Below are 57,671 nucleotides of genomic sequence, written 5' to 3'. Positions count from 1 at the left end.
TAGGCATAATGAATAATCAGAAAAATGGAACCAAAGCTGATGAAAAGCAGCGCTCCACCAGTAATGAGAGCATCATAAACAGCATTGTACACGCCAACAAGAGCGGTCTCTTGGTCAACAAAAACCATCAAAGTCCAGTACATGCCTGAGCCCAGGTTAACACGCTCAAAGTACCCATCAAACTGAATTCCTAGATACGGAAATGTTAAGTGACCAGACTGCTGGTTAGAGAACATTCTCTCCATCGATTTAAAGGTTGGGCTAATTTGAGAAGGTGTTCTACCGATGTCTGTTGGGTCATCGCTAGCGAAAAATACCGCGTTCTTGTCACTTAAGGTAGCAGCGCCACCAGCGAAACGCATATTATTGACCGCAGTAATTACCTCTCCAAGTGGAATATCACCGAGTAAAACACCAATAAACTGACCATTTTTTACCACTGGCATGGTCACACTCATAACTTGTTTATTGGTTAATTGATCAACATATATGTCTGTTAATTTAACGCCTCTTGATACCTTCGCATCTTGATACCAGTTGCGCGAACGAAAATCACCTTTTTTACCATCTAAAGACATAAAAGACCGACCATCTTCATAGGTCATTATAACGTTAGATAGTGCAGAGCTATCCGATAACAACTCTACTAGATGCTGGTTTTCTGAATCACTCAACTCATTGTTAAAGCTTTGTGCTCCAAATTTAATCACATCCGTTTTGAACTGCATCATTTGTTCAAGCTCAGCGACATGGAAACTAAGCTTGTCTGATGTTTTCGATGTTAAACCTTCAATCATTTTACTTTTCATAGATAAAATGTTGAGGGTTCCTAGTATGATAAGTGAAAGGGCAACAAGCACCCCTACGCCTATATATATCCTTGTTTTAAAGCCTAAGTTCATCATAAACCTCTCGAGGTTAGCGAGCTAATTCGGGATTATGAATGACATTCGGTTAACTTTATTATGTTTGTGTCTGGTACCCACTTTTGAGAGTACGCTAACCTTTATCACCCAGCCAACGACCACGATATACATATATTATCCACTGAAACCGAGGTCATATTAACAATTAGACGTTAAATATATATTTGGCAATTTTTATTTGGATAAATTGTTCATAAAATGTTTATAAGCTGTTTACTTTGATATTTATATAAATAAAAAACTAATTTTAATTGAAATAAATCACACAAACAAAAGTCGTAACATTAAGTAAAACTATGTTTCCTATAGTGAGATATACACAGGTTTTCCTGTACTGGCTAGGTAGCAGTGAAACGCTTGCTGCATGTTCCTAAAAAAATCATTAAAATTTGGAGCAAAATTATGAGTAAAAATACAAGAGTCCACTTCGGACCAAAAAAAGTACCGTGGATGGAACAGGTTCCAGAGTTTGCGGTCAACAATGTTTCTCCTCCCTCATGCGACCCCAAAGATATTTATACCAAAAGAAATTTTGACTTCGATCAAACACAACAAGCTATTAATGGCTTTGATATTGAATTACCTCCGATCGGACAAACTGAGTGTGAAAGGCAAAACATGTACGATCAATTTACCGCATACACTAACCGACAAAAACGTAACTTTCTCGGTTATCAGACGGAAGAAGATATTCACTATCAAACTGTCATGGCACCTTTCTTGGACATGAGTTTAAATAATGTAGGAGACCCGTTTATAAACGGAAACTACACCATGAACTCGAAAAGTATCGAGCGCTCGGTATTAGATTACTACGCCTCTCTATGGAACGCTAAATGGCCCTCTCAGGGGTCATTTATTGATGAAAATAATCAGTTTCAACGAGGCGATCCTGAGAGTTATTGGGGCTACGTCCTTACGATGGGAAGTACTGAAGGGAACTTATATGGGACACTAAATGCTCGAGATTATTTGAGCGGTGTCATGCTTCTTGAAGAGGAGATAAAAGCAGAGACCGAGTGCGGGAAAGTTATTTCACAAAATCAAGTCTATGCTCACCACCCTATCCCCCCAGTAGACAACCCTAATGCTTATACGCCAGTTGCTTTTTTTTCAGAGGACACTCACTACTCTATCATAAAGGCCATGTCAATTGAGAAAGTAGAGACTTTTGGAGAAATAGGTAATCGTATGTTTCCCGGAGAAAATCCCGTCTCCCCCGGTCAACCTTGGCCTCTAGAGGTTGAATCTGAAATGCCAACAGAGATGCTTCCAGCTGGCTCAGGAGCAATCGATGTGGATAAGCTTGAGAAATATGTCCAGTTTTTTGCTGAGCGAGGCTTCCCCATTCTTTTGATTCTGAATTGCGGAACAACATTCAAAGGCGCTTATGACGACGTTAAACAAGTGTGCCATAGACTTGAACCGATACTGAAAAAAAATAACTTATGGGAAAGAAAAGTACCAGTAGATCCAAATGAACCTTGGGGTGAATGTGAAACACGATCTGGATACTGGATTCATATCGATGGTGCTCTTGGAGCAAGTTATGTTCCTTTTATTAAAATGGCAAAAGCATGCCGAGAATATGATGATTTCTTCAAACTAATTGGAGACTATACAGGCCCCGACTTTGATTTCAGAAATCCCATGGTTCATTCTATCGTAACAAGCGGCCATAAATGGCCAGGCGCACCATGGCCAACCGGTGTTTATATGACCAAACAGAAATACATGGTCTCACCTCCCGACAAACCAGAATATATCGGTTCTCCCGATACGACATTTGCAGGATCACGAAATGGTCTGTCTCCAATAATCCTTTGGGAATACTTTGCAAGAAACGATTACCAACGTCAGATTGACATGATTATGCAAGCACAAGAAATCGCTCAGTACGCCTATCAGAAAATACGAAACGTAGCTGAATACTGGAAAGAGAAAGGATACAACCTACCCGAAAATCTTTGGCTACAACGAACACCATTATCACTATCATTAATTTTTTGCCAACCAAATGAGGACATCGTTTTTCGCTATTCACTTGCCAAAGAGAGCTCGACAATCAAGTCGATAGAAGACGGTAAAGAAGTTGAACGGGTACGACACTACGTTCATTTATTTACAATGTGGAATGTTGATAAATCAATGATAGATGCTCTCTGTCTTGAACTAAAATCTGAGAAGGCTTTCGATGAATCCATGCTACTGAGTTACAAAAGGGTTGAGTCTCAAAAGCCCAGAGTAACAAATGCGGTAAGGCAGTTGAAATTACCTTTAAGGGGGAGGTCCTTTCGCTAGTCAAACTAAACATTGCCGCAACAATATTCTCTTAACAAAAGTTTACGCTCTCAAGGAGTGAACCAAAGTCAGTAAGAGCAAAAAACTTCAGCTCTTACTGACCTTTTATTGGTTCAGAACAAAAACTAGACAACGTTTATTAATGCTCGGTCGTGACTTTCCGCAACTTGAAGGTTTATCTTTTGAGATGACTTATCCGTGTCGTCTCCGCATCCAAAAGAACATAAAAAGAAAAAAGCCGAAACGAGTATAGAATCTTTAATTATTTTCACAGACTAGAGCCCAGTATCCCCTAAAAGGAAATTAGGACAAACTCACCCTAACAAAGTTCAAAAGGGTGTGAATCTATTGTATGGATTGAGCAAGAGTGATTCTTTCACGAAGCTTAGCAAAAAAAACGGGGTATTTTGTTTTTATATGACGCTGCTGCTCAACCATTATTTTAAATGTTGGCCCCTTCCGAAGTTGCACAATCACCTCTCCTTGGTCGAAACGTAGGACTGCGCCTTCAATTTCGACTTGGTCTTCATCATTCAAGTTCAAAATACCTTTGATGGAAAGCCCCTTGTACATTGAATTGAAATTATTCACAATCATCCTCATTCCACCCTCAGAGACTTCCGTTACCTGAAACATCTCTTCTCCAAGCCTTACATATGGTCTGGCTCTCTTCGGATACTTGAGCCGATAAAACTGGCGTTTTTGTTCAAAACTACTCATAACTCTGATTAGACCTCGTTCTACTCAAAGCTTTAAACAAGCTCAGATACAGGTGAAAGGGGGCTGATGACAAAAATAATCGAACGTCATTTTACATGTTCTGATGCATCACAGCAATTTTACGAATTAAGCTCTTTAAAACAATATTTTACCATGATGAATCAATAGAATATCACCAGAAATTACAGGTACCCTAGTGTAATAGTTCCATATATTAGCTTCCTCAGAGCGCTTTCATATGTATAAACATAGGGACTAACTTTCAACGCCAATCGAAGCCACTGTTTTTCTGATCAATTGAGAAATCTCATCCCACCTTTGACGCGCGATAAGATCTTGTGGCAATAGCCATGTCCCTCCACATGCAACTACAGACGAAACATCGAGATACTCATTTATATTGTCTCGGTTTATGCCACCAGTTGGCATAAAGTTAACCGGATATAGGTTGTCGAGTAACTTCAACATTTCTACACCACCAGAAAGCTCGGCAGGAAAATACTTCACCATTGTTATCCCTCTTTGCATTGCTTGCTCAATTAGACTCGGGTTGTTCACTCCGGGTATAAAGGTGATATTCCGCTGTAAGCAATAATCAACAATAAATGGATTGAACCCAGGAGCAACAATAAAATCAGCACCCGCGGCCACCGCTTGATCAACCTGTTCAGTTGTCAAAACAGTTCCGGCGCCTATACACATATTTGGGAACTGCTCTCGAATCATTGCTATAGCATCAGCCGCAAAGCTGGTGCGAAAAGTTACTTCTATACAAGGTAATCGATTATCATTTAGTAATGTTGCAACTGGGATTACCGTATCAAGGCTATCAACCGATAAAATTGGTATTACTTTAATTTGTTTAAGCCTTGAGGTTATCTCGGACATAGTATGCTCTTACTCATGAATACTAGAACTAAAAATATGAATCTACCAAACCTTGTCATGAACAGTGTGTTAAGCAGGTCGCATACTTTACTTTTAAAATTATTCGTTTTAACTTCGAGAACTCTTTTCAAACGAATTTAAATGCTATGTTAACTCAACGACAAAGTACGATGGTAGCCGGATTTTCTTTCGTGCTATGGGGACTACTTCCTCTGTATTACCAATTTTTACCCGGTGCAGTACCGGATGAGTTATTAAGTATCCGTTTGATAGCAACCCTCCCTCTTACTTTCATTTTGGTGCTAGTCATCAAAAGGAGAGCTCCGAGTTTCACCAAATTAACTCGCGATATGTCATCACTCTACTTCACTTTTGCCGCAAGCATTACCATGTCTATATCATGGGTTGCATTTACATGGGCATTAACATCTGAAAGAGTGATTGAAGCAAGTTTAGGTTTCTTTATTAGCCCTATTACTATGATGCTACTTGGGGTCTTTTTCTTAAAGGAAAAGCTGACATTCAGTCAAAAGTTAACATTATTCTTTGCTTGCTCCGGCCTTCTTTATCAAGTGATTCATTATCAAGCTATTCCTTTTATTTCAATCACTATGGCGATATTTTTTACGTTATATGGTTGGTGTAAAAAGAAAAGCAAGTATTCATGGAGTGAAGGTCTCTTTGTGGAAGCTGTTGTACTTTTCCCCTTTGCTTTAATCTACCTAATTTATAAGGACCAGAACTACGGGCTTAGTATTACAGATGCTCATTTTTTAGACCTATTTCTTTATATCGGCTCAGCAATAGTGACACTTTTACCTCTCATTTTCTACTCGATCGCAATACGTCAAACACCGATATCAACAATAGGATTAATGCAATATATCGAGCCATCTATTCAGTTTTTTCTCGCTATATATTTATTTAGCGAGGCTTTCGACCAAATAAAAGCAGTAAGTTTTGGATTAATTTGGTTTGGGCTCTCGCTCACCATTATTGGTGAGATGAGAACGATGAAATCGCCATCGCTCAATAGAAACACATGACCGCTTCCGTTAAGCTAATTGCTGGATGTCCATAAACAAAACTGAGTTTTGAGTTAAGACCATTATCAAATTATCGAGTTCTAGTAGAATAGCGTTATTGATTGGCACCTTTTTCTAGCTATTTGAACATAAATAGGCTTTGTAACATGCTCCTAAAGCAACGCTTACCATTACCGTGCCCGATCACCTTATGGCTAACTTAGTAAATAAACAATTAATGATTTGGGTTGGAGTTATAACCCGTAAACTCAGTATGTTGGTATATGTCAGCTAAACTCTTACTCTTTCTATGACTTTTTTTTTCATATTGAGATTGCGTATCATTTTTCAGCGCTCTTTCATGCGCTTTTGCTGACTGTATAAATTCAGGATCTGCCAACGCCTTTTGGCGAAGACGATTGACCCGCTCTATTTTGTCACTTAGCATATCACACCCCCACAAGTACTGTTTTTATATACAGTATAGTGGAGAAATCAAACCTCCTCCAACATTACTGTACAAAAAACCATATAAACAAAAGCACTTATACACTCTGATATTACCTAGATTCTTTATGCCACACAACTGATCCAATTTAAATTCATCAAATATACATAAGCGAGACTTATTAAGATAATTTAGAGGAAATCATTTGTTTATAATACCTTTATAACATTCGCTTTTATTAGATTGTGTCATTCACCTTTTATTCAATGGCATCAAATAAGTTGATAGCTGGTACCTATCAGATTAAATGGAATAATCTTTTTTACTCTTACCTTATTATCGGTAAGAGTAAGGTTATGAGCTGTTGATGAAGGTAGAATAATGAAGGCCATTGTTGTTGAAGGGGGTGCAATGAGAGGGATCTTTGCCGCCGGTGTTTTAGATGCTCATATTGAAGCAGATTTCTACCCGTACGACTTTGCGATAGGTGTTTCGGCTGGAACGTCAAATTTGGCAAACTATTTATCCAAACAACACAAGCGAAGTTACGACGTGATAACTAAGCTAGCAACTCAAAAACAATTTTTTAATCCTATAAGGTTCATTAAAAAAGGACACTTGGTCGATATACAGTGGTTACTTAATGAGTCAGAAAGGGTTTACCCACTAAATAAGAAGCAACTCTTCTCATCAATACCCCTTTTTACCTCAATTACTAACATCGCAACTGGTCACGCTGAATACTACCGCATAGATCACAAGAATATAAATTATTTACTTGAGGCTACTAGTGCGATGCCAATTGCTTATCGCTCTACTCCCTGTACCCCTGAAAGTTGTCACGCAGACGGTGGGATTTCAGACTCTATACCTGTAATAGAGGCTTACAAGCGAGGTGCAACGGATATTACCGTGATCCTATCAAGACCTCTAAACTATAGAATGCAGCAAAAGAAAGTTAATTGGGCAATGAAAACAATGTTGAATCAACAACCCAGAATAATTCAAGCGCTATCGACCAGAGCCATTCATTATAATAAGGCGCTAGATTTCATAAAGTCACCACCAGAAGGAGTTAGCGTGAATGTACTCGCCCCACCTAGTCACTTTCCAATCAATCGATTGACTATGGACAGAAAAAAGCTTGAGACTGGCTACCAAATGGGTTTAGTGTTAGGTTATCAGCAAATACAGAAACACCTTCAACAACTTTTAACTCACGGCAGCCTTGATAGATCAAGTGGAACAGGCGTTCCTATCCAATAGGTATATTTCGTATGATCATTGACATCATCCCCAGTAAGCGCATGGATAAGAATTGAGAGATCACCACGGAAGTTATCCAACCAAGCCAATAGGACTGTGAATCTTTCACTGTCAAAAGTCACCGAGAAGCTCCAAAGAGTATGGGGACCAACATTTTTTTGATGCAACTCTCCGATCTCTAAATCAAACACTTGACTAATACTGCGCCTCAACTGTTTAGCAAAGTTCAATGTTTCTCGGTCAAAGTAAATATGAGCGTGATAATAAGAGTGCTTATTTGAAAGAAGAGACATAGCCACAATTCCTCGAAGTACTAAGAGCTAAAGTACAACAAATGTTTTCAGGACACTCGAAATATTAACAAGAAAGAGCCACACTCATGAAATCATATTTGTAGTTTGTGTACAAAAACACAATATATCAAAAAAAACCTCGACAACGTCAAGGCTTTTTTAGATGGTTAACTTCTTGAGAGAGTTAGGCTGGCTTGTACATCACTTTGTTTCCTGATGCCTGCTCTTTTACAACCAGGTTTTCCTCTAACAGCTTTTTGAGAGCCCCAGTTGCCCACGAAGCTGCTTTAGAGTCCTCCTGGCCGGCCTCAAGACCGATGGATTTTGGGTTAATGCCATTCGGATTAGCCTGTACGATAGCAAATACTTGTTGTTGCTTAGTTGTTAAACTAACGTCTGAGTTTAGCGTCGTTTGCGCTGGCTTTTTAGCTTGTGCCGACTTCTCAGCTACTACTTTTTCAGCTTTAGGCTTCGCTTTTACAGTTTTTGCTGATGCAGTAACTGTCGCTTTGACGTGCTTTTGCAATTTAGCTTGCACTTTACGCTTGTGAGCAAGTCTCATCGAGTTCCTCTCCATTTCACTGCAGACAAGGCAGTGGTGAAAATTTGAAGCGCGTTTTATAACAAAATTTTGTCAACAATTATAGAGCTGTGGGTGTTTTGTGCCACAAAAATGCACAAGAGACAGCACTATGGCTACAAAATAGTCAATAGCATCGGTGATCGACTACCCTGCTCTTAATGCTATAACTAAGTATATAGCGTAGACGATATATTACTGAGCATGCAAACAATACATTTAACAAATCAGTCTTTTATTTTTTCATCAACCTCGGTGAAATGGTTAACCTTATTCTTTGGCGCGTGTGTTATGTCTTTAATCCTAATCGCGCCAAACGTGAAACAGGTTTTGGTCACGGTATGCCTTTCAATCGTTATAATATTATTTGGTTACATGATGATGATTAGAGCTGTGGTTAGGTTCACTTTGACAGCGACTCACTTGCAACAGCACCTCTATAAGGGGGGATGGGTAACTCAATGGTGCAACATTGAGAAAATTGGTCGTTGTGTCTACACAGACAACGATGGATGGCAACACCCGCTTCCATGGGTTGGCATAAAGTTAAAAAATTACTCCCCATACTTAGAAAGCATTTGCCCACGGATTATAACGGAAATCTTATTCAATCAGCGCTCACTTTTATACCTTGGAGCAAAACAGCAAAATCATATTGAACACTTTGAAGATATGGTGTTAGATTCAAAGAGCTTCACCACCTCACAAGGTGAACAGTTTGAGGGCTTGCAAGCTATGCTAGCCAACCGAATGCAGTATCAAAGGGGCTACTATGACTACGACATATTTATCCCCGAAAATGACCTAGACAGACCTGTAGAGGAATTCATTGGATTGGCCAGACGATACCTAGCTGCAGGCAAACACTACTCTTAATCCGCAACAAATGGATTGGTTTTGCGTTCATGACCTATGGTCGATTCGGGCCCGTGTCCGGGAACAAACTTTACATCATTTCCAAGAGGCCAAAGCTTAGTCTTTATTGATTCAATCAGTGTATCAAAATCACCTTTCGGAAAATCTGTCCTACCAACTGAGCCATTAAAAAGTACATCTCCAACAAAGGCCAACTTTGCATCACGGCAAAATAGTACAACATGCCCTGGCGTATGGCCCGGTGTATGTAGCACTTCCATTATTTGATTACCAAATCTTACCGAATCCCCTTCAGAGAGCCATTTACTAGGTTTAAACGCTTTAGTTATGGGAAAGCCAAACATTTGACTTTGCTTTTCCAGCCCCTCTAACCAGAAAAGGTCTTCGTGGTGAGGACCAATAATGGCGATACCACCCAAGGCCTCAGATAGCTTCTCTGTTCCACCGACATGATCTAAATGGCCATGGGTCAGAACTAGGTTTACAACATTGACATTAAGATTATCAATGAGTGCTTCTAATTGTTCGATATCGCCACCGGGATCGATGACGATCGCTTCCATTGTCTCATCGCACCACACAATAGAGCAGTTTTGAGCAAAGGGAGTGACTGGAAGTGTTCTGTATTTCAATGACATGAGGTAACCTAATTGCAAATATCAAGATTGGCAGCACTATGACATTTGTCTTGCTCTTTGACAACTCAATTAGAGTCAACCGTACTTCCAGTACCTTACTGGGCCAGTATCAATATGAATGAAATCACTACCAGGGTAATAACCGAGTCCACCTAATTTTAACTCAAAAGCAGCGTCTCTAACCTGCTTTAGGTCGACCCCATCCAAACGGAAATCAATTGCCTGACCTAATGTATGATAACTACGTTTTGCTACACCCTTGGATAGCTTACGTAATTCTTCGTTCGTGGCAGGAGAACGATACCCAGAAATAAGAAGAACTTCGGCTTGAATGCCCAATAAATTCTGTATTCCATCGATATGGTCGAATAGTCGCTTATCCATTGGCGTAACTTCTTCACGCCTAAAATCACGACATAAATAGTTCAGCTTTCTTATTTCACTCTCAACATAATGCCTGCCGTTGAAATAACATGTTTCTATACACTCACCCGTGTGAAGACTTTTCATTGCTAGGCTTCGTGCTGATTCCCTTTCATTGGCAAATAAAGCTTTTGGGTTGCAACTTGCGACCGCAATACTTCCTCCTGCGAGCTTCATAAAATTTCGTCGAGACAATACCACTCTTACTACCTTGATTCTTACGTTTTTTGGTCAAAACGTGGACACTACAGAACTCAGTGAGTAAGTGCAAATGCAAAAATCGTGCAAAAATAAGAACAAGAACGAGTAGCGCGGTTAGTTATTGAGCGTAATCAGTTTTTTTTCCCCAAGAAAATGTCATTTTTCAGTCAGTATTAGCTTTTGGTGTATCGAAACCTATCCATACGGTAAATATCTTCGCGGTAATGAACATTTCCTCCCTCATACCATGCAGTCTGGTAAATAATATGAACTGGTATTCTACTTTTAAGTGGTATCGATTGGTTAGAGCCAAGAGGTTCGTTATCCTCTTCTTCTATAACCAATCCTTCCGACTCAAGAAGTAAATCGGCAAATAGGTCGGCGTGCTCTATTCGAATACAACCCGAACTGAATGCACGTTGTGTTTCGTCAAAAAGACTTTTTACCGGAGTATCATGAAGATAGATTGCACGTCTGTTCGGTGTATTAAATTTAAACAGCCCTAGCGCGTTCTTATCCCCCGACATTTGAGTCATTTGATAGGGAAATCTGCTAGGTTTAAGTCTATCCCAATCTATGCTTTCAGGGTTGATGAAATCACTCGCTCCCCATTTAGGTACAATCTTGATGTTGTGACGTACCAAATAATTTTTATCCTTTTTGACTTTGGGGATAATATCTTCAACCATGATCCTCCATGGAACGTTCCAAGTTGGGTTCAAAATAAGTGAATGAAGCTTAGTTGTCATCACCGGAGTCGGACGACCTCGCCTCCCTACAACAACTTTTGATTCAAATACGGTTTCGCCTAGACGCCAATACTTCAAATGAAAGCTTGGAACATTTACGACGATTAACTGTTCTCTCTGATCTGGCCAGTAACGTATTCTTTCAGCATTAATTGCTAGAATGGATAACCTTTTGTTCACAGAAAGATTCAGCCACTTAATAGTTACCGGACCAATAACACCATCGACTTCGATACCATGTAAGCTTTGAAACTGTTTTATAGCGTCTTCTAGAGAGGCATCATACCAAGTCACATCTTTGCGTACTCTGTGGATATCAATACCCACCATCTCTAATCTTCTCAGTAAAATAGCGCGATTCTCCAATCTGTCTCCCATTTCTTTTATGCCATTTTGCCTGTAGATTAAGACATTCATCTTTTGGAACCTAACCATATTTAAATAAGTGTCAATGAGATATTTATAGCCAAGTGTTGTGGGCGTGTACGCTGCGATAAGAATGCCCAACTCTTGACGATCTATTGCTCGATGAGTAGCAACAAGGGCACTGTTGGGAGGTAGAGGTAATGGCTCATTCATTTTGCGCTTGAAAAACCATTTGTGCCCCATTTTGTTGGCCACGTTAGCATAGCTCAAATATAGAAGTAAGGTGTCTGTTGCCAAAACGTCATACTCATACCAACGGTTACTTTTTCTATAAAACTGTAGATAGCTAAGTTGACGAGAGAAAAGTGGACTAAAATTTGCGTGATGTATAACCTCAAGCTGAAACTCTAATTTACTGCTCTGGTGCAGGTCAAACCAAATCATCTGACGGTCATTATTACGATAAATATCCTCAACAACAGCAGGGTATTGTAGAAGTTTGGCAAGCTGGCTTGTTGCATCAAGCCAGCCAATGTTATTGAAGTACTGAGAAGCTTGGCTCATATAAGGAACGATGAATAAAACGAGTATTAAACCGCGAATCTTTCTCATCGTTTTACCCTCAGAATTAACTCCATCCCAAAGTATGGCAGAGTTAAAGCACTTCATCAGATTTGTTGATAAATTTATTGCTAAAAGCTATCTCAGATGCATTTTCTAAACTATCACTGACCAGTGGTTGTCCCACTGTACTCTTGATTGAAGAGTTGTCTTGTGTCTTGGCTCAGATTGGCTGACAACCCCGCCAGCGCCAGAGCTTATTTTAAACTGTTCTCCTTGAACCACAACACCAGAAGCATCAGGTAAAGGACTCAATTCAACCAACTCTTGAGTGTGTTTAGACCATATACCATAACAGTTACCTCTAGGTGATGTTGCCAGTATCCAATCTTTAGTTGCCGCAATACTAGCAATATAATGATTGAATCTGGCCCACTGTTCAGGTTCCGCTTTTAAGGAAAGTAGGCCTCGCCCTCGTTGATGCATTGCAACTAAAGCTGGCGCTGTATCAGGAGTTCCTCGGTACTGTTGTCCACATAATACGGTATTATCGCCATCATGTGCTAAATGGCGAATACTTAGCTTGTGGTCAGGTAAACCGACGCTATCAATCAAAAAGCCATTAGCATTCAGGTAACTTAAACTTGGTTTCATGGTTTCAATATTAAGCGGCTTTCTTCCATCGGTATGGACACCTCCCACTCCCACTACCAATGTGTTATCTTTCATTATAATGACCTCATGAGGGCCCAAACCAAAGTCCGTAAACTCCGCGACTTTTTTATATCCAGCCAGAACATCGTAGACACCTATAATACCTCTACTTGTTCCTCGTTCACCTTCAGTTGCGAACAACCACTGATGGTCATTTGAAAAAACTCCGTGACCGTAAAAATGGCGATTTTTCTCTGCTGGGTGAAGTTTAATACTCTCACCGGTTTGGTAGTCAAATACTTGAAAGAAAGTGCCAGGCCTACGCCCGAAGGCAACAGCGTGCCTGTATTTCGCATTTGATGCAACACCATGCCCTCGTGCAGGTAGAGCTAATTGTCTAATTGGCATCCCATGCTCGTCAGCAACAACAACTTTAAACTTGTCTCGACCCGTAATCGCACAACCTAACAATTTCGGACTACCTGGTTTCTCTGGAGATGTCGCGCAGCCAACTAGAGGGTAAGCAGCACCAAGTAATGCGGCCTTTAATAAAGATCTTCGTGTTTGATTAGTCACCATCTGTTGAATTAAACCCTATAATTACGCCGAGTTCGACCGCTACTTCCTCATGAATCAAATATTGCAGATGCTCAAGCTTATTAAACTGAGAATACACATTTTGATAGCCTGATTTTGATTGAACAAGCTCAAACAAGCTCTCTTCTGAAGGCCAAGTATCAATCATGAATTCAAACTGACGAACTATTCTATCAGCTAGATATGCATTCCCTCTATCTCTCAATACTTTGTCAAGTCCATTGCCACCGGCAAGGTATAGCCTCTGCATAGCAAGAATATTTGATTTTAAGTTTTGCAAAGATGCTTGCGAACGCCAAGATTCAGAAAAATATGGACGGGGATGGCCAAATTTAGCCAAGGGCAGTGTCATTTTTTTCAAGCTATAGCTCAATTGATTAGACAGTAATGAAATATATTCAGAGTACCATTGTTGTTCATCAAGATCAGACCAAGGGTTAATTTCCCACGCTTCACCAATTTCCTGAGCATTTATTGCTAAGTTTTCAGTAATCGCGACTGCCGTCTTACAAGTTTTATCTTCACGTGTTAATGGTGACGCCTGATCAAACAGTAACCACTCTATAGCTCCAACCCCCTGAACAGCAACACTTTGATTCGCAATTTCTTCTTGAGACCAACTTTTAGATGAACTAAAAATGGCTCTCATTTTGCGCCCTGTTGTATTTTTTTTATCTGGCCACAGCTGGATATTCCAACTTTGTGCGAGGGCAGCTTCGGGACCTCTTCCTTGCCCTTGTATTGCCATCCACTTTGACATCACTCTAAACCAACTTCCTTGTAACGCACTTCGACTTATCTCGCCGTCACAGTACGATTGCATATCCATGGTGAGCTTTTTAGACTCATCTCTAAATAATCGGGCACTATTAAGCTCCACCTCATAAACACCATGACTTACATGCTGATTCTTTGAAAGTGTAATATTGTCGATGGGCCTTGTCTGACACCCAGACAAAACGCTAAAAATGGCCCCTGCTAAAAATAATTTTCTACAAATCAATTTGTTTACCTATAGAGAATTCAAAAATGCAACGAGAGCTTCTCTCTCTTGCTGATTAAAATCTAGCACCTTCTGTTTAGATGCTTCCGCCTCACCACCGTGCCATAAAACGGCTTCCATTAGGCTACGTGCTCTACCATCATGCAAGAAATAGGTGTGATTATTGACTTCCTTCGTATATCCAATCCCCCACAGAGGCTGCGTCCTCCACTCTCGTCCATTTGCAAGATATTCTGGGCGATTATCCGCCAAACCTGGCCCCATATCGTGTAAGAGCAAGTCTGTATAAGGATGAATAGTTTGTTTCGAGAGTGCTGGTAAACCCGAGCGTTCTTCCGTTGTAATATTGGTCTTATGGCAACTTTGACAATCTGACTTAAGAAACAGTTCTTTACCTTTTTCAACCATAGGATCATTAATATTTCTTCGAATCGGAACGGCAAGGTGTTGAGAATAGAACTCAACAAATTTCAGAATATTATCACTCACTTCCGGTGAACCGCCGTTAGGCAGATCCTGACATATCGTCTGTTTGGTTGTACAGTTTTCATTGGGGAATAGTGTAGAGGTCAATCCAACATCACCGTTGAACGCTGCCGCATTCTGCTGCATAAGATTAGGCTGGCCCGCTTTCCAGCCAAATTTACCTAGGGCAAAAGTTTGAGTTCTCACGTCCCATACACGATTTACTTTTCCTGAAATACCATCATTATCTGCATCGTCTTCATCTGCCCACTCAAGCAAAGTTGTATCTGGAATACTCTCGAGCAAACCAAGACCTATCATGGGCGGTGCTACTCTTGCTGACATCTGAGTATCAGGATGAAGAGGACCATACCCTAAATCTGAAATTGAAATAGTAGGTTTTCGCAACATCACTTTCGTACCATCGGAAAAAGACACCGGAAACTCTGTATAAGTGATACCGATCTGTCCTTCAGGGGCTTTATCGTGCACTGCAAAGTCTTGCAGTTGTCCCCCGTAAGTTGGCTCAGGAATAACCCCGTCGATGATAAACGCTTTTTTTTGTTCTGGCGTTATTGCAGGGATACTAAGGCGAATCAACATAGATACTGCATGAACATCCCCCTCTTCAGGAGGGTGGCCCCTGCCATCTTTAATGTGACAATTTTGGCATCCATTAGTATTGAAAAGAGGTCCTAAGCCATCTCTCGCATCCGTCGAAGCAGGGGAGGACACCCAAGGATTTCGAAAAAAGCTGTTTCCAACACTAAAGTCAAGGCGCTTTGTAAGAGGCAAGTTTCCTGCAGGCAATGAGAATGCATTTGCACCCTCTTTACGTACTGAAGTGTCACCGCCCGACTTTTTGTCAAACGCAAACGATGACGAAACTGAACATATTATGGAAATGCCTAAAAAGCACACTTTGTAACACGACTTCATTTCAATAGCTCTGGGAGAGCTCTCGCTCACCTGTTAAATAATTATTATTCTCAAAAAGAGTGTCTATAAACGGCAAAAGGGCTCGCATGAGCCCTTTATATCAAACAAGCCGATTCTAAAACTCGTGATCTGCAGTATCAGGATTCAAGCTATTAACACCGACAATCTTCGCTGCACGCTCAATTTGTTCTGTTTGTGCTACAAGAGACATGATGGTTTCATTAACCAACTTATTCCCTTTAGCATTACCTGCTGCGATCAGCTGATCAAAATGCTGATTATTTTTCTCAGCAGAAGTCACTAACTTGCCGACTTGAGAACGCGTTTGATCAAACTGTTTCTGGATTTCTTGCGCTGCTACTTTATCTTTCTGGTTTACAAGATCATGTAAGCTCGGCCCAGAGAGTAAACTACCATCTTGACGCTTGTAAATGCCTGTGTAGATATTATAAATACCCTGCTCATTGTAATAATGTGAGTTATGGGTATTGTCAGAGAAACAGTCGTGCTCATCTTCTGTTGAGTTTGCTTCTAAAGCAACCTTCATCCGCTCACCAGCAAGCTCACCAAGTGAAAGCGAGCCCATGCCAAACAGCATTTTTCTCAAACCATTATCTGCCGAGCCATTGACAAGCTCTTGGCGATAGTTGCCTTTTGCTTCTTTAGACCATTGTTTCTCCATCCACTCAAGATCTTGAACCAAAAGCTGCCCTGCTGCTCGTAAGAACGCTCCACGTCTATCACAATTTCCATGTGTACATGCCTCACCCAACACAAAGTCTGTATATGGGCGATTCCCTGCGCCACTTTCAGTACCGTTTAAGTCTTGCCCCCAAAGTAAGAACTCTATTGCGTGGTACCCAGATGCAACATTTGCCTCAGAACCGCCGACTTCATTCAGATCAGCGATCAATGCTGGTGTAATTTTAGATACATCAAGCGTTGAAGCACCTATTGTTAGCTGAGTATTAGCGACAATATTTGCCTTAGCACCCGCATTTCCGAGTTCGTATTGGTAGTCTGAAGTCACATAGTCAATCATACCTTCATCAAGCGGCCAAGCGTTTAACTGGCCTTCCCAGTCATCAACAATAGCATTGCCAAAACGGAACACTTCAGATTGCTGATAGGGCACGCGTGAGTCTAACCATGCCTGCTTAACTTCCATGAGTTTAGCGTCAGTTGGCGCAGCCAAGAAAGCTTCAATAGACTTATTGAGATTTTTAGCTGTAGCTAGAGAGTCGGCAAACACAGCATGGGCAATATCAGCATAATGTTCAACGACCTGTTTATTAGTAACATCTGCCGAAAAAGCAGTACCACTTGCGATTAACATTGACGCCGCGATAGATTTGGCGAGTAGACTTTGTACATTCATTCGAAAAGCATCCTTGTTGAAGCTTATAAAAATCGTTTTCATTTGTTAGTGCTAATTATTCTCATTTGCACTACTGTGGTGAGATAATACAAACTTACAATTTTTTTGCAAGCAGCAAACAAAAAAAGCCTCAATCAATTGAGGCTTTTATCATCAATGCTGGTTATGCATTAGAGTTTAAGTTTGTGTTTTCCATGAGAAACCTTAGCTTTTAGGTAGCCTTCGTTCCCTTCTTTGATATGTGCAGAGGTGTGAACTACTTCAGAAATTTCGATACCGCATGCCTGTAAGTCGTGAATTTTTTTCGGGTTGTTTGTGACGAGACGTACCTTATCCAATTTGAGGGCTAAAAGCATTTGCGCTGCTTCCGTGAAGTCTCTTAGGTCGTCGCCAAAGCCAAGGTGATTATTTGCTTCATAAGTGTTCATACCTTCGCTCTGTAACTTATAAGCATCAATTTTGTTATATAGGCCTATGCCTCGACCTTCTTGACGGAGGTACAATATTATCCCCCCACTCTCAGCCATTCGCCTGATTGTTTCATCAAGCTGCTCACCACAATCACAACGTGAAGAATGAAAAACATCCCCGGTCAAGCACTCAGAGTGCATCCGGACTAGAGGAACATCCTGATTCAGGTCTGCTTTCTTAAATATGACAGCGACATGCTCTTTGTCAGTGAGCAGGCCACGGAAAGACAATAATTCGGCTTCGATGTCACTATTGGCACCGACTTTGAAATCAACTCTGGCTCTTACTTCCGCCATACTTGCACTCACTACAAACTCTTTATTTATTATATTGGTCGTTGCATTCATTGAAATGCTCCACTTTGACTCTAACTATGGGGACTGTTACTTCTATTTTCAACATCACGATCACAAATGTTATATTATAACAATTAAAATTTGAAGCAAAAAAAAACCTCTCTACGAGGTTATTTGAATAAACTGGTAAGCTACGTGAGCATTTTTAATCTTGCTGATTTTTCCACACCGAAAGCTCAATCCAACACATTTCCAGTTCTCTGAGCTCTTCTTCAGTCAAATAAGAGAGTGTGGGCCTAGTGTTCGGCAGGGCTCGAGCTTGTACTGCACTGATGTGCGCATAAAATTCTTCGCGTAATTGAGATGTATTCAAAGCACCTGCACCCTATGAATATGTCAAAACAATGTGAATATGCAGCATTTACTGCCACCATCTCATAAATAATAACAACTTACACAAAAGTTACAAAGTTAATGACAGAAAAAACTATTAACTTCACATTTTAACGTATTGACATCACTCTAGAAACATTAGTCTGAGGCAAACTATTTTCTTTTTCCAAGTTTGACTGTACCGTCAGAATTGAACCACAGCGCTTCTTTTCTTCTTCTTGCGATTAAAATCGGGCCGTCATCGTAAAACAAAAAATTCTTCCAATACTTTTTAAACACCGACCACTTTGTTTCTAGCACGTTATATTTTTCGTAGCAAAAATAGATAGTTACATCATCTTGCCAGTCGATAAAATCTATCACGCCTTGAGGCATTATCTCTTCATCACTTTCCCATGCTTGCATCCAGTCGACGGTCATTGACCAATTCGACTCTTTCATAGGCCAATCTGATGAACTGAGTCGCTCAGCATCAGGGCTTTGTGAGCTTATATTTTCTTTCCAAAGTTGAGAGGAACGATCGGCAGACATAGGTTTAATGGTCTTTAGATCACACTCAGGTACTGGCATTGATTGGTGCGTAAAAATCCATTTTCTTTGGTACTGTTCCAAAGTAAGATACGACATCGATTCTCCGTGGTGGTATAAGTTACTAATATTTAATTACTAAGATCATTTCCAATTTTTATTGACTAGAGAAGTAAGAATATGGTCTTCCCACTTCCCGTTTATAAGGAGGTAATCTTCTGCAAAGCCTTCTCGCACAAATTCAAGTCGTTTCAATACCGATTCGCTTCGTTTATTTCTTGGCATATAGCTGGCCATGATACGATGAATCCGTTGATGTTCAAACATATACCCGATAGCCAATTTCAAGGCACGAGTCATAACACCCTTTCCCTGCGCATCACATGATAGCGAATATCCAAGATTACACGTATGAGCAGGAAAACGCGCAATGTTGCTGAATGATATCGTGCCCAACATTTTATTGGTATTAACTTCAAAAACAAGAAGATAAAAGCCCAGCCCCATACGATGAAGTTCACTGAGTTTTACCAGGCGCTGAGTCCATCCATTCTCGGAAAAAAATGGGTTTTCTCGTGTGGGCTCCCAAGGTCTAAGGTGTTCACGGTTTTTATTAAAATAATCTGCGATCAATTTACCATCAGTAGGCTCTGCTGTCCGTACCACAACTTTTTCATCTGTTTCAAAAACATTTGTGGGGGTGCTTAATCTTTCCATTTAGCTTTTTCTTATTCCATATTCTCTTAATTTATTTGCGACTGATGTATGCGAGACATTAAGTCTCTTCGCAAGCTTTCTGCTAGAGGGAAATGATTGATACAAACGGTCAAGAACTTGTGACTCATACTCCTTCATTATTTCATCCAATGAACCGTCCAGATTGAGTGAAGGAGCATTGGATACATTAACTTCCAATTGTGGCAAGTGGAAAAGCTCAATATTGAGCTGCTCAGATTCTAGCTCGGTGAGTGCTCTGAGAACCATATTTTCAAGTTGACGCATATTTCCAGGCCAATGATAACTCACTAACTGATCAACAAGAGAAGACTCAATTGACGGTTGTACAATTCCCAATTGCTTTACATATTTAGCAACAAAAAGCTCTAGAAGCGGAGCTATATCGCTGCTTCTCTCCCTAAGCGGTGGAATGTGCAATGTCAGAACGTTCAGTCGATAAAAAAGGTCTTCGCGAAAAGAGCCTGATTCTGCGAGTTCTGCAAGCTGATGTCGTGTAGAGGCAATCACACGCACATCCACATGAACCTCATGCTCTTCTCCGACGCGTCGGAACGTTCCATCTTGTAAAAGGCGAAGCAGTTTAATTTGTAAATGGGGACTCATTTCACCTATTTCATCGAGAAATACAGTCCCACCGTTTGCCTGTTCAAAAATACCTTTATGGCCTTGTTGATGGTTAAATGAGCCCGGAGCGTGACCAAAAAGCTCAGTTTCGGCAACACCATCGGGCATAGATGCACAACTCAAAACTAAAAACGGTTCACCTGCACGATGAGAACGATTGTGACAAGCACGGGCTAACATCTCTTTCCCTGTACCTGTTTCACCCTGAATCAAAAGGGGTTGGTCGAGGGCTGAAAGTTTTTTAGCTTGACTAATTAATGATTTATGACGATTGGAAACACCAACAAAGTGCTCAAAACCAAGGTTATTATTTACAGGTAAAGCTTGATCAAAAAGTAACTTTTCTTGAATTGACCGAATGATCATCACTGTACTCGCAAGAACAGATTCATTCGATTCATTGATGATATAAACGGGCATAACTTCCATTATGTAATCTAAACCACCAATTACAACCTCTTCTCTTTGCCTTTTTATGTTTCCTTCCGCCCACTTTGCAAAATTAAATTGAGGTAGTAATGCAGAAATAGGATGACCGATCGTCTCCTTCTCCTCTTTGTGGAAAAGAGCCAGAGCGGCATGATTAGCCATATCGACCTGACCTTTTAAGTCAATCGCCAACACGGGCTCAGGCAGATTATTTAATAATGAAATGAGCTCGTGGTTGTGACGCTCTATGGGCATAAATGGGATCTTTCGAACATCCCTTACACCATCAATTCGTCTAATTTCGGCCATTAGCTCGCTAAAACTATCAAAATCTATGTCGGGACAATTTAAATAAATTATCCCTGTTACATCAATTTCAATACCACGGAGGTCGATTTCTTTGCAAGCGAGAATATCAAGCAGTTCCCGAGTCAAACCTAGTCTATCTTCACAGAATACTTCTAGACGCACAGTTGGTTTCCTAAATTAGGTGTCACGAAAAGTTGACAGTAGTTTCACCTATGGTCAGATACGCGTCAAGTCTACATATACTACTTCCTTCACATTAAGTTCTATTTACCGACCAAGCTGATTACTTTTTCAGCTATTACTTTACGGATTGATGAGAGTTTAACCTCATGCCCATCTTGCCACTTCAGTGGACGAAGTAAGTCCATCGCTCTAATACCAAGTCTCGCGGTTAAGATGCCTACACCAAAACCTTGTGCCGCTCGAGCGGAAACTTTTCCCGCTAGATCCATTGATAAAAGATCGATACTAGCGTCAACAGCTAAATCACTTACACCCGCCATCGCCATATTGAATAAAACGGCCTTAAACAATTTAATTCTTGACCAGTAACCCAGTTCAACACCATAGATATCCGCCAAGTTGTCTAGCATCTTTATGCTTCGCCATGCCACTAAAAACATATCCGCAATAGCAAGGGGACTGATGGCAATGAGGGCAGCAGATTCGGTGGAAAACTTTGAAACTGTCCGAACAGCTATTTTGTCTTGTTCAGAAACCACCATTGTATCGTAAAGCTCTAAAATTTCTCGATCATTGTGCGAATGGGTCAACGCTTGGAGCCAACGCTGATAACTTGCGGAATTAACATCAATACTAGCTTGACTCGCCAACTTTTGGCAAAATTTCTTACCGCTACCGATGCTATCGGAAGACGATATCTGAACGCCTTGCTCTTGTATAGACATATGCTGACGTAACTTTCGTAGCTTGAGCCACTCGCGCCCGACAGCAGACAGGCCGATAAAAGACAAGAACATAACAAACATTGACCAACTTAAGGTCAACATATCGGATGCTTGAAAACTACTCCATATACTATCAATAGCTTGCCAAATAACTAATCCGACGAAAAGTGAAATTGCAAAGGGAAAAAGCTTCTTTGATGCCTTGGGTTGTACTGTCCTAAATAGTTCAGTTTCAATCTTTCCTGACGTTGTATTATCTTCTGGCACTGCGTTTACTGTAAAATCATCTTCGTCTTGATAAGACTTTGCTTTTTCCAAAATAGTCGTCTGCCCCTCTTTCTCAAGCTGTTGGTCGAATATCTTATTAGGCTTGATGAAGGCTTTGTTTGGCTGTTTCATTTTAATTTATCTCCTATCAAGTATTCCAACGCTTTATCGACTCTAGTATGGACTAAAGGGTTATCAGCTCGATGACTCAAGGGCTTAAATTGCTGAAAGTTAAAACCTTGATCCAGCCAAAAGGACTTTTCTGGGAGCTTTGATGGTACTTCTCCAGGAAAAAGAGTTACCTTGTTTCCTTCCAATGTTAGGCCTTGGAGTGCTGGATGAAGTTCACCATTTTGTTGGATGTAGCCGAACTCTGTGGCTTGAATAGACGCCAATGCCATACAATTCATTTCAATACCATCGAAAGCCGCTGTCTGCCAGCAAGGGTGCACCATTTGTTGAAGTAAGCTCACTAAGTTTTCGTGTTGTTCTGGAGTAATATGATCAGCTTTCGTCGCTGCGAAAATAATTTTATCTATGCGAGGAGAAAATAAGCGATTTATCACATTATTACGTCCATAACTGAAGCTCTTTAACAACTCTTCCAGCGCTCGTCTCATGTCATAAAATGAATCATATCCCGCATTAAGAGGCTGCAAACAATCAACTAAGACTATTTGACGGTCGAAAGTAGAGAAATGTTGTTTATAAAACGCTTTAACTACTCTCCGCTGATATTCGCGATACCTAGCCTCCAAAGTCTCGTAGTTTGTCCCTTTCAAATCACGCTTATCTTTCATCTTACAAGGAAAGAATTGCAGTACAGGCGCTCCTTCCAATTCACCGGGCAAAACGAACCTGCCAGGTTGGATCCAATGCAACCCATTTGCTTTGCATCGATGCAAGAACTGGGTATAAGAATAAGCAACATTTGCGATGGCTTTCTCATCGAGAGAAGCGGACAAATCAATGGTATTTAGCTCTTTAAGCCACTCTTGGGCATACTCTTTACGCTGTCCCTCTAACGCTAAAAACTGATGTTCCGACCATTGTGCAAAGCTCATTTGAAGTAAAGGGAGATCCAAAAGCCACTCCCCTGGGTAATCGACAATATCTAGGCTTATCGTTGAATTTTCGCCAAACAAACGACGTGATTTCTTGTTGGTTCGATATTTTAATATGATCCGAGTTTCACTTACATCTCTCGTAGGTTCAGGCCACTGTGGAGGAATCTGAGACAAATTAGACATCGCCTCATCGTAAGGAAAGCTTGGCACCATCATATTTTTCTGAGGTACTCGTTTTGCACCAACAAGGCGTCTCTCCCTAGATGCACTCAACAAGGGTAAATTTTCGTGAGTTGATACACTCAGTAGTTGGTTGACCAGAGAGCTGATAAACGCTGTTTTTCCTGCTCGAGAAAGACCTGTCACGGCAATTCGAACATTATTATCAGTAGTACGGCTCAGTAAGTCATGAAACTCGCGCCTAATTGGATTCATTTGCTGTCTCTATTAGCAGAACATAGTGTAATCATACGGAATTCATTATTAATGCCAAATGAACGAAAAGCGCGGCAAATGCCGCGCTAAAATTAAAACTTTTTAAGCTAAGTTCGCTATGATGCTTATTGATCTTCCATTTCTTGGATCTTAACTTTCCAGGTATCAGGACCAATTTGATGCGCATTTGAGCCAGTTGAGTCGACAGCCACGGTTACAGGCATGTCTTCAACTTCAAACTCATAGATTGCTTCCATACCAAGATCTTCAAAAGCAACAACTCGAGCTTTTTTAATTGCTTTAGAGACAAGGTAAGCCGCACCACCTACCGCCATGAGATATACTGCCTGATGTTTTTTTATCGACTCCACAGTAGCAGGACCACGTTCAGCTTTGCCTATCATGCCCATAATACCGGTTTCTTCTAACATCATATCAGTGAATTTGTCCATTCGGGTAGAGGTCGTAGGACCTGCTGGCCCCACAACCTCATCACCAACGGCATCTACTGGCCCGACGTAGTATATAAACTTACCTTTAAGGTCAATACCTTTAGGTAAACCCTCTCCGCTTTGAAGCATTCCTTGAATGCGCTTATGCGCAGCATCACGACCAGTAAGTATTTTGCCAGAGAGAAGTACAGTCTCACCTGTTCTCCATTCTTTGACCTCTTCTTTAGTGACCGTATCTAAATTAACTCGTCGAGTGTTTTCACCTGCTTCCCATGTAATATCTGGCCAATCCTCTAGTTTAGGTGCCTCGAGATCTGCAGGGCCTGAGCCGTCTAATATAAAGTGAACATGACGAGTCGCCGCACAGTTAGGAATCAAACAAACAGGTTTAGAAGCAGCATGCGTCGGTGCCGTTTTGATTTTGACATCGACCACAGTTGTAAGTCCACCAAGACCTTGAGCACCGATTCCCAATTTATTGACGCGATTAAAAATGTCTAAACGCAATTCTTCTTCTGCATTCTGTGGACCACGATCAATAAGCTCCTGAATATCGATATGTTCCATTAATGACTCTTTCGCAAGTACGGCAGATTTCTCTGCAGTACCGCCAATACCAATACCCAACATGCCCGGAGGACACCAGCCAGCACCCATAGTAGGGAGCGTCTTTTCAACCCATTCGGCAATATCATCGGATGGATTTAACATAACCATCTTGGTCTTATTCTCACTACCGCCACCTTTCGCAGCTATTTGAATTTCAACCTTGTCACCCGGAACCATATTTATGTGTACGACCGCCGGTGTATTGTCTTTGGTATTTACGCGTTTACCAGCAGGATCTGAGAGAACTGAAGCGCGAAGTGGATTATCCGGATTGGTATATGCTTGGCGAACTCCCTCATCTACCATCTGCTGAACAGTAAGGTCGGTTTTATCCCACTGGACCTGCATACCGATATTAACAAAACAAGTCACGATACCCGTATCCTGACATATCGGTCTATGCCCCTCAGCGGACATCCTTGAGTTGATAAGTATCTGTGCAATTGCATCTTTTGCCGCTTGGCTTTGTTCGCGTTGGTAAGCTTTTTCTAGAGCCTGTACGAAGTCTAAAGGATGATAGTAAGAAATGTACTGTAATGCGTCAGCAACGCTGCTGATCACATCCTGTTGGCGTATAACGTTCATTGCATGCCTCGTTTTATTTTGCTTCCTTTTTATACGTCGCTATCACTATCTCGCCTATCAGGTTCAACTTTACAAGATGCTGTGTAGCGACTTTTGTTATCAATATGATACTCTTGCTTTTCCATACGCGCCACGTAATCAACGATCTTTTTATTAAAAAGAAAAACAATGAACGATACAAAGCTAAATCATATTGACATTAAGTCACTACATTACAGTAAAGACCTTGCAACAAAATGCTTTGCTACTATCGAAAACCATCCATGGTCAATGTTACTACAATCTTCGTCAAGTAATCATATCGATAGTCGATTTGATATTCTCGTTACTCGCCCTAAAGCGACTCTAGTGACAAAGGGAAAAGAAAGCACCATTCAAACTTCCCAAAGTACAGAGATATCCAGTGATGACCCATTTCAATTACTGAAAAAACTCCAATCGGATACTTTGCCAGAGATCGTTTATAACGGTGAGCTTCCATTCATTGGGGGTGCCTTGGGCTATTTTTCATATGATTTAGGACGCCGAGTCGAGCAGATACCTGAGTTAACAGAAAATGATATATCAGCACCAGAGATGGCTGTCGGTATTTTTGATTGGGCGCTTGTTGTAGATCATCATAAAAAGATGGCCTATTCGGTTGGCATGGACGTAGAGTCCAACTGGCAATGGTTATTGGCACAAACTGTATGCGACACTCGCCCATTCACTTTGGTTGACAGCTGGCAGTCAAATATGTCAAAAGCATGCTATCAAAATAAATTTGCGCGCGTAAAAGACTACATACAAGCTGGAGATTGTTATCAAATAAATCTTGCTCAGCGTTTTAATGCCCCCTACCAAGGCAGTGAGTGGGATGCATTTCAAAAGCTTTCACATGTCAATGGTGGACCATTCTCGGCCTTTATTCGTGTTCCCGAATGTGCCATTTTAAGTGTTTCACCTGAACGATTTTTACAAGTAAAAGATAACAAAATTGAAACTAAGCCCATCAAAGGAACTCGACCAAGAAGCAATGATCAATCGATAGATAGACAGGCAGCTATCGAACTTTCTCAAGCAGAAAAAGACCAGGCTGAGAATTTGATGATCGTCGACCTACTCAGGAATGATGTAGGACGAGTCGCTAAGCACGGTAGTGTAAAGGTGCCCAAGCTATTCGAAATCGAGAGCTTCCCAGCAGTACATCACTTAGTCAGTACAATAACCGCTGAACTTGACGATAATTACACACCAATCGACTTGTTAAGAGTCTCGTTTCCGGGAGGGTCGATAACAGGAGCCCCAAAAATCCGAGCAATGGAAATCATTGAGGAATTGGAGCCACACAGAAGAAGTGCCTATTGCGGAAGTATTGGTTACATTAGTAGGCACGGACGTATGGATACGAGCATCACAATACGTACCTTAGTTGCAGAAAAAAACCAGCTTTTTGTATGGGCCGGTGGAGGTTTAGTCTCTGATAGTGAGTGCCTAAATGAATACCAAGAAACACTCGACAAACTGAGTCGTATTTTACCGGTTCTAACCGCAGCCCAGTAGTAAACTTAAGGCCACTACGAAAATTTAGCTGAACAAAAAGCGACAAAGGGTCTTCATTCTTGGTCACTTTGAGCTATATTAATAGTGGTCGTTTCTTATATTACTTTGCCTTCTGGACAGTCATTATCGTATTGACACATTGCCCATACGCCTATCCAAGCCAAGTGTTGATAAGGACAAGTTCAAAGGAGTGAGTCGTGTTATCCCAAGTAAACAAAAGCGAGTTAATACAACATTTTCAAATGCATAATACGGTTGATTATCATCACGATGCGCTCAAGCGCGTTTCTCATTTGAAAAATATTAAATTAAGAAAAGCCTCTGTTTTGATTGGTTTTGTCGAACGTGACTCTGGCCTAAACGTTTTATTTACTCGCCGAGCCAAGCATTTACGCCACCACCCCGGTCAAATAAGTTTCCCTGGAGGGAAATTTGAATCCAGTGATTATGACTTATGCGAAACAGCACTGCGCGAAACATTTGAAGAGGTTGGTATACCGAGAGAAAAAATCTCAATTTTTGGTCACATGCCAGAATTGATTACTATAAGTAAATTTACCGTCACACCCTTTCTGGCTTTTATTTCACCAGACTACACACTTCATATCGATGCCAATGAGGTAGACGAGGTATTTGAGGTACCTGCATCCATAGTCATGAGCAAAGATCAACTGCATAGCGCGAGATTTCGTATTAAAAACTTATCTCATCGTGTGTTTGGTCTATCCTACAAACGGCACTTTATTTGGGGAATGACTGCACAAATTATTCAAGCTTTGCAGAACCATATCAATCTACAACAACGTGATATTTGATAAGTCCCCCGATTAGTTTCCTATTCAACAGAACTACACGATAATGTAAGCAACAAAAGATAGAGCACTGGAATGCATCTGTGTTCTCTCCTCTTATCTACCATGTAGTTTATATGTAGATTAACCTCAAAGAGCCACATAAGTCTGGCTGAAGCCAGCAAAGCAACAATGTTTCTTATAGACAATAAGGAAAAACCCAAAGCCAACTTTTCTGAACAAAGATCACACAACACTCTTTATGAATAAGTAAAACTAATCAACTACATTATTAGAAATCATACATCCTTGCCCGTTTTCGTGAACAGAAGCCTGTTTTTAACACAACATCCCATATTGCCAGCCAAATAATGACTTAGATCTAGTTTTAATGAAAAAAATTATGCAAAATGCGCCCAACTTATTTCCTGTTCGAAAAAATGAGTAATAAAAAATGAATACAACAACAAAAGTAGCTTCGACTACGAACGCACTGAGTAAGTTCACCTACAGGGACTTTACTTGGTGTTTATCTCTTTTCGGCACAGCAGTGGGTGCTGGTGTTCTTTTCCTTCCAATCAAAGCAGGAGCTGGTGGTTTTTGGCCACTTATTATTCTGGCACTGATTGCTGCTCCAATGACGTGGTTTGCGCACAAATCTCTCGCACGTTTCGTTTTGTCAGCGAAAAACCCTCAAGCTGATATCACTGATACAGTAGAAGAGCACTTTGGTAAAAATGGCGCAAACCTCATCACTTTTGCCTACTTTTTTGCTATTTACCCTATTGTTCTTATCTATGGCGTGGGAATAACAAATACCTTAGACTCATTCCTTGTCAATCAATTGGGATTCGCCCCTCTTGAACGCTGGCTTCTTTCCGGAATTCTCATCACGATAATGACAGCAGGTGTTGTTTTTGGTAAAGATCTTATGCTTAAAGCAACCTCAGCGATGGTTTACCCATTGGTGTTTATTTTATTGGCATTATCTTTCTACTTGATCCCAAGCTGGAATACTTCAATGTTGGAAGTAGCACCAGACTGGGCATCAATACCATCAACAGTATGGCTTGCGATACCGATCATTGTATTCTCGTTTAACCATAGTCCGATCATTTCACAATTTGCTAAAGAACAACGTAACCAGCACGGTGAAGATGCTGTGAAAAAAACAGACGCTATTACAGGCGGAGCATCTATCATGTTGATGGGCTTTGTCATGTTTTTTGTTTTTTCAGTCGTTCTATCACTGTCCCCAAGTGAACTTGCTATGGCCAAAGAACAAAATATCTCAGTTCTTTCATACTTAGCTAATATGTACGAATCCCCTCTCATTTCTTACATGGGACCTTTGGTCGCCTTTGCGGCAATCACTTCTAGCTACTTTGGGCACTTCCTAGGTGCTCACGAAGGTCTAGTCGGCTTGGTTAAGTCCCGCTCAAATATGCCTGTAAAGCACATTGAAAAAGCGTCGCTGCTATTTATCGTTCTCACAACATGGGCTGTGGCAATTGAAAACCCAAGTATTTTGGACATGATAGAAACAATGGGAGCACCTATGATCGCGGCAATCCTGTTCTTGATGCCTGTCATCGCAATGCAGCGTGTTCCTTCAATGCATAAATACAAAACTTCCGTCCCAGTACAAATTTTCACAACAATCTGTGGCCTTGCTGCGATTAGTTCTGTAATCTACGGCGCTCTATAATCAAAAGACTGCTTGCAGTCTGATGAAACCAAAAAATATAACGATAATAATAAGCCTTCCTTACCCAAGGAGGGCTTAGTTTTGAGGTAATCGATATGATTAGTGTTTTTGACATCTATAAGATCGGTGTTGGTCCTTCAAGCTCACACACTGTTGGTCCAATGAAAGCGGGCAAAGAATTTATTGATGATTTGCGCTCAATGGGAAAATTGCGCGACGTTACTAAAATTACCGTTGACGTCTATGGTTCACTATCACTGACAGGGAAAGGTCACCATACTGATATCGCTATTATCATGGGTCTTGCTGGTAACAGCCCTGAAAAAGTCGATATTGATTCAATACCGGGATTCATTGCTCGTGTAGAAGAAACTGAACGCCTTCCCGTTGGTATGCACTGTCATACCGTATCGTTCCCTAAAGACGGCGGAATGAACTTCCATACAACAAACCTTTCTCTTCATGAAAATGGAATGCAAATTCACGCTTGGGTTGATGATGAAAAACTGTATTCCAAGACTTACTATTCTATCGGTGGTGGATTTATTGTTGATGAAGAAAGCTTTGGCAAAGAAGATGATAACCCAATAAAAGCCCCTTATGAGTTCACCACCGCTGCAGAGCTTGTTGAACAATGCAATAAGAGCGGCCTTTCTATCAGTGCTCTCGTTATGGAGAACCAAGCTGCGATGCACTCCGAAGAAGAATCTCGCACCTATTTCGCCAATATCTGGAAAACGATGCGAGAGTGTATGGAACGCGGTATGAATACTGAAGGAGTTCTTCCAGGACCAATGAGAGTTCCTCGTAGAGCAGCAGCTTTGCGCCAACAGTTAATCACATCAGAAAAGATCACTAATGATCCAATGTCTGTTGTAGACTGGGTCAATATGTTTGCTATCGCCGTCAATGAGGAAAATGCAGCGGGGGGACGCGTTGTCACTGCACCAACTAATGGTGCTTGTGGTATCATACCTGCAGTTTTGGCTTACTACGATAAGTTCATTCAGACTGTCACTGAAAAAGATTACATCAGATATTTCGCAGCCTCTGGCGCGATTGGTGGTCTATACAAACGTAACGCTTCCATTTCAGGGGCCGAGGTAGGTTGTCAAGGGGAAGTGGGTGTCGCCTGTTCTATGGCCGCCGCTGGATTAACTGAATTGATGGGAGGAAGCCCTGAACAAGTATGTATGGCAGCAGAGATTGGTATGGAACATAACCTCGGTCTCACTTGTGATCCTGTTGCGGGCCAAGTTCAAATTCCTTGTATCGAAAGAAACGGTATTGCCTCAGTAAAAGCTATCAACTCAAGTCGCATGGCTTTACGCCGTTCGTCCGCCCCGACGGTTTCTCTAGATAAAGTAATAGAGACAATGCTTGAGACTGGTAAAGATATGAACGCCAAATATCGTGAAACCTCTCAAGGAGGCCTCGCGGTTAAAGTTACCTGTTGATTACAGATTCAACTTGAATAACAACAAAGCGCTCATTGCTTCATGGGCGCTTTGCAAAAGATTTTATAGTTTTATTTACTATTGCGTTTATAGGCTGGTCTTTAAACAAGATTAAATCAAAACTTATATTTCCCACCGAAATAAAAGCTCGTTATATCCATTTCATAATCATCTTTAACGTTCGCAACCTCAAAAGACGCAACAGCAGCTCGGTAGCCTAAAGACACGTCAAACACAGGGCTAACCGCATAACCTAGCTCGACACCATAATTAAAACCAGTTGTCGAGCCACTGCTAGTTGATGCTTTACTAAATTCTATTCTATACCCTCCAACCCCAATAAGTGCACCAAGGTATAGACCCATTCCTGGAACGTAATATTTAGGTTTGAGGTTTAGATTAAAAGTGGTTAAATCGACTCCAATAGCATTGGATTCATAAGGGATGTTATTTACCACTAAATCTTTCGTTCCTGTGTAAGAACCGAAGTTAATGTATTCAAACTCTAATGCACACGCTAAATTACTGGAAAGTGGTACTTGCCTACCAATATTCAATCCAAAGCTCGTCTCTTTGGAAAGGTTTTTTATTTGTTCAGTGTAAGGTGTCCCGTCGAGTTCTACTAAATTAAGCTTGTTTGAATGTTTGACCTTTGTGTTTAGAATATCTAAGCCAACGTACCAATATTCACCTTCTTTCGCGCTCACATTTGCAGATAGCACACCTAAAGCTAGAATAATCAGAGCTTTTTTCATCCTTGAATCCTCATTATATAAATATCTTGGTATTAACTTGGCCTTTAATGGTACAGTACATTGTAAAATTATCTTATGGGAGGTTTTCATACACTCACAACATATTTGTACTAGGTATTTGCAATAGTTATCACGTTTTAGATCTCCATTATTACATTTAAAACCAACAAAAAGAGAACAGCCTCAAGTCCCATTCATTCCCGACCCAGAGTTATAAGTTAAGTGCCTTTAAAAATAGCTTCCTGTTTAAAATCTAGGGGCTTTACCACGGCAGAATCTAATAACGAGTTTATTACCTAAGCTTGAAATGGGTAGAGAGCTCCATTTTCTTTATGTTGTTTAAAAAGATATTTAACAGTCTTGGCTGTTTTGAGTGGATCGGTGCAATAATAATGGTCTCCATCCAGTAGCGACTTTCTTCAATAGTGTGTATGTTCAATTTTTCTTTGAAACCCTCAAGCCCGGGCCACATGGGCACTATCGATACTCCTACATCTTCACAAACGAGATGCGCTATCGCCTCTAGTGAATCAAGATCGAACATGTTTTGAAGTTTCAACTTACGTTCGTTTAAAAAACGTTCAACAATAAGTCCCCCCCAACATGCTGGATCAAACCTTATGTACTCATGTTTTAAAAGGGTTTCTTCCATGGCCCCCTGCTTACTGCGAGGATGGATGAAAACTAAAGGCTCACGACGTAAAACCCAATATCGACAAGTCTTAGGAATTGAGGAGGGTGGCTTTACAATAATCGCTGCATCTAGATTCCCCTCCTGCAAACTCCGGTATAAATCAATAGAGTTACCGGGGATGACTTGAAAATTCGCCTCAGGAGCACAGCGTCGAACAGATTTTAAACTCCCTGGAATAAAAGCAGTCAAAGATGTTGAGTTTGCACCGATTCGTAAAGTGCCACTTAATGCTGAGTCTCGAACACTGTCCACAACATCTTGAGTATCTTTTATCAGTCGTTCGACCTTTGGTATCAGGCCAAGGCAGATATCAGTCGGCTGCACTGTATTACCTGCTCTGCGGAAAAGTTGGCAGTTTAGCTCCTTCTCGAGTGACTGAACTCTCTGGCTGATAGCCGCAGGTGTAAGGTGTTGAGAGCGGGCCGCCGCGGCTATCGAGCCCTGTTCCGCAACCACAAGTAAGGTCTGAAGGAAGCGAGTATCCATATAGTTTTCCTTACGATTAAAGCAATAAAAAAGCAGTTTTTATTGCTACATATTATCTGTAAATTAACGATGAGTTTTGTATTTGTCCAATTTCATCATCAGAATTATCGAGGTAACACCATGGATAACACAATTTGGATGACCTTTTTCTTATCTTCTCTGCTCCTCGCCCTCTCCCCCGGCGCGGGCGCGATTAACTCCATGTCGATAACAATTAAATATGGATTGCAGAAAAGCCTCATTGCCAATGTCGGCCTTCAGATTGGCAATATCATCAATATAACTTTTGTCGGTGCGGGCATTGGAACTTTACTGACCCAATCGGAAGTTCTATTTTCAACTCTCAAGTGGATCGGGGCTTTCTATCTCATTTATCTAGGCATTAAAAAACTTCGTGAGCCTCCACATAACAACTCTCTGCAGCAAAAGCAGCCAGATATTAGCTCGAAGGCATTGATCATACAGTCGATCATAGTGAATGTGACTAACCCCAAAAGTATTGTCTTTTTGGTTGCACTACTTCCACAATTTATTAGTGCGGACAAGCCCTATCTTGAACAGATTTTAATTCTTGCAGGGACACTGATACTAGTAGATAGCTTCGTTATGTTCGGCTATTCCTTTTTGGCAGGCAAAATAATAGGTAGATTAAAAAATGAAAGGTACATGCGGTTACTCAACCGACTATTTGGTTCTATGTTTATTAGTGCTGGCGCGGTTATTGCGGTAAGTAGTCAAAGTTAATAACACCGAAAAAAAACGGTCTTTAACTTACCTCTAAATTAAGTAAGCATTAAAGTCTTAAAAAGTATACCCAATATAAGCCGCAGAGTCTCTGCGGCTTATTTGATAGTTTAAGTTTGATAAGAAGTATTAAAAGCCAGGAATTAAATCAGGTAACTGAGGCACCAATAGAAATGCCCCAAAAATAAGAGTAAAAAATAGCATTATCGAACCACCGCCAACGGTATATCTTTCAGGAAAAGCTGCAGCCGTTCTTAATGTATATACCATCGCTGCTGGAATAAAAACAGCGAGAAAAACGAGAATAATGCCTGCATAGGCGAGCACTGATAAGAATTTATCTGCAGCTAATATTGCTCCCATCAGTGGCAATATAAATGTGAAAATATATGTAACACCACGATTTTGCTTTAACGCATCACTATTTTGATGAAATAGTGACATCGCCACACCAAAAAAAGACGTTAGCAAAGCCAATCCTGTAAACAGCGAAAGAATTGAACTAATCCACGGAGCTCCTCTTTCAAAACTAGCCATAAGCTCAGATACATTATTAAACTGCTTAATCTCATCGTTTGGTAAATTACCTACGACTGCAAGCAACCAACACAGATAGCACAGTAATGGAATAGTAGAACCTAGCACAACCATATTGCGTAGTTGTTTGTCCGTCGCCTCTTGGTTGTAAGAAACTAAGCTTGGGATAACCACCATGAAGCCAAAGCTGGTAAATAACACTGTGCTCGTTTTTACCAAACCACTTATATCATCGCTTTGTATGCTTGCTAAGTGCTGAAGGCTCAGAGTAGGAAAAAGAGCAAGTAATGTAGCAACTAAGCTCATTATCATGACGAAAAATAACAGACGATTCAGTTTATCAACAACATTCGTTCCACACGCAACAACCGCGCCTGTAAGAAGAGTAAAGATAGTCTGACTTTGTATAGGAGTAACAAACAGCCCGACCTCTTCAAGCATCTGAGACAATATGTCTGCAGCACCGAGAATATAAGCCATTAACAAACAAATCAGAAGAGCATAAAGCAATAAGTTGGTGACAGCCTGCCCACCTTTGCCAAGAGCACGGCGTGCGATTGAGTTGAGACTCAAGCCACCATCAGATTTTATCGTTGCCTCAAGTAAAAGTAATGCAGAGTAAGTGGTACCAAACCAAATCAATGCCATTAGAAGTGTGCCGTAAACTAACCCAAATTGGGCGAGAACCATAGGAATAGCCAGCATACCTGCGCCAAGAGCTGTGCCAGAAATAATTAATGCACTGCCAAGAAGTTTTGTATTCATTTTCCTAAAAAACCATTAGTTAAAGTGAGATTTAAAAATTGTGTATGGATAATTCGTTCATATCGCCAGCGTTTGGTTAATATGAAGGATAAAATCGAGAAAATGAATTGATGCAGTTGAAAGGATTTGCACAGCAAAAGCGAGAAAGAGTTACTGAGGGGTTATAGTCACATTCATAGTGAAAATGAGGAGAGCCCTCGGTCGGCTCAATAATCGGTGACGTTATTTTGTATATCATTAGAAATTCCAACAAGATGTTAAATCCTTATCTATTTTCATACAGCATTCCCTACGCCATATTGTCACGAAAATGACGTTAATATCTTATCGATTGGATCTGTTATTGCAAACGCTTTATCTCTAATTGTTCAAAGAACCTTCATGTATACAAACAAAGTCCTTTAAATTCGCGTTAAGACTTGCTTTCACCGCGAGAGTTATTATGTATTTACCACACGCTCGAAGATACATTGATAATATACCCAATGTGACTTAAAAATGCAGGATTCAGAGCGATGCCACAGTGTTGAGTTTAAGGAAAATAACGCAGCGGAATAGTCGACTCTTACCAAGTTGTTTGACGATGAAATCGGCACTGTGGCACGCTCTCAAAGGGCGAGTTGTCTTACTTTGCAAGCGTCGTTACCGACTTTCAATTTAGATGACTAGATTTTCAAATCGTTGCCTTGCCTGTTAAGCAAGCCATTCTCGCTGAACCTAGCATCTTGAGGTCACTTGGGTATATGTGCTTACTAGACAAAAACCTACTCAATCTGAGTAAAACGACATCAAGGCTGAGAAATTTGATCGTACAAGTTCAAAATCATCAGCAAACCACACTTTTTTACGGGAATAAATAACAATAAAGGTTGAAGCATATTGAATCGCAGGTAATATGTCAGTTTGGATTTCTGAACGCCACTCATACAACAGTGATTCAATCAAACCATAGCGGTTTGCGAGTGGATTATTAGCTCAATGGAGAATATTGAAAACATGACTTACGTGCCTGTATCAGACGTATTGAAAGGTCGCCTAGAAGTAGACAGTGAAGTTACTGTACGAGGCTGGATCCGATCGCGTCGCGATTCCAAAGCTGGAATCTCTTTCCTTGCCATTTACGACGGCTCTTGTTTCGACCCGATTCAGGCTGTGGTCCCCAATAATCTCAATAATTACGAAAGTGAAGTACTCAAATTAACTACTGGCTGCTCTGTAGAAGTTACTGGTACGGTTGTCGCTTCTCCTGCTAAAGGTCAAGATTTCGAGTTAACAGCGACAGACGTTAAAGTCGTTGGCTGGGTAGAAGATGCTGAAACCTACCCAATGGCAAAAACTCGTCACTCTATCGAGTATTTGCGAGAGGTCGCTCATTTGCGCCCAAGAACCAATGTGATCGGAGCAGTGTCACGTGTGCGCAACTGCCTTTCTCAAGCCATTCACCGCTTCTACCACGAGCAAGGATACTTTTGGGTATCAGCACCATTGATTACAGCCTCTGATGCTGAAGGTGCAGGTGAAATGTTCCGAGTTTCTACCTTAGATATGGAAAACCTACCGCGCACAGAATCAGGTAATGTTGATTATAATGAGGACTTCTTCGGTAAAGAGACGTTCTTGACCGTTTCCGGACAGTTAAACGCAGAAGCTTATGCATGTGCCCTCAGCAAAGTATATACTTTCGGCCCAACGTTCAGAGCTGAAAACTCAAATACAAGTCGTCATTTAGCGGAGTTTTGGATGGTAGAACCTGAAGTCGCTTTTGCCGATCTTAACGACATCGCAAAACTTTCAGAAGACATGCTTAAATACGTTTTCAAAGCAGTACTCGCTGAGTGTCGCGATGACTTAGAGTTCTTCGCTCAACGTATAGACAAAGAAGCAATCACTCGACTTGAGAACTTTGTTTCTTCCGACTTTGCCCAAGTTGACTATACAGATGCTATCGAAATTTTGCTTGAATCTGGACGTGATTTCGAATTCCCTGTTTCATGGGGTATTGACCTCTCATCAGAACATGAACGCTTTTTGGCTGAAGAACACTTTAAAGCACCAGTTATTGTTAAAAATTACCCTAAAGACATCAAAGCTTTCTATATGCGGTCCAACGATGATGGTAAAACTGTTGCAGCAATGGATGTCCTTGCGCCAGGTATCGGCGAAATTATCGGTGGTGCCCAACGTGAAGAACGTCTTGATATCCTCGACCAACGCATGCGCGAAATGGGCATAGACCCTGAGCACATGAGTTGGTATCGTGACTTACGTCGTTACGGTACCGTCCCACATGCTGGATTTGGTCTCGGTTTTGAGCGTCTCGTCTCTTATGTGACAGGAATGGGGAACGTCAGAGATGTGATACCTTTCCCTCGTACACCAAGATCGGCCAACTTTTAAAAAAGCCCCCTTTATGGGGGTTTTTTTGAAGCTTTTATTCACCTATCATCGTGTTTGCCCGCATAGTAAAAACCATATAAGCATAATGCCATCATAAGAAAAGGAATGCTTGCGGCGGCATACTCCACCCAAGATAGTTCAGTAAAGAATTTAGATAGGATCAGGTGGCCGAAAATTGACAAAAATGCACAGAATATTGAAACACTAATCAAATGAAACTCATGTTTATAATTTGGTTTCGACATAAAATAATCCTCAACACATCCAACCAAAAATTAAAGCATACTTGAGACCTTAGAACTCACTACAATTCATCATAAAAATCCCCATGCAGTTACGCGCTATTTAATGAGTTGGGCAATTTTTGCAACAACACAAGATATCTTATCCATTGGCACTTGAGAGACATTTATTCTCAAACAAGATTCGAAGCTTTTATAAAAAGCAAACAGTTCCCCGTACGCAATAGAGATGTCCTGCTCTAATAATTTATAATAAAGCTTTTCAGTATTGATATGTGAAGGAAACTGTACCCATATAAAGTATCCACCATCAGGTCGATTCACAATCGTAGTATCAGGAAGCTGCGATACCAAATTAATATAAAAGCAGTCCATATATTGATGAAGTTTCTTGCGTAACTTTCGTAAGTGGTTGTCGTAGCTAGAATATTTCAAATAGTCTGCAATGCCCTCTTGCACAGGCGCGCTTACTGCAAGTGTTGATAAAAATTGGCATTTTTGTAACTTTTGACTGAACCTGTGATTGACTACCCATCCGATACGATAACCGGGCGCTAAAGATTTTGACAATGAACCACAAAGCAAAACTCTGTCTTTAACGTCCCAGTATTTGATCGGCCTAGGCTTTTGTGAACCAAAATACAAATCAGCGTAGACATCATCTTCAATAATCAATACATCATATTTATTGGCTAACTCTAAAAGCTGGCTTTTTTTTGTATCGCTAAGTACTGAGCCAGTGGGATTGTGAAAATTCACCATCAACCAACAAGCTCTCACGTTATGCTGTTCAAAAGCATCTGCCAGTTGCTCTAAGTTAATGCCGTGTCGAGGACACACTTCAACCTCTATAACATTTAGCCCTGCTCGTTTAATTGACTGGATAGCTCCGTAAAAAGAGGGGGATTCTACAACCACCGTATCTCCGGGTTCACATGTTACCTGAAGGCTCATATTGAGCGCATCCATGGCACCAGAAGTTAATGTAATATCATCATGAGAAACCATTACACCTTGCGCCAAGTAACGCTGGGCTACAATCCTCCGCAAAGCCTCGTTACCCGGAGGCTGATTCTCTGCAATCATGTCAAAATTCACTTTTCGTCCGGCACTTGCCATATGACGGTTCAGCTCAGTGAATGGAAAAAGAGAGAAGTGAGGAAAAGGAGAACCAAGATCATAGCCCCCGGTACCGCCATTCTTCATATAATCAAAAAGTTTATCATTATAGCTCTCGCAACTAGAAAAAATCCCTCGCTGGCTAACTATATTTTCAGAACGGACACAAACAAAATAGCCAGACTGAGGTTTAGCTTTTATCCAGCCTTGTGCTTCCAATAATTGATAAGCATGAAGAACCGTTGATGAGCTAACAGAATAACTTTTACTCGCTGCACGAAGAGAAGGGATTTTTTCGCCCACTCGCCATGTCTTTTGCTTGATTTGTTGTTTAATAGATTCTGCTAGTTGCTGATAACGATTCATATCGACCTCTTGGTGTTATAACCAAGATACCATAACCCCTTGAAATTAGGAGCACGAAATGAACAGAGTGCATATTTTTTACCACGCAAACCTGTAATATTGAATCCAATCACATAAATATTTGTCTGCTTTGGTAACTTTAAACAAGAGTATTTTTACACTCATTTCTGTGGAGAACACTTATGAAAAAGTACGACGCAACACACATAGAGTACAGGGGTGAGACAAATGGCGTTCACAGCTGGATCACTCAAAATGGGCAGCCTTACTATTGGCATCCAGACTGGCTGCACATTGCTGAAGATGTAACTGGTTCACATCCTAAAAAAGACATAGAAGTTGCTCAAGGAGAAACACCTGCAGAGCATCACGCAATAAAAGCTATCCTTTCGCACCTAAACGAGTGGGCCCACTCAAAGCTCAATAAAGACTAGATAGCACTGTTAATGTTGATCATCACTTTTAAGCCCCATTTGGGTTGGGGCTTATCATTTTTCACGCCCTTCTTTTAATTCTACCATCGTCCACTTTTTATGCAGTCGTATATACCAACTTAGTAAGAGTCGACTATTCAACTACGTTATTTTCCTTGAACTCAACACTATGGCATCACTCTGAATCCTGCATTTTGAAGTCACTTGGTTATACAGCTAATCTAGAGCATGAAATGACAACTATCATTTTTTTGAATTTAATTGTGTTTCGCTGTTGTTTCACTAGGTTTAGAAGGGTATAAATAACCAAGCAATTTCTCTCTCACCTCCAATAAGCATGGATGAACATTATGTTTGAAAAAGTCGTTGCTGCGCCTGCAGATCCTATCCTTGGCCTAACCGAAGAATTTAAAAATGATGGTCGAACCGATAAGATAAACTTAGGTGTAGGAATCTATAAAAATGAACAAGGTGAAACACCCGTTCTAAACACAGTAAAAAAGGCTGAAGCCGTACTACTACAAAACGAAAAAACAAAATCCTACCTAACTATCGAAGGTACTGCTGAGTATGGCTTAGCCGTCCAAAAGCTGCTATTTGGAGAAGGTAGCGACATCATTGCTAATAAGCGTGCCAAAACGGCTCAAGCACCAGGAGGAACTGGTGCACTGCGAGTTGCTGGTGAATTTATTAAACGACAGCTGGGTGATGTAAAAATCTGGATTAGTAACCCTACATGGGCCAACCATAATAGCGTTTTCGGCTCTGCTGGTTTAGAAGTTTCCCAGTACACCTACTACAATGCAGAAACTCAAGATAAAGATTTTCCTGCAATGCTTGCTGATTTAGAGAAAGCGTCTGAGGGTGATATTGTATTGCTGCATGGTTGCTGTCACAACCCAACTGGCATCGATCCAACCGCTTCTGAGTGGGAAACATTGGCTCAATTGGTTGCCAAGAAAAAACTTTTACCTTTATTCGACTTCGCCTACCAAGGATTTGCAAAAGGCGTAGAGGAAGATGCCGAGGGACTTCGTATCTTCAGTAAATACAATAAAGAAATTCTTGTAGCAAGCTCATTTTCAAAAAACTTCGGCCTCTATAACGAGCGTGTAGGAGCGTTTACACTGGTTGCGGATACAGAGTCTGTAGCAACAACCGCATTTTCTCAAGTAAAAGCGATCATACGTTCAATCTATTCAAATCCTCCTGCTCATGGCAGTGCTGTCGTTACACATATCCTAAACGATGCCGAACTCCGCAAAGAGTGGGAACTCGAAGTAAAAGAGATGCGTGATCGAATTCAGGGAATGCGTGAGCTTTTTGTTCAAACACTCAAAGATAAGCAAGTAAGCGGAGACTTTAGTTTTATTGAACGACAAAATGGTATGTTCTCGTTTTCAGGATTAACCAAAGAGCAAGTTGAGCGTTTGAAAAATGAATTTGGCATCTATATCGTTGGTTCTGGTCGCATTAGTGTAGCAGGCATGACTCAATCTAACATGTCACCTTTATGTGCTGGTATTGCCGCTGTTTTATAGTTTAAGGACAACTAGAGCTAGTATCAATCTAGCTCTTTCTCCACCTCTTCAAAAACAGTAAGTTACGACCATTCCACCGTCATTAGATGTGGATTCACCCTTAATTTTAGCGGTATTGTAGTCCCCGTTTGTATGGCTGTAAAAAATACCTAATTTAACGTTAGGACTAACATGATATTCGCTGGATAGGTAAAATATATGTTCATCAACCGTATCACTGTTTTTCAACTCACCAGCCACCGACAACTCCCACTTATCACTGACTCGATATCTTAGCTCAGTCATTCCGCCCCACTGAACACTATTCTCACTATATAGATTCGCACCATCGATATCTTGGGTTTGTTTTGCCCATAGATAACCGAGCTTCACACCAGCACCCAGTTCCAGCTCATCAACGACTTGATAGCGGAATTTGATACCGGGCAGCAACGAGTAGAGCTCCGTCGTCGTATTTTGTGGGTGAATAAAGCGTGCGCTGTAATCAACAGCCACATAAAAATGATCCCTCAGAAGATTTTGCCCGCCTATTTTTAGTGTAGTGACATTACTGTTCACCCCAATACGCTCATCAAGTGAGCCACTGGCAAGCTCTGCGTACACAAAGTTACCATCGGATGAATTTTCATCAGCGGCGAAGGCTCCTAAACAAATCAAAAACGTCACACTAAGGGCGATCCGCACTAATATCATATCACTCTCACTAAACCAGCAGGTTTCTCGACCAAAGCATCGACGCGCTTTAACAAAACGACGTAATACTAAGAGAAATATCGAGCAGCCAAAATAATCTACTGATAAAAATATAGACTAAATTAACGCTAAGACAGTGACTATTTGATATCGATTATCTTACTGTTTTTCTTGTATTGGATTCGCCATCCTTGCCACTTAGGCAACTCCCAACGTTTTGGATAACCTTTTCTTAAACCATCACGGTAGACAACTTGGATAAGCTTTTTATGAGCAAAATATTCAACATCCAAGTTCAGATCACCCAAAGCCAAACGGAAAGGAAAGGTTTGAGCAAAATCTTCATATTGCCAGTAAGGAATACCATCAAACCCGAAATCTTCAGCGGAGAATAATTCCAAATCATCAGGGTCAGATATGTCCAATAATTTCAACTGCTCGGTGAACCATGTTTCAAAGTTCAAATCACTTACTTCATTATTTTCAAGCAGATTATAGAGTTTCCAATGTTCAATTTCTTGGTGACGCTGTTCAAAGAAACCTGGCAGGATTAAGTTATTCATGACTTTACTAAGTAGAGGCTTTATCGCTAAGTCGCCTTTTGCCAGTTCATTTTTCTTTGCTATCGTCCTTCCTGCATAAACGAGTTTCATTTCAACAAACGTTTGATGCTCAATTTCTCGAGTTTCTCCTTCTAACCATGTTCCGAATCCATGCTCTGCAATGTTTGTTAAAGAAATAGGCACAATAAATGTCGCGAGATTTAGAGTTTGTTTCACTCCCCGACCTGGTAAACTATGCGTATTTAATACTAACGCCGCCTCATCGCTCTCTTTAAAGCGATGCTCTCTGCCCAAAGTAACCTCCATATCACCATTTGCCATAGCTTCACGTCTTTTTTCCCTACGCACAAACACAAGTTCTGGGTGGAGTTGAGCAATGTTTAGTATCAATTTCTTGTGGTCATAGCGAGAAGCAACTGTGAGTTGAGGTAATTCAAACACCTCTCGCATTTGAGCCGATAGCGCACGAACTTCTCTCAGAACGTCAAGGTCAACGGTGACTCCAGAAAATGTCTTACCTCTTATCAGCTGGATATTCAAATTAGCATCGCACCCAAAAGGTTCTTCTTGCCCTAACCTTTCGCGAACCTCTTCGCTACTTGATAATCGATAGAGTTTGCTTGGCGTCGCTATAGCAGCCGTTAAATCTATCATTGCTTCTTGCAATTGCTTACTGGGCATTCGAGTCACGAGGTCTGCATAGAGCGTATCGATAGGAAGAGGATAAATTTTCTTCCCGTGTGCTGTTACTTTTTCTGAATTATCTATGGCTCCCATCTTCATCAGTTGAAATTTCGCTTGCTCAACAGATTTAATCGGAAGCGGCTCTAAAAACGATAATTTAGAGAGAGCAAAACCACAGCTCGCCGAGGCTAACATTGCTTCTGTCAAAGCCTCACGGTGCATCTCTGGTGGGGTTTTATCTGCCAGAGCAGCGAACTCACCATACAAACGAACACAGTAACCTTCCATAACTCGTCCAGCTCGACCACTGCGTTGTTTTGCGCTGGCTCTGGAAATATGTTTTAGACAAAGCGTTGTTCTACCATTTCTCTGCTCAGTACGCCTCTCTAGCCCTGAGTCAATAACGGCTACAACATTGGGAATAGTTAATGATGTCTCTGCAACATTAGTCGCCAAGACGACCTTTTTAAACGGCTGAATATTGAGCGCAAGACAGCGCTGTTGTTCAGTAACTGAAGCATGAAGGGGAATTGATATGATATCTTCTATGTCAGCAAGGGCACTTTGACATTGAGCTATCTCTTTTCTGCCGGGCAAGAAAACTAAGATATCACCTTTGCAACTCGCTAATTTCATCACTTCATCTTTAACTCTAGCTTCGATTCCCCTCACATCTGGCAGTTGTTTGGAATCTCGCGAGCGAGAAACAACCGATACATCATAATTGCGACCTTTAGACGTAATACGTTTGGCGTCGAGGTATTGAGCCAATTTTGTACCGTCGATGGTTGCAGAGGTTATTACCAATTTGTGCTGACGTGTTTGTTTGAGAATGGCTACTAAGAGATCAATGTCCCAACGCCGCTCGTGAAACTCGTCGACAATAATAATATCAAAATCTGATAATTGGTTTTCTGAAAACCAGCGAAGCGCGACGCCTGGAGTAACAAAAACAACCGGAGTTTCTTGATTAAAACGGGTTTCAAGTTTTATTGCATACCCTACCGACTTGCCAACCTCTTGTTCGACTTCATCCGCTAGATATAGAGCTAAAGACGTACAAGCAATTCTCCGCGGCTCAATCACCAAAACTCTGCCCAAAGATGACGCCCAAATAGGTAAACGAGTAGATTTACCTGACCCTGTTTCCGCTTCCACGATTACGTGGTGCTGAGTTAAAAGAGATAAAAACTCAGGCTGTAAACTATCTATAGGTAAGCTAGACATAGTATCGATAAAGTTCAGATTTAAAGCTGGTAATTATACGCAAGAAAAACCGAGATTCTAGGTTCAGAGAGCATAGCTTTCTTTTTAAGCGAGACAAAGAGTTGAAAAGCTGACCATATAAATCCACCTTCGAAAACGACACTTGGATATAGACTTCTCTGAGCACCAGACGCATTGCATAAAATTGAATATACCCTGAGAGTTTAGTTCGTTTCATGTCTCGGATTGACCAATAGTTTCGTTTATTTGTGGTTCTGCCCCTAAACTTTAGTGGAATGCGAGAATATTCGGTTTACAATAAGTCAATGAGTCCCTATCATTTTTGGGTTTCTGTTCCAATGGTCAATAGACCTCAATATCCAGACATAGGCAAGTGATGAATAACGATAAACGCCCACTTTATATCCAATACGCTGGTCCAGCGTTGCTAAGTACACCTCTTTTAAATAAAGGCAGTGCTTTCTCTGCAGAAGAGAGAAGCTCATTTAACTTAGAGGGCTTACTTCCTGAAAATACTGAAACCATTCAGGAACAGGTAGAGCGTGCTTATCAGCAGTATTGTAACTTTGAAAGTGATATGGATAAGCACATTTATCTGCGTAATATTCAAGACACTAATGAGACTCTTTTTTACCGCTTAGTGCAGAACCATGTTTCTGAAATGATGCCTATCATTTACACACCAACCGTTGGTGCAGCGTGTGAAAACTTCTCGAATATTTACCGCCGTGGCCGTGGTTTATTCGTCTCATATGCCAACAAAGATAGAATCGATGATCTTTTAAACAATGCATCCAACCATAACGTCAAGGTCATCGTTGTAACAGATGGAGAACGCATTCTAGGTCTTGGAGATCAAGGCATAGGTGGAATGGGTATTCCAATTGGTAAGTTGGCTCTATACACGGCCTGTGGCGGTATCAGCCCAGCCTATACCCTACCGATTGTTCTCGATGTAGGTACAAATAATCCCCAGCGCCTCGCTGATCCTATGTACATGGGCTGGCGTCATCCTCGCGTTACGGGAGCCGACTATGACGCTTTCGTTGAAGAGTTTATGCAAGCAGTACAGCGTCGCTGGCCAAATGCACTAATCCAGTTTGAAGACTTTGCTCAAAAAAATGCGATGCCGTTGCTAGAGAGATATAAAGATCGCGTATGTTGCTTTAATGATGATATTCAAGGCACCGCTGCCGTCACGGTAGGGTCTTTACTCGCAGCATGTAAAGCGGCGGGAAGTAAACTCTCTAAGCAGCGCATTACCTTCCTTGGTGCTGGCTCTGCTGGCTGTGGTATTGCTGAAGCCATTATCGCACAAATGGTTTCTGAAGGTATCTCCGATTCACAAGCTCGCTCACAAGTCTTTATGGTTGATCGTTGGGGGCTATTGCAAGAAGGAATGCCTAACCTACTTGATTTCCAACAACGCCTAGTGCAAAAACACTCCAGCACAGATAAATGGGAATCGTCAGGCAACGGCTATTCGCTACTTGATGTCATGAGAAATGCTCAACCAACAGTACTCATTGGCGTATCTGGAGCTCCGGGCTTATTCAGTGAGGAAGTAATCAAAGAAATGCACCAGCATTGTCCTCGTCCAATCATCTTCCCCCTTTCCAACCCAACGAGTCGAGTCGAAGCCACACCAAGTGATATTATTCGCTGGACCAATGGTGAAGCTCTTGTTGCTACTGGTAGTCCGTTCGACCCAGTCGTTCATGAAGGAAAGACTTACCCAATTGCCCAATGTAACAACAGTTACATTTTCCCGGGGATTGGACTTGGCGTTCTCGCAGTACAAGCAAAACGTGTAACAGACGAGATGTTAATGGAATCAAGCCGTGCGTTAGCAACATGTTCTCCACTCGCCATTAATGGGCAAGGAGCATTGCTGCCGCCGCTTGAGGCAATTCATTCTGTATCAAAGAAAATCGCCTTCGCTGTTGCTAAAAAGGCTATCGAGCAGGGTGTCGCTCTCGAAATACCAGACGAGGCACTGGAAGGAGCTATTGATGCCTCTTTCTGGAACCCCGTGTATCGCCGTTACAAACGCACTGCTTTCTAATAAAAACCCCCTTTAAGGGGGTTTTTTGTTGCCTCATTTTCCTCATCGATTCCACTGCTATGGAATGTGATTTCTTTGACACTCTCGCTACATACTAAATCGGGGTTCATGCTATGCTCGACGGGCAACTCATCGATAATCAACTATAATGAACTACTTAAATCTTTTAGGAAGCTATACGCTTCCGTACATGTATGAAATCTCAACTGCACTTATTGCTTGTGTATTGGTGATGGCCGGAGGCAGCATTAATGCGCTCTTGCGCAAGCAATTGGGGAATGCGAATTTCATCATACGAACCGTAGTATTTATCCTAGTCAATGCATTTGGATATGGACTGCTTATTGTTAAAGCAACCCCTATGTTATCAACTATGCTCAGATCATTAGATAAAGGAATCATGTTTTTAGTTATCTCTATCAGTTTTGTCGTAATTGGTATTTGGGCTCAGCGGAACCGGCAAGTATAGTGCGAGAATTATTTCACAAGGATAAACCGAAGAAAAACTGGCTGTATTTTATCGGTAAAATACTGGCATGGATGCCTATGTTCGTTGTTTTAGGGTGTCTAACTCTTTTTGCCATTGATCGCTGGGTTTCATATCAAGCGAGAGACCATGTCTATACTAATATGTCTCAAATCGAATCATTCGATGTTGCGGTTGTACTCGGTACAAGCAAGTATTTAGGTAAAATCCTTAACGAATACTATACCCACCGCATTGAGGCGGCAATTCAGCTTTATCAAAAGCACAAAGTCGAAAACTTTCTTTTAAGTGGTGATAATGCGCATAGATCCTACAATGAACCTTGGACTATGAAGCGTGACTTGTTAAAGGCGAACATCCCAAAAGACAAAATCTTTTTGGACTATGCTGGCTTCAGAACCCTCGACTCGATAGTTCGGGCGAAGGAAATTTTTGACACTGATAATTTTCTGATCATTTCTCAAAAATTTCATTGTGAACGTGCTATTTTCATTGCTAATTCGCACAATATTGATGCGAAATGTTTTGCAGTTCCCGGACCTTCACGCCATTCAGGCTTAAGGGTTCGCCTAAGGGAGGTCTTTGCAAGGGCACGTGCAGTTGTCGACATTTATATTACCAATGCAAAGCCGAAGTTTTTGGGTCCTAAAGAACCAATTTTGACAGAACAGTTAAAAACTATTCCTGACAACAGACTAACCAACAAATAATCAAGCATGCACTAAATACTATTCCCACCCTGCCACTACGTAACATCGATACTGATCAATATACAACCCCGCACCAAGACATCGTAAGCTTACGAACTACAAAATTACAAAATAGTCATTAAAATGGGCGCAGCCCGAGTAGTTTCCTCCTCGAATTGCTAGCGTAAGTAATCGGTTAAAAAAGAAAGAGTCAGGCATTAAAAGCAACTATTTGGAGGCCTCGATTTAGTTGCCTCGCTCTAAACTAAACTTCTTGGCATTGCATGAATATATGAACTAACTGGATTGATTCGATCTGAATATAAGGAGCAGCTTTGGTTAACGTTTCATTTTTGGATAGTGATAGAAAAACCGCAAATGACCAGTCTATTAACCTTGTTATGTCCCTCACATTGATTGAAGGGATCTGCATCATTAGAGAAAACTTGGCCTCGCCGTTTGTTTACCAAGGTTCTCATTTTAAACATATCAATATTAGACTTAAACAGTTACTCGATCAGGCATATGGTTCGAAAAATAAGCTTTATTGGGGTTATGCGGGTGACAACAACTACGAAAAATTCATATTTTTCTCGTCTAGTTTTAGGGATATCAAGAATAACCAAGTATTGGAGGAGCTAACTTCTTTTGGAGAATTAATCCAGCCATCAGGAAAATGTTGGTCTATCGAGAAAGGTATGTACACCCAAAATGTATCAGACCCCAAACTTTATGATAAAAAACACCTTCTGGGTATCCAGCTCAAGCTGCGTGATTATTTTGGTTTTGAAGTAAATCTGGCGTTACCCGAGGATTAGGCTTAAAAACTAGGCCCCATTTTAACGCCGCAATATTTTTTCAGGTATTTTAACGCATCAATTACATCAAAAACCTAGGGCATATAGTAAAAGTCTGATGGATAAAACTCATCCTACGTATCAATATATGCCCTATAACTTACAGGTTTGCCTTGTTTACAGAACAAATCTAGCTTTTCTGAAAATCGTCTCTTTTAACAGATGGTTAGTCCACGACAATTGCTGAGGGAAGTCCGTAATCACCTGCATTCAAAAGCGTTTCAGAATAATTAAAACCAACTCTGAAGCGAAATACCATCACGGGCGACAAACTTGTTTTAGCTAACTTTGAAAATACGTTTTGAACTTTATTTCTTACTCTCATCACTTGTGGGGCATTTGAAATGCTTGATTCTGAGATATCATCGGTAAACCAACTGGTTGTGCTGTCAGAGTCAGAGTCATATTTTACTCTACCCGCACTATATCCGTCACTTTTAGGGGCTAACTTAGCACCACTCGTCGCGTATTTGTATTCTAGCGAAGACGGTAAAGTAACGTTTCCATCTGCCTCAAAGAACATCGTTGGACGCTTATCCAAACCTTGAATGGTAGACTCTACTATCTCTGTTAGATCAGACCCAGCGTGACATAAAACGATAGGATCAATCTCTGCAACAACGCCAATAGCGAAACCTGCCGCACACCCTGCAATTGACGCGCTTACATCTGCCGCCAGCCATGTTGCAAAATCTTGCTTATCACGAGCAGCAATTTCGACTAGATAGCTCCCAGACATAGGTGTCGCTTTAAAAGACACCTCAGGTTTATGGATCTTGCTGACTCTGTTTTTGGTTAGGGAATGTGCCATTTTCCAGAGATCAAGTTTCGTTTCTAATCCAGCGGTCAACTTTTTTGCATAGATATTATGGTCGTAAAAGTATTTCCAATTAGTTCCTCTTACAGAAGTAAGCTGGAAAGGCATTTTACCGCCATGCTTTCGCACTAACCTCGGTGAGAGATCAAAGCCAAGCTGTGAAACTCGACTATCTTTAAATCGTGGTACTTTAGCACCAGAGATCTTAATTGCATCACGAAAAGAAATGGACATCCACATCGTTGGCATATTGCAGTCAGAGTCGAAGTCCGTCTCACAATAACCTCGCTTAGATTTTTCCCATGGATTTCCTTTCATGGCTGGCGTAGGTGCAGAAACTGAGATCTCTACGTCAAATTCATCACTTAAAAACCCCAACTCTTCACTCGTGATATCAAGCCCCAAACGCATCAACCATGAAAAAGTACCATTGCCAGCTATGTGGTCATTTATTGTATAGTAACTAGGCCAACCCTCAAGGGTGGCAAAATGACCATTGTCAAACCCTAGCGTTTCTGTTGCCACTTCAGCATGAACGGGTAGCTGTGTGAGTAACTCTGTAATTGATGATGTATACAGTGAATCATCTAGCATTACCGCATCCCGGAAGCGTGCACCAGCATCTCCTGCAACTTGACAACGATGTAAACTCACATCATAAATCTTACAGCGCCACCAATTCACTAAATGTCCCAGCTCCTCAAAATAGAACTTGGCAATGTCACCGCTATCGTAAGATACGAGGTCTTTATTCAAGACAATAAATGCGTGTTGGTAGTCAAAAATAAGACCCGCAGGACGTGCACCAATAATCGATGAGTCAGCCCAGTAAGCTTGTCTCTCCTCAGCATAGGCAACATTATTTATAACCTGTAGTAATGCATGATTCATATCCTGTGATGAAGAGGAAGAGACATGGTCATATTCATCTCCGAATGCATGACGAAAAATACTGGATATTCGTTTTTCTTGCTTGTGTGTTTTAAATGGTGCAATTTTTGAGCGCACTGATGATCTAAACTTTGACTGAACTCTTTTTTCTACTTCAGTGGTTCCCTGCCAAAAATCATAGCCAACAGGTGTGAGTTGTGAGCGTAAATCTATCAAGCTCTGATATTGAAGCTGAGTGACCTTGCTTATATTTTGTCCTTCATCCCATAACCCCGCTTCACGAATTCCTTCAATGGCTTCATCACCTAAATCATGAATAATATCTTCTACAATATCTTCCAAAGCTTCATTGAGACTCGAATCATGAGATAAATCGCTCAGTGCTTGATTTAAAAAATTTAATTTTTGATGAGTCAGAGAACTATTATCGGTCATGATTTCTATACTACCATCTATGGCCTCGCCGACTGGACCGAAAAGACCCAATAGCATGCGTCTTAAATTGGTTTCAGAGGGATGCTGTGCATAGTCCATGATGTGAGTTAACTCACGACCAATCAAAGGTGTATCCTCTAATGATTTTAATAATATATTACCCACATTCATGTCATGTGCATCATTCTCAACTGATTCTAAGTATTTACGATGAGCTTTTTCTTCTTCTCGACTGTCCCGAATTATCAATGAGTTTAATTCATCAAGCGTATTTTTCTGTTCTTGAAGAAGAGCAGACAAGTGACTGGTATTCTCTTCAATTTTTTCTGACAAGAATAACCACCAATTTTTTTCTTTTATTAACGAGTCTTTTTGCTTAACACTTCGAAGTGCTAGTTTACGTTCTTCAATTAATGCTAAGTATGTTGCGTTTAGATCGTTATATTGAGTGGACAATACCGAACACGCAATAATTCCGGGCAAATTCCACCACGACAGCGAACAGGTTAAAATCTGATCTGTTCTTTTTTTATCTCGATTTTTACGTAAAGTTTCAAGACGATTAGTATATCCCGATATTTGATCAAACATTTCCTGTCTTATATTAGTAATGTTTTGATCAATATTTTTAATGTCGGTCTGAATGTCCTTTACTGTTGATTTGAGTACTTTTTGATTGTAAGTCTCTGATATATTCTTTAACTTCTGGCACCAGTGTCCTTGTTTTGTATAGCCTGAATAACCCCAAACTGCTTTATGATGCTGGCCACAAACTAATGGAAGAGCCATAGAAAAGTCTGAAAAATGATTTAAATTTGCATATTCCGGATACCAACCATACCCCAGGTACAAAAAGCTAAGCCTGCTTCCCTTATCGAGGCTCAAACGCGTTCCTGTTGGAAAAATAACTTCATTTAAAGTTGAAGATCGAGCTGTAATAATAATACGTTGGCCTTGTTTGGCTATATTTGGAAGCCGTATCTGATTAGAGGACTTTTGGTTTAAATCCACCTCTATCTGATTGTATCTAGATAGTAGTTGATTTAGTTCCTCTAATTTATGATTATTTTCATCATAGTTTAGTTCTACTCTTTTCTTGTAGTCTGGCTGCCATGTACAATTCTTACCATCAAAAGAAAGGCACTGAATATCACCGTCCACTGTTTTTGAATACCAGAGAGGCACTCCAAAAGGTTCACCATTAAACCAGTTCACATTAGATTTTTCTTGACAATTGCTATTTCCTTCTAGCCTATAAAAAGACCATTGATTATCTAAATTTGAAATACACTCATAGCTTTCACTGCTATTTTTTAATGTTTGTGTTTGATAGCTAATTGCAAATACAAAAGAGGAGAACAAAAAAATAAAATATGAAAAAATAAAGCGAATCATAGATATCTTAATTAATAAAAGTCAAAAATAGTAATTAGGTAAGATGACAAATATATTACAAATATGATTTTTATTTTTGAAAGATAGATATACTTAACCAGGATAAATTTATTTCTAATAAAATCTATTCTATCAAGCAAGTTCATAGTCAAATTTTTACCCACTTATTTAATAAAACTGCTATGCTTACATTCTAAAAATAAGAGGATTACCCATAAGATCTTGAAACTCTGATCCGCAAAAAGTTACTTGGGTATATCTTCACCATAATAAGAGCACTGTCATGACATTAATTGCAAAGGGTACGCTAAGTAAATTGCGCGCCTCCCTCAACGATAAAGTTCAGTACCAACTAGCGGTAGGAGACGAACTTATCGACCTAAATCCGCTTATTGGTAACACGTTAACACTCACCCATACCGGAAATATATTTTGTTGTTCTTGCGGGAAAAAAACCAAGAAAAGTTACTCTCAAGGTCATTGCTTTGTTTGTATGAAAAAACTCGCTAGTTGCGATATGTGTATTATGAAACCAGAGACTTGCCACTATGACCAGGGAACTTGTCGTGAGCCTGAATGGGGAGAAAGAAATTGTATGGTTGATCATTTTGTCTACCTTTCCAACACCTCCAGTCTCAAAGTTGGAATAACACGCCACACCCAGATCCCTACTAGATGGATAGACCAGGGAGCAACGCAAGGAATGCCAATCTTCAAGGTTGCAACTCGCTACATTTCCGGTCTTATTGAAGTGGAAATAGCCAAACATGTTGCTGATAAAACAAACTGGCGGAATCTACTCAAAGGGGATGCCGAACCTTTAGCATTACAAGAACAATTTGCAACAATTTTACCCCTAATCGAAGATAAAATTATTGAAATTAGGCAGCGCTTTGGCGAAGATTCAATCCAAATCATCAATGCTGAACTTACTTCTCTTACCTACCCGGTTGAGAAACATCCAGTAAAAATTGTTTCACATAACTTTGATAAAAGCCCAGAGGTAACAGGGAAACTTCAGGGAATAAAAGGCCAATATCTGATTTTTGATACTGGGGTAATCAACATACGTAAATTTACCTCTTATGAAGTCGAAGTTCTTGAAGGTTGATGACACAACTTTCGACCATTATATAACGCAAGCGTTTGCGTTATATCCTATTACGAATTATTTCATTTATGTCCCACGGGCGTTCTTTAAATTCTTCAAGATATTCCATACAATCGAAGACATTGAATACCCAACGCTAGTGTCATCGGAGTACATATGAATAATGCCAAACACAGTAAATTGCTTATATTAGGGTCAGGTCCTGCCGGCTACACAGCCGCCGTATACGCAGCGAGGGCAAACCTCAATCCGGTTTTAGTGACTGGCATGCAGCAAGGCGGTCAATTAACCACGACAACAGAAGTGGAAAACTGGCCGGGTGACCCAGAAGGGCTTACCGGGCCTGGTTTAATGGAAAGGATGAAAGAACACGCGGAACGCTTTGAAACAGAGATTTTATTCGATCACATTAACGAAGTTGACTTCAGTCAGCGTCCTTTTCGTTTAAAAGGAGACGCGCGTGAATATACCTGTGATGCATTAATCATATCAACGGGTGCATCGGCTAAATACCTAGGGCTTGATTCAGAAGAAGCTTTTAAAGGTAGAGGTGTTTCAGCATGTGCGACTTGTGACGGTTTTTTCTATCGTAACCAAAAAGTTGCTGTAGTGGGTGGAGGAAATACCGCGGTTGAGGAAGCTTTGTATCTCTCCAATATTGCTTCTGAAGTACACCTCATCCACCGTCGAGATACCTTCCGCGCAGAAAAGATTCTCATCAAGCGATTAATGGATAAAGTAAACAGTGGCAATATTGTCTTGCATACTAATCGTACACTCGATGAAGTTGTTGGAGATGATATGGGTGTGACTGGTGTACGAATCAGAGATACACAATCAGAAAAAATTGATCAGATCGATGTAATGGGAGCCTTTATCGCGATCGGTCACGAACCAAATACAGCTATGTTCCAAAATCAATTAGAAATGAAAAATGGCTATATTGTTGTGCAATCCGGAATAGAGGGCAATGCAACTCAAACAAGCATACCCGGTATATTTGCCGCAGGTGATGTCATGGATCACAATTACCGCCAAGCAATTACATCGGCAGGGAGCGGCTGTATGGCTGCACTGGATGCTGAACGTTACCTAGATTCACTAGAGCACAATGATTAATTTTCAACAACTCAATTATATTTTCCATTTTTAGCTCATAAGCTTAAAGCCTCCTGCTATTCGCGCGAGGCTTTATTTTGTATAATGCCCACTCTCTATCTTTTAACACATCATACGAGCCGTCACGATGGATAAAAAGAAACAGCGCAGTCTAAATCTGTGGCTCAAGCAACAGAGTAAACAGGCTAAAAACTGGTTGATACTCGCTATTACCTTTGGCTTTGTATCAAGTCTACTTTTACTGGCACAAGCTGCTCTACTTGCCTCAATCTTACATCAGTTGATTATTGAACATACTGATAAATATGAACTTATCCCCTCATTTTTAGGGCTTTCTGGTATCATTGCCATTCGTGCGCTCTGTTCTTGGGGTAGAGAAATCGCGGGTTATAGATGTGGCCAGCAAGTACGCATACATATTCGTCAAACGATATTGGAAAAACTTGAGAGCTTAGGGCCCGCTTATATCAAGCAAAAGCCTGCAGGAAGTTGGGCGACATTACTACTCGAACAGGTCGATGATATGCAGGACTTTTTTGCACGTTATCTCCCTCAAATGTCACTCTCTGTATTCGTTCCATTCGTCATTTTGGTTGTGGTATTCCCTATAAATTGGGTGGCAGGTTTTATTTTTCTACTTACCGCTCCCTTGATCCCGCTGTTTATGGCTTTAGTTGGACTAAAGGCAGCCGATGCAAACAGAAAGAACTTTAAAGCACTGCAACGTCTGTCGGGGCATTTTTACGATCGCCTACAAGCAATGACGACAATTCGTCTTTTTGACCGGACACGAGCTGAGACTGAGATAATGCGTGGTGCTTCTGAAGTATTCCGAACTCGAACTATGGATGTTTTGCGTATTGCTTTTTTATCCTCGGCAGTTTTAGAATTCTTCACTTCTATTTCAATTGCAATGACCGCTGTTTACTTCGGTTTTGCATTTATCGGTGAATTGAATTTCGGTGATTATGGTTTAGGAGTTACTCTCTTTTCCGGTTTATTTATTCTCATTTTGGCCCCAGAGTTTTATCAGCCCCTACGTGACCTCGGTACTTTTTACCACGCTAAGCAGCAGGCTGTTGGCGCAGCTGAAAGTATTGTCGAATTTCTTTCAACTGAGGTTGACTCCGTCGTATCGGGGTCCAAAGCCATCAGTGACGAAGGTTCAATTACTATTCGCGCTCGCGATCTCGAGGTATTCTCTCCGGATGGAAAACAATTGGTAGGCCCACTTAGCTTTACACTAGTCGCCAATCAGACGACCGCAATTGTTGGGCCAAGTGGTGCTGGCAAAACAACCCTTATTAACGCCATCTTAGGGTTTCTTCCGTATAAAGGCTCATTAACCATCAATGACATAGAGCGTAAAGACTTAGACCTTAAGCATTGGCGCTCTCAAGTCAGTTGGGTTGGACAAAATCCACTTCTGCTTCACGGTTCAATACGTGACAATATCACGTTGGGAAAGCCTTACGTTTCTAATCAGCAAGTCTCACAAGCCCTTGACGACTCATTCTCCTCTGAGTTTGTGGAAGAACACGGGTTGGATTATCTGATATCAGATCGCTCAAGTGGTTTATCAGTAGGACAAGCTCAACGTTTAGCGCTAGCTAGGGCTATGATTCAAAATGGCCGTTTTTGGCTTTTGGATGAACCTACCGCCAGCCTAGATGCTCGCAGTGAACGGCTAGTAGTGCAAGGACTTGAAAACCAGATAAATAATCGTACGGCTCTAATGGTTACCCACCAGTTAAATCCGCTACGCAGTGTCGACCAGATTATCGTTATGCAAAATGGTATCATCGTTCAATCAGGAGACTTTGATTACCTAGAAAGCAAAACCGGCGTATTCCAAGATATGTTATTCGCCAATCAAACGATGCAAGCAACAACAAGGGGAAACCTTGATGCGTAAACTACTCCCCTACTTTCAGCTTTATCGAAAACATTGGTTTGGGCTAACTCTAGGTATGCTATTGAGTCTAATTACAGTAGCAGCTTCAATTGGTCTTTTGACGCTCTCAGGATGGTTTTTATCCGCTGCTGCAGTAGCCGGACTTACTATTGCCCGGGAAACATTTAATTACATGCTTCCTGGCGCTTTTGTACGCGGATTGGCTATGACTCGAACAGCAGGTCGATGGAGTGAAAGAGTCGTAAGTCATGATGCAACATTCAAACTACTGACTGAACTCCGTGTGTTTTTCTTTACCAAACTTGCTCCTCTAGTTCCTGGTAAAGTATCCGGCCTCAGAGACGCTGATCTGCTGAATAGACTTGTCGCGGATATTGATGCGATGGATCATGTATATCTCAGGCTGGTCAGCCCAATCGTAGTCGGTACTCTATCCATTATGGGCCTGACTGCTCTGGTTGGATGGTTTGATCTCAAACTTGGCATAATCCTTGGTTGTGTACTGTTATTTCTACTGGTTACTTGGCCATTCTTATTTTATCGACTCGGACTGAACAATGGAGCCAAATACACAAAAAATAAAGCCCATCTTAGAGTCACGGCTCTGGATTGGCTTCAAGGTTACAGTGAATTAATTTTATTTGGTGCAGAAAAGCACTATCGAGAGTCGATGAGCAACTCCCAGCGTCAGCTGTTCTACAATGAATGGGTTAATGCTCGTATATCAGGACTCGCTCAGGCATTACTTCTTTTAGCCAATGGCTGGACTGTTGTACTCATGATTTGGCTTGCCGCTGATGGCGTAGGTGGCAATCCTCCCGACCCAATGATTGGCTTGGTCGCATTCGCCTCGATTGCGAGTGTTGAGCTCTTAATGCCAATCGCTGGAGCATTTCAACACCTCGGGCAAACACTCACATCAGCAGAACGCCTCAACGAAGTCATTCTTGCTGAACCAGACGTTTGTTTCCCCGAGATAGACGTCAAACATGATCAAAGCTACTCCATCGAATTCAAAGGGGTTTCTTTTCAATACCCTGACGGAAATAGTCATGTTCTGAAGCATATTGATCTAAGTATTCCTGCTAAGCATAGAATAGCCATTGTTGGACAGACTGGTTCAGGGAAGTCAACCTTGATACAACTTCTAAATCGTTACTGGGATGTCCAAACCGGTACTATAGAGATCGCGGGACACTCCATTAGAAACTGGAGCGAATCCCAATTACGTCAGGCGATTAGTGTGGTAAGTCAGCGTGTTGATATTCTCAATGGTTCATTACGCGATAATCTCCAGATGGCAAAACCATGCGCAAGTGATGAAGAAATCATCTCAGTCCTCAACAAAGTTAGTTTACAGCCTCTTATGGAACAACAAGGCTTAGACGTGTGGCTTGGTGATGGAGGAAGACAATTGTCCGGAGGTGAACGAAGGCGAGTTGGCATTGCTCGCGCATTATTGCATGATGCCCCGATTGTTTTATTGGATGAGCCCACTGAAGGACTTGATAAACAGACAGAAAAACAGATCATGATGCTCCTTGAGCAACATTTTAATGACAAAACAATCATTTTCATTACTCATAGGTTGGTTAACCTAGGCCAGATGGATACTGTCTGTTTATTAGAGCAGGGTGAAATTGTAGAACATGACACTCACCAAGACTTGATGGATAAAAAGGGGCGTTATTACCAGCTTAATCAAACATTATAATTATGCCCATAAGAAAAAAGAGC

The 57,671-nt window shown here is 41.0% G+C and carries 49 protein-coding genes (1 of these 49 running past the window's edge); 20 read left to right on the top strand and 29 right to left on the bottom strand.

Going from position 1 to position 57,671, the window contains the following annotated elements:
• Window positions 1–902, bottom strand: partial view of a methyl-accepting chemotaxis protein gene (locus tag RH40_RS11980; RefSeq protein WP_039954644.1) — the 5' end (the start) only. It extends 991 nt beyond the left edge of the window; 902 of the gene's 1,893 nt are visible here — the first part of the coding sequence; it begins with the start codon at window positions 900–902; the stop codon falls past the left edge of the window.
• Between the two features lie 426 nt (window positions 903–1,328).
• Between RH40_RS11980 and RH40_RS11975 the strand changes: the two genes are divergently transcribed.
• The gene (locus tag RH40_RS11975; protein ID WP_009601784.1) at window positions 1,329–3,227 is read left to right on the top strand and encodes a pyridoxal-dependent decarboxylase; all 1,899 of its coding nucleotides are present in this window, start codon (window positions 1,329–1,331) and stop codon (window positions 3,225–3,227) included.
• 345 nt (window positions 3,228–3,572) lie between these two features.
• Here the strand turns inward: RH40_RS11975 and RH40_RS11970 are convergent, their stop codons facing one another.
• Both RH40_RS11970 and RH40_RS11965 read right to left on the bottom strand, forming a co-directional pair.
• On the bottom strand, window positions 3,573–3,947 hold the full coding sequence (locus RH40_RS11970) for a PilZ domain-containing protein (RefSeq protein ID WP_009601783.1): 375 nt from the start codon (window positions 3,945–3,947) through the stop codon (window positions 3,573–3,575).
• A 255-nt stretch (window positions 3,948–4,202) separates the two neighbouring features.
• Window positions 4,203–4,835 carry a bifunctional 4-hydroxy-2-oxoglutarate aldolase/2-dehydro-3-deoxy-phosphogluconate aldolase gene (locus tag RH40_RS11965; protein ID WP_009601782.1) on the bottom strand — a complete coding sequence of 211 codons (633 nt, stop codon included), beginning with the start codon at window positions 4,833–4,835 and terminating at the stop codon, window positions 4,203–4,205.
• 146 nt (window positions 4,836–4,981) lie between these two features.
• Here RH40_RS11965 and rarD point away from each other — a divergent pair, with 146 nt between their 5' ends.
• A complete protein-coding gene (gene rarD, locus RH40_RS11960; RefSeq protein ID WP_009601781.1) occupies window positions 4,982–5,881 on the top strand; it encodes an EamA family transporter RarD in 900 nt (299 codons plus the stop codon).
• Between the two features lie 214 nt (window positions 5,882–6,095).
• Here the strand turns inward: rarD and RH40_RS11955 are convergent, their stop codons facing one another.
• Window positions 6,096–6,308: a hypothetical protein gene (locus RH40_RS11955; RefSeq protein ID WP_009601780.1), complete on the bottom strand. Its 213-nt coding sequence runs from the start codon at window positions 6,306–6,308 to the stop codon at window positions 6,096–6,098.
• A gap of 381 nt (window positions 6,309–6,689) precedes the next feature.
• Here RH40_RS11955 and RH40_RS11950 point away from each other — a divergent pair, with 381 nt between their 5' ends.
• Entirely contained in the window at window positions 6,690–7,574 is an 885-nt protein-coding gene (locus RH40_RS11950; protein ID WP_009601779.1) for a patatin-like phospholipase family protein, read from the top strand.
• Here RH40_RS11950 and RH40_RS11945 read toward each other — a convergent pair.
• Together RH40_RS11945 and RH40_RS11940 are read right to left on the bottom strand one after the other, a co-directional pair.
• A complete protein-coding gene (locus RH40_RS11945; RefSeq protein ID WP_039954642.1) occupies window positions 7,526–7,867 on the bottom strand; it encodes a DOPA 4,5-dioxygenase family protein in 342 nt (113 codons plus the stop codon). The two genes, RH40_RS11950 and RH40_RS11945, sit on opposite strands and share 49 nt — an antisense overlap.
• Before the next feature lie 184 nt (window positions 7,868–8,051).
• Complete coding sequence (locus RH40_RS11940; protein WP_009601777.1) at window positions 8,052–8,429, bottom strand: hypothetical protein; 378 nt, start codon at window positions 8,427–8,429, stop codon at window positions 8,052–8,054.
• Between the two features lie 222 nt (window positions 8,430–8,651).
• On the opposite strand from RH40_RS11940, the gene RH40_RS11935 reads away from it, so the two are divergent.
• Window positions 8,652–9,323: a DUF2982 domain-containing protein gene (locus RH40_RS11935; protein ID WP_039954641.1), complete on the top strand. Its 672-nt coding sequence runs from the start codon at window positions 8,652–8,654 to the stop codon at window positions 9,321–9,323.
• Here the strand turns inward: RH40_RS11935 and RH40_RS11930 are convergent.
• From RH40_RS11930 to RH40_RS11865, 15 genes are all read right to left on the bottom strand, one after another.
• On the bottom strand, window positions 9,320–9,961 hold the full coding sequence (locus tag RH40_RS11930) for an MBL fold metallo-hydrolase (protein ID WP_039954640.1): 642 nt from the start codon (window positions 9,959–9,961) through the stop codon (window positions 9,320–9,322). The two genes, RH40_RS11935 and RH40_RS11930, sit on opposite strands and share 4 nt — an antisense overlap.
• Before the next feature lie 75 nt (window positions 9,962–10,036).
• Window positions 10,037–10,585, bottom strand: a complete 549-nt coding sequence (mepK, locus tag RH40_RS11925) for a peptidoglycan L,D-endopeptidase MepK (protein WP_009601774.1) — start codon at window positions 10,583–10,585, stop codon at window positions 10,037–10,039.
• A 173-nt stretch (window positions 10,586–10,758) separates the two neighbouring features.
• Entirely contained in the window at window positions 10,759–12,312 is a 1,554-nt protein-coding gene (locus tag RH40_RS11920) for a L,D-transpeptidase family protein (protein WP_009601773.1), read from the bottom strand.
• A gap of 105 nt (window positions 12,313–12,417) precedes the next feature.
• On the bottom strand, window positions 12,418–13,494 hold the full coding sequence (locus RH40_RS11915) for a DUF1513 domain-containing protein (RefSeq protein ID WP_009601772.1): 1,077 nt from the start codon (window positions 13,492–13,494) through the stop codon (window positions 12,418–12,420).
• Complete coding sequence (locus RH40_RS11910; protein ID WP_050790445.1) at window positions 13,484–14,512, bottom strand: imelysin family protein; 1,029 nt, start codon at window positions 14,510–14,512, stop codon at window positions 13,484–13,486. The genes RH40_RS11915 and RH40_RS11910 overlap by 11 nt, the downstream gene beginning before the upstream one ends.
• Window positions 14,513–14,524: 12 nt before the next feature.
• The gene (locus RH40_RS11905) at window positions 14,525–15,919 is read right to left on the bottom strand and encodes a di-heme oxidoreductase family protein (RefSeq protein ID WP_039954638.1); all 1,395 of its coding nucleotides are present in this window, start codon (window positions 15,917–15,919) and stop codon (window positions 14,525–14,527) included.
• A gap of 115 nt (window positions 15,920–16,034) precedes the next feature.
• Window positions 16,035–17,297 carry an imelysin family protein gene (locus RH40_RS11900; RefSeq protein ID WP_009601769.1) on the bottom strand — a complete coding sequence of 421 codons (1,263 nt, stop codon included), beginning with the start codon at window positions 17,295–17,297 and terminating at the stop codon, window positions 16,035–16,037.
• Between the two features lie 170 nt (window positions 17,298–17,467).
• Entirely contained in the window at window positions 17,468–18,115 is a 648-nt protein-coding gene (locus RH40_RS11895) for a GTP cyclohydrolase II (RefSeq protein ID WP_039954636.1), read from the bottom strand.
• A 154-nt stretch (window positions 18,116–18,269) separates the two neighbouring features.
• Window positions 18,270–18,437 carry a hypothetical protein gene (locus RH40_RS20900; RefSeq protein WP_009601767.1) on the bottom strand — a complete coding sequence of 56 codons (168 nt, stop codon included), beginning with the start codon at window positions 18,435–18,437 and terminating at the stop codon, window positions 18,270–18,272.
• A 173-nt stretch (window positions 18,438–18,610) separates the two neighbouring features.
• A complete protein-coding gene (locus RH40_RS11890) occupies window positions 18,611–19,084 on the bottom strand; it encodes a DUF2947 domain-containing protein (protein ID WP_009601766.1) in 474 nt (157 codons plus the stop codon).
• A gap of 45 nt (window positions 19,085–19,129) precedes the next feature.
• Complete coding sequence (rimJ, locus tag RH40_RS11885; RefSeq protein ID WP_009601765.1) at window positions 19,130–19,702, bottom strand: ribosomal protein S5-alanine N-acetyltransferase; 573 nt, start codon at window positions 19,700–19,702, stop codon at window positions 19,130–19,132.
• Complete coding sequence (gene tyrR, locus RH40_RS11880) at window positions 19,703–21,247, bottom strand: transcriptional regulator TyrR (RefSeq protein ID WP_009601764.1); 1,545 nt, start codon at window positions 21,245–21,247, stop codon at window positions 19,703–19,705. It abuts the gene before it with no gap.
• A 101-nt stretch (window positions 21,248–21,348) separates the two neighbouring features.
• Entirely contained in the window at window positions 21,349–22,392 is a 1,044-nt protein-coding gene (locus RH40_RS11875; RefSeq protein ID WP_009601763.1) for a YcjF family protein, read from the bottom strand.
• Complete coding sequence (locus RH40_RS11870; protein WP_009601762.1) at window positions 22,389–23,762, bottom strand: YcjX family GTP-binding protein; 1,374 nt, start codon at window positions 23,760–23,762, stop codon at window positions 22,389–22,391. Before RH40_RS11870 ends, RH40_RS11875 begins: the two co-directional genes overlap by 4 nt.
• Before the next feature lie 125 nt (window positions 23,763–23,887).
• Entirely contained in the window at window positions 23,888–25,408 is a 1,521-nt protein-coding gene (locus tag RH40_RS11865) for a fumarate hydratase (protein ID WP_009601761.1), read from the bottom strand.
• A 168-nt stretch (window positions 25,409–25,576) separates the two neighbouring features.
• On the opposite strand from RH40_RS11865, the gene pabB reads away from it, so the two are divergent.
• From pabB to RH40_RS11845, 4 genes are all read left to right on the top strand, one after another.
• Entirely contained in the window at window positions 25,577–26,950 is a 1,374-nt protein-coding gene (gene pabB / locus RH40_RS11860) for an aminodeoxychorismate synthase component I (protein WP_009601759.1), read from the top strand.
• A 197-nt stretch (window positions 26,951–27,147) separates the two neighbouring features.
• Complete coding sequence (locus RH40_RS11855) at window positions 27,148–27,765, top strand: CoA pyrophosphatase (protein WP_009601758.1); 618 nt, start codon at window positions 27,148–27,150, stop codon at window positions 27,763–27,765.
• A gap of 430 nt (window positions 27,766–28,195) precedes the next feature.
• Complete coding sequence (locus RH40_RS11850; RefSeq protein ID WP_009601757.1) at window positions 28,196–29,449, top strand: aromatic amino acid transport family protein; 1,254 nt, start codon at window positions 28,196–28,198, stop codon at window positions 29,447–29,449.
• Between the two features lie 95 nt (window positions 29,450–29,544).
• The gene (locus RH40_RS11845) at window positions 29,545–30,906 is read left to right on the top strand and encodes an L-serine ammonia-lyase (RefSeq protein WP_009601756.1); all 1,362 of its coding nucleotides are present in this window, start codon (window positions 29,545–29,547) and stop codon (window positions 30,904–30,906) included.
• Window positions 30,907–31,022: 116 nt separating this feature from the next.
• Here RH40_RS11845 and RH40_RS20085 read toward each other — a convergent pair whose 3' ends face one another.
• Both RH40_RS20085 and RH40_RS11835 read right to left on the bottom strand, forming a co-directional pair.
• Window positions 31,023–31,661 (bottom strand): outer membrane beta-barrel protein, encoded by a 639-nt coding sequence (locus RH40_RS20085; protein WP_009601755.1) that lies wholly within the window; start codon window positions 31,659–31,661, stop codon window positions 31,023–31,025.
• Between the two features lie 292 nt (window positions 31,662–31,953).
• Window positions 31,954–32,841: a LysR family transcriptional regulator gene (locus RH40_RS11835; protein WP_009601754.1), complete on the bottom strand. Its 888-nt coding sequence runs from the start codon at window positions 32,839–32,841 to the stop codon at window positions 31,954–31,956.
• A 120-nt stretch (window positions 32,842–32,961) separates the two neighbouring features.
• Between RH40_RS11835 and rhtB the strand changes: the two genes are divergently transcribed.
• Entirely contained in the window at window positions 32,962–33,585 is a 624-nt protein-coding gene (gene rhtB / locus RH40_RS11830; RefSeq protein WP_009601753.1) for a homoserine/homoserine lactone efflux protein, read from the top strand.
• Window positions 33,586–33,714: 129 nt separating this feature from the next.
• On the opposite strand, the gene RH40_RS11825 is transcribed toward rhtB, so the two are convergent.
• The gene (locus RH40_RS11825) at window positions 33,715–34,887 is read right to left on the bottom strand and encodes an amino acid permease (RefSeq protein WP_009601752.1); all 1,173 of its coding nucleotides are present in this window, start codon (window positions 34,885–34,887) and stop codon (window positions 33,715–33,717) included.
• Between the two features lie 996 nt (window positions 34,888–35,883).
• On the opposite strand from RH40_RS11825, the gene asnS reads away from it, so the two are divergent.
• On the top strand, window positions 35,884–37,284 hold the full coding sequence (asnS, locus tag RH40_RS11820; protein ID WP_009601751.1) for an asparagine--tRNA ligase: 1,401 nt from the start codon (window positions 35,884–35,886) through the stop codon (window positions 37,282–37,284).
• 38 nt (window positions 37,285–37,322) lie between these two features.
• On the opposite strand, the gene RH40_RS20375 is transcribed toward asnS, so the two are convergent.
• Window positions 37,323–37,529 carry a hypothetical protein gene (locus RH40_RS20375; RefSeq protein ID WP_009601750.1) on the bottom strand — a complete coding sequence of 69 codons (207 nt, stop codon included), beginning with the start codon at window positions 37,527–37,529 and terminating at the stop codon, window positions 37,323–37,325.
• Between the two features lie 96 nt (window positions 37,530–37,625).
• Entirely contained in the window at window positions 37,626–39,011 is a 1,386-nt protein-coding gene (locus tag RH40_RS11815; RefSeq protein ID WP_009601749.1) for an aminotransferase-like domain-containing protein, read from the bottom strand.
• A 182-nt stretch (window positions 39,012–39,193) separates the two neighbouring features.
• On the opposite strand from RH40_RS11815, the gene RH40_RS11810 reads away from it, so the two are divergent.
• The gene (locus tag RH40_RS11810; RefSeq protein WP_009601748.1) at window positions 39,194–39,445 is read left to right on the top strand and encodes a hypothetical protein; all 252 of its coding nucleotides are present in this window, start codon (window positions 39,194–39,196) and stop codon (window positions 39,443–39,445) included.
• Window positions 39,446–39,795: 350 nt separating this feature from the next.
• Window positions 39,796–40,986 carry an amino acid aminotransferase gene (locus RH40_RS11805; protein ID WP_009601747.1) on the top strand — a complete coding sequence of 397 codons (1,191 nt, stop codon included), beginning with the start codon at window positions 39,796–39,798 and terminating at the stop codon, window positions 40,984–40,986.
• Between the two features lie 48 nt (window positions 40,987–41,034).
• Here the strand turns inward: RH40_RS11805 and RH40_RS11800 are convergent, their stop codons facing one another.
• Window positions 41,035–41,679 (bottom strand): outer membrane beta-barrel protein, encoded by a 645-nt coding sequence (locus RH40_RS11800; RefSeq protein WP_009601746.1) that lies wholly within the window; start codon window positions 41,677–41,679, stop codon window positions 41,035–41,037.
• A 140-nt stretch (window positions 41,680–41,819) separates the two neighbouring features.
• A complete protein-coding gene (locus RH40_RS11795) occupies window positions 41,820–44,153 on the bottom strand; it encodes a DEAD/DEAH box helicase (RefSeq protein WP_009601745.1) in 2,334 nt (777 codons plus the stop codon).
• A 376-nt stretch (window positions 44,154–44,529) separates the two neighbouring features.
• Between RH40_RS11795 and RH40_RS11790 the strand changes: the two genes are divergently transcribed.
• From RH40_RS11790 to RH40_RS11775, 4 genes are all read left to right on the top strand, one after another.
• Window positions 44,530–46,218, top strand: coding sequence for an NAD-dependent malic enzyme (locus RH40_RS11790; protein WP_009601744.1), 1,689 nt, complete (start codon window positions 44,530–44,532; stop codon window positions 46,216–46,218).
• Window positions 46,219–46,366: 148 nt separating this feature from the next.
• Window positions 46,367–46,687 carry a DUF3392 domain-containing protein gene (locus RH40_RS11785; RefSeq protein ID WP_039954635.1) on the top strand — a complete coding sequence of 107 codons (321 nt, stop codon included), beginning with the start codon at window positions 46,367–46,369 and terminating at the stop codon, window positions 46,685–46,687.
• Between the two features lie 71 nt (window positions 46,688–46,758).
• The gene (locus RH40_RS11780; protein WP_174260323.1) at window positions 46,759–47,415 is read left to right on the top strand and encodes a SanA/YdcF family protein; all 657 of its coding nucleotides are present in this window, start codon (window positions 46,759–46,761) and stop codon (window positions 47,413–47,415) included.
• A gap of 314 nt (window positions 47,416–47,729) precedes the next feature.
• Window positions 47,730–48,212 carry a hypothetical protein gene (locus RH40_RS11775; RefSeq protein WP_009601740.1) on the top strand — a complete coding sequence of 161 codons (483 nt, stop codon included), beginning with the start codon at window positions 47,730–47,732 and terminating at the stop codon, window positions 48,210–48,212.
• Between the two features lie 205 nt (window positions 48,213–48,417).
• Here the strand turns inward: RH40_RS11775 and RH40_RS11770 are convergent, their stop codons facing one another.
• The gene (locus RH40_RS11770) at window positions 48,418–51,609 is read right to left on the bottom strand and encodes a hypothetical protein (protein WP_139056883.1); all 3,192 of its coding nucleotides are present in this window, start codon (window positions 51,607–51,609) and stop codon (window positions 48,418–48,420) included.
• A 463-nt stretch (window positions 51,610–52,072) separates the two neighbouring features.
• Here RH40_RS11770 and RH40_RS11765 point away from each other — a divergent pair, with 463 nt between their 5' ends.
• The 4 genes from RH40_RS11765 (at window position 52,073) to cydC (ending at window position 57,648) form a co-directional block, all read left to right on the top strand.
• Window positions 52,073–52,900 carry a DUF2797 domain-containing protein gene (locus RH40_RS11765; RefSeq protein ID WP_009601738.1) on the top strand — a complete coding sequence of 276 codons (828 nt, stop codon included), beginning with the start codon at window positions 52,073–52,075 and terminating at the stop codon, window positions 52,898–52,900.
• Between the two features lie 156 nt (window positions 52,901–53,056).
• The gene (trxB, locus tag RH40_RS11760; RefSeq protein WP_009601736.1) at window positions 53,057–54,019 is read left to right on the top strand and encodes a thioredoxin-disulfide reductase; all 963 of its coding nucleotides are present in this window, start codon (window positions 53,057–53,059) and stop codon (window positions 54,017–54,019) included.
• Between the two features lie 127 nt (window positions 54,020–54,146).
• Window positions 54,147–55,934 (top strand): heme ABC transporter permease/ATP-binding protein CydD, encoded by a 1,788-nt coding sequence (cydD, locus tag RH40_RS11755; RefSeq protein WP_009601734.1) that lies wholly within the window; start codon window positions 54,147–54,149, stop codon window positions 55,932–55,934.
• A complete protein-coding gene (gene cydC, locus RH40_RS11750; protein ID WP_009601731.1) occupies window positions 55,927–57,648 on the top strand; it encodes a heme ABC transporter ATP-binding protein/permease CydC in 1,722 nt (573 codons plus the stop codon). Before cydD ends, cydC begins: the two co-directional genes overlap by 8 nt.
• The last annotated feature ends 23 nt before the right edge of the window (window positions 57,649–57,671 follow it).

This window comes from Vibrio caribbeanicus ATCC BAA-2122, from assembly GCF_000165125.1.
GTDB lineage: Bacteria > Pseudomonadota > Gammaproteobacteria > Enterobacterales > Vibrionaceae > Vibrio > Vibrio caribbeanicus.
The sequence above is the reverse complement of the archived record's forward strand: the minus strand, read 5'-3'. Positions and strand labels throughout refer to the sequence as shown.

What these genes read in the sequence shown, in the direction of transcription:
- RH40_RS11975 (WP_009601784.1), top strand. Translation starts at nt 1,329, where the DNA reads ATGAGTAAAAATACAAGAGTCCACTTCGGACCAAAAAAAGTACCGTGG.
- RH40_RS11970 (WP_009601783.1), bottom strand. Translation starts at nt 3,947, where the DNA reads ATGAGTAGTTTTGAACAAAAACGCCAGTTTTATCGGCTCAAGTATCCG.
- RH40_RS11965 (WP_009601782.1), bottom strand. Translation starts at nt 4,835, where the DNA reads ATGTCCGAGATAACCTCAAGGCTTAAACAAATTAAAGTAATACCAATT.
- rarD (WP_009601781.1), top strand. Translation starts at nt 4,982, where the DNA reads ATGTTAACTCAACGACAAAGTACGATGGTAGCCGGATTTTCTTTCGTG.
- RH40_RS11955 (WP_009601780.1), bottom strand. Translation starts at nt 6,308, where the DNA reads ATGCTAAGTGACAAAATAGAGCGGGTCAATCGTCTTCGCCAAAAGGCG.
- RH40_RS11950 (WP_009601779.1), top strand. Translation starts at nt 6,690, where the DNA reads ATGAAGGCCATTGTTGTTGAAGGGGGTGCAATGAGAGGGATCTTTGCC.
- RH40_RS11945 (WP_039954642.1), bottom strand. Translation starts at nt 7,867, where the DNA reads ATGTCTCTTCTTTCAAATAAGCACTCTTATTATCACGCTCATATTTAC.
- RH40_RS11940 (WP_009601777.1), bottom strand. Translation starts at nt 8,429, where the DNA reads ATGAGACTTGCTCACAAGCGTAAAGTGCAAGCTAAATTGCAAAAGCAC.
- RH40_RS11935 (WP_039954641.1), top strand. Translation starts at nt 8,652, where the DNA reads ATGCAAACAATACATTTAACAAATCAGTCTTTTATTTTTTCATCAACC.
- RH40_RS11930 (WP_039954640.1), bottom strand. Translation starts at nt 9,961, where the DNA reads ATGTCATTGAAATACAGAACACTTCCAGTCACTCCCTTTGCTCAAAAC.
- RH40_RS11920 (WP_009601773.1), bottom strand. Translation starts at nt 12,312, where the DNA reads ATGAGAAAGATTCGCGGTTTAATACTCGTTTTATTCATCGTTCCTTAT.
- RH40_RS11915 (WP_009601772.1), bottom strand. Translation starts at nt 13,494, where the DNA reads ATGGTGACTAATCAAACACGAAGATCTTTATTAAAGGCCGCATTACTT.
- RH40_RS11905 (WP_039954638.1), bottom strand. Translation starts at nt 15,919, where the DNA reads ATGAAGTCGTGTTACAAAGTGTGCTTTTTAGGCATTTCCATAATATGT.
- RH40_RS11900 (WP_009601769.1), bottom strand. Translation starts at nt 17,297, where the DNA reads ATGAATGTACAAAGTCTACTCGCCAAATCTATCGCGGCGTCAATGTTA.
- RH40_RS11895 (WP_039954636.1), bottom strand. Translation starts at nt 18,115, where the DNA reads ATGAATGCAACGACCAATATAATAAATAAAGAGTTTGTAGTGAGTGCA.
- RH40_RS11890 (WP_009601766.1), bottom strand. Translation starts at nt 19,084, where the DNA reads ATGTCGTATCTTACTTTGGAACAGTACCAAAGAAAATGGATTTTTACG.
- rimJ (WP_009601765.1), bottom strand. Translation starts at nt 19,702, where the DNA reads ATGGAAAGATTAAGCACCCCCACAAATGTTTTTGAAACAGATGAAAAA.
- RH40_RS11875 (WP_009601763.1), bottom strand. Translation starts at nt 22,392, where the DNA reads ATGAAACAGCCAAACAAAGCCTTCATCAAGCCTAATAAGATATTCGAC.
- RH40_RS11870 (WP_009601762.1), bottom strand. Translation starts at nt 23,762, where the DNA reads ATGAATCCAATTAGGCGCGAGTTTCATGACTTACTGAGCCGTACTACT.
- RH40_RS11865 (WP_009601761.1), bottom strand. Translation starts at nt 25,408, where the DNA reads ATGAACGTTATACGCCAACAGGATGTGATCAGCAGCGTTGCTGACGCA.
- pabB (WP_009601759.1), top strand. Translation starts at nt 25,577, where the DNA reads ATGAACGATACAAAGCTAAATCATATTGACATTAAGTCACTACATTAC.
- RH40_RS11850 (WP_009601757.1), top strand. Translation starts at nt 28,196, where the DNA reads ATGAATACAACAACAAAAGTAGCTTCGACTACGAACGCACTGAGTAAG.
- RH40_RS11845 (WP_009601756.1), top strand. Translation starts at nt 29,545, where the DNA reads ATGATTAGTGTTTTTGACATCTATAAGATCGGTGTTGGTCCTTCAAGC.
- RH40_RS20085 (WP_009601755.1), bottom strand. Translation starts at nt 31,661, where the DNA reads ATGAAAAAAGCTCTGATTATTCTAGCTTTAGGTGTGCTATCTGCAAAT.
- RH40_RS11835 (WP_009601754.1), bottom strand. Translation starts at nt 32,841, where the DNA reads ATGGATACTCGCTTCCTTCAGACCTTACTTGTGGTTGCGGAACAGGGC.
- rhtB (WP_009601753.1), top strand. Translation starts at nt 32,962, where the DNA reads ATGGATAACACAATTTGGATGACCTTTTTCTTATCTTCTCTGCTCCTC.
- RH40_RS11825 (WP_009601752.1), bottom strand. Translation starts at nt 34,887, where the DNA reads ATGAATACAAAACTTCTTGGCAGTGCATTAATTATTTCTGGCACAGCT.
- asnS (WP_009601751.1), top strand. Translation starts at nt 35,884, where the DNA reads ATGACTTACGTGCCTGTATCAGACGTATTGAAAGGTCGCCTAGAAGTA.
- RH40_RS20375 (WP_009601750.1), bottom strand. Translation starts at nt 37,529, where the DNA reads ATGTCGAAACCAAATTATAAACATGAGTTTCATTTGATTAGTGTTTCA.
- RH40_RS11815 (WP_009601749.1), bottom strand. Translation starts at nt 39,011, where the DNA reads ATGAATCGTTATCAGCAACTAGCAGAATCTATTAAACAACAAATCAAG.
- RH40_RS11810 (WP_009601748.1), top strand. Translation starts at nt 39,194, where the DNA reads ATGAAAAAGTACGACGCAACACACATAGAGTACAGGGGTGAGACAAAT.
- RH40_RS11805 (WP_009601747.1), top strand. Translation starts at nt 39,796, where the DNA reads ATGTTTGAAAAAGTCGTTGCTGCGCCTGCAGATCCTATCCTTGGCCTA.
- RH40_RS11800 (WP_009601746.1), bottom strand. Translation starts at nt 41,679, where the DNA reads ATGATATTAGTGCGGATCGCCCTTAGTGTGACGTTTTTGATTTGTTTA.
- RH40_RS11795 (WP_009601745.1), bottom strand. Translation starts at nt 44,153, where the DNA reads ATGTCTAGCTTACCTATAGATAGTTTACAGCCTGAGTTTTTATCTCTT.
- RH40_RS11790 (WP_009601744.1), top strand. Translation starts at nt 44,530, where the DNA reads ATGAATAACGATAAACGCCCACTTTATATCCAATACGCTGGTCCAGCG.
- RH40_RS11785 (WP_039954635.1), top strand. Translation starts at nt 46,367, where the DNA reads ATGAACTACTTAAATCTTTTAGGAAGCTATACGCTTCCGTACATGTAT.
- RH40_RS11780 (WP_174260323.1), top strand. Translation starts at nt 46,759, where the DNA reads ATGCCTATGTTCGTTGTTTTAGGGTGTCTAACTCTTTTTGCCATTGAT.
- RH40_RS11765 (WP_009601738.1), top strand. Translation starts at nt 52,073, where the DNA reads ATGACATTAATTGCAAAGGGTACGCTAAGTAAATTGCGCGCCTCCCTC.
- trxB (WP_009601736.1), top strand. Translation starts at nt 53,057, where the DNA reads ATGAATAATGCCAAACACAGTAAATTGCTTATATTAGGGTCAGGTCCT.
- cydD (WP_009601734.1), top strand. Translation starts at nt 54,147, where the DNA reads ATGGATAAAAAGAAACAGCGCAGTCTAAATCTGTGGCTCAAGCAACAG.
- cydC (WP_009601731.1), top strand. Translation starts at nt 55,927, where the DNA reads ATGCGTAAACTACTCCCCTACTTTCAGCTTTATCGAAAACATTGGTTT.